Here is a 57,671-nt window from a genome sequence, read left to right on the forward strand (position 1 = left end):
AGAGCGGCGGGTGGATCAGCCTTCGACGATGGCGATCGCGTCGATCTCGACGAGCATCTCTTCGCGGGGGAGGCCGGTGAAGACGGTGGTGCGCGAGGGGAGCACTCCGCTGGGGCTGTGTGCGTTGACGAAGGCGCCGTAGGCGTCGTTCATTGCGGCGAAGTCCGACCGCTGGGTGAGATAGACGCGCAGCATGACGACGTCATCGAAGCTCGCTCCGGATGCCTCGACGATCGCCTTCACATTTTCGAGCGTGCGTGTCGTCTGCGCGGCGACGTCGCCGGGAAAAAGGTACTCATTCGTCACCGGATCGACCGGTCCCTGGCCGGAGACCTGAACGAACGGACCCTTGCGCACACCCTGCGAGAAGGTGTGTGCGGGGGCGGGAGCGGCGTCGGTCGTGATGCGGGTCTTCGTGGTCATCTCTTCATCCTAGTAATCTTGTTAGATGCCTCTACTAATTACGGATGCGCCATGCTTCTGAGCGCGCAGCAGGCTGCTGCCGGACGCATACGCGTCTACCGGGGAGCCACGGTCATCGACGGCACTGGCGCTGATCGATACGAAGCGGATGTCGCCGTCGAGGGTGCGCGCGTCGTCGCCGTCATCCCCCGGGAGCACCCGCGGCCCCTGGAGCTCCCTGATGGCAGCGTCACCATCGACGCACGGGGTCTGGTCCTTGCGCCCGGATTCATCGACATGCACGCGCACAGTGACCTCGCCGTACTCACCGGTGCCGCGCATGAGGCGAAGGTCAGGCAGGGCGTCACCACCGAGGTCATCGGTCAGGATGGACTGGGCTACGCACCGCTCGATGACGCCTCAGCATCCGTCATTCCCGCGCAGATCGCCGGGTGGAACGGGATGGTCGACCGCGCACCGTGGCGCACGATGGGCGACCTGCTCGCTGCGATCGATGCGGCGACTGTGGCGAATGTTGCCGTGCTCGTGCCGCAGGGAAACCTGCGGATGATGACGGTCGGCCATGAGAACCGGGCGGCGACTCCGGCCGAGCTCGACGCGATGTGCGATCTCCTCGGCGCAGCACTCGATGCCGGAGCGTTCGGAATGTCGAGCGGGCTGACCTACACGCCCGGCATGTACGCCTCGACCTCCGAGCTCGAGGCACTCTGCCGTGTTGTCGCCGAGCGCGGCGGGTACTGGGCGCCGCATACGCGCAGCTACGGCGGGGGAGCGCTGGATGCGTACCGTGAAGTGCTCGAGATCGGCCGCCGCACGGGCTGTCCTGTCCACCTCACCCACGCCACGATGAACTTCGCCCCCAATCGCGGGCGGGCAGCGGACCTGCTTGCGCTGGTCGATGCGGCCATCACGGACGGCGTCGACGTGACCCTCGACACCTACCCGTATCTGCCGGGCGCGACCACGCTCGCCGCCCTCCTGCCGAGTCGGCTCGCCGGTGGCGGAGACCTCATCGCCGGTATCAGGGCGCTCGATCCCGCGGGGCGCGAGCAGGTGCGCGTCGAACTCGAGGAGATCGGATGCGATGGCTTCCACGGGGAGCGCGCGGATTGGTCGCAGATCGAGATCTCGGGGACCGCGAACCCCGCACTCGCCGGCCTCGTCGGCCGTACCGTCGCCGAGATCGCCGCGGACGAGGAACGGCGCGCTGTCGACGTGGTACTCGACACGATCGTCGCGGATGCCGGAGCCACCGGCATCCTCATGCACATCGGCGACGAGCAGAACGTCCGCGAGATCATGCAGCATCCGGCGCATGCGGGTGGCAGTGACGGCATCCTCATCGGCGCGAAACCCCACCCCCGTGGTTTCGGCGCATTTCCGCGCTATCTCGGGCACTACGTGCGCGAACTCGGCATCCTCAGCCTCGAGCAGGCGGTGCGGCACCTTTCCGGGGCCCCTGCACGCCGGCTCGGCCTCGACCGGGGGGATGCGCCGCGTGGCGGGATCCGTGCGGGAGCGACGGCCGATCTCGTGCTCTTCGATCCCGATACTGTCGCCGCGGGCGCCACCTTCGATGACCCGCGTGCGCAGCCGACCGGAATCATCGAAGTGCTCGTCGCCGGCGTCGCGGTGGTCACCGGCAGCGACGTCACGGGCGCGACGCCCGGTCACGCGCTGCGGATGCCGCCGCCTCCTCACCGTGCGACCGTGCCGCTGATCGCCGCTGAGATCGATGCGCAGGCCGAGGCTTTCGTGCTGCACGCCGGCGCCGCCGTGATCGCGCCGGATGCGCTGGCGGGTGTTGCTGCGATCCTGCGCGAGAGTCTGGGGCTCAGCGAGCACGTGGACGCGCATGCACGCGCGATCGAGCTGCGCGTGGACGAGAGCCTCGGCGGCGACGAGGCTATCCGCATCCATGCGACGGCGGAACGAATCACACTTCTGGGGGGCGCCCCGGTCGGGGCGTTCCGCGCCGCGATGACCCTGCGCCAGTTGATCGCGCCCGAAAGGGCAATTGGGCGCGGTGCCGAGCGCTCGCACCGTGCTGAACTGCCCTCTCGGGGCGCGCGCATCCCCGCCGGCACCTGGCAGGGAGAGCCGGCCTTCGGGTGGCGGGGTGCGATGCTCGATGTGGCACGGCACTTCCGGCCGGCCGAGGACATTCGGCGCCTCATCGATCTGCTCGCCGCCCATCACCTCAACGTGCTGCACCTGCATCTCACCGACGATCAGGGATGGCGCTTCGAGGTGCCCGGATATCCGCGGCTCACCGAGATCGGTGCCCGCCGCGAAGCCACGCAGCGCGGCCACGGACCGCTCGCGACCGTCGAACCGGGCGTGCACGCGGGCTTCTACACGACCGCCGAGCTCCGCGAACTCGTCGCATACGCAGCCGAGCGCTTCGTCACCCTCGTGCCCGAGGTTGAGCTGCCCGGTCATGTGCAGGCCGCGCTCGCCGCATACCCCGCACTCGGCAATATCGACATCGGTGATCCTGTGACCGAGCCCTGGGAGAGATTCGGTGTGAATCCGCGCGTGCTCGCCCCCACGGAGGAGGCTCTGACCTTCGGCCGGGCGGCCATCGATGCGCTGTGCGACGTGTTCGATTCGCCGTGGATCGGCATCGGCGGCGACGAGGTACCGGTCGAGGAATGGGCGCGCAGTTCCGCAGCGGCCGAGCGGATGCAGGAGCTCGGCCTCGCGACACCGCACGATGTGCAGCCGTGGTTCACGCGCCACTTCGTCGAGCACGTTCGTTCGCGCGGGCGCACCGCGCTCGCCTGGGATGAGGTGCTCGCCGGGGATGTGCCCGATGACGTCACGATTCTCGCCTGGCGTGGGCCGGTTGCGATGTCAGAGGCACTGCGCCGCGGAATCCCGGTCGTCGGGTGTCCCGACCTGAATGTCTACCTCGACTACCGCCAGTCGGACTCCGCCGAGGAACCGGTGCCGGTCGGTCCGCCTCTGACGCTGGAGCGCGTGTACAACTTGAGCCTGCCGGAGGGGGTCATGGGCGGACAGGCCAATATCTGGACTGAGCACCTGCCGACCCGCGATCGGGTCGACTTCGCGGCGTTCCCGCGCCTGTGCGCTGTCGCCGAGCGGCTCTGGGCGGGGGGAGCGCCCGGTGACTTCGATGCGTTCCTCCGGCGTCTTCCGACGCATCTCGAGCGACTTTCGGCCGCCGGAGTGCAGTATCGTCAGCTCGACGGACCGACACCCGATCAGCGTCGGCCCGGCATCCCTGGGAAGCCGATCAGCATCGCCGACCGCGAGCAGATCGTGACGGAGCTCGTAGAAGAACTCCGACTTGCGCAGACCCCTGTTCGTAAGGTGAACTAACAAACATGTCCGATTCGGGTGAGCCGAGGCAGTCGAGCGCTGCCGAACACGTCAGCGCAACGCCGCACGCCTTCGGCCCGGCCCGATCCCTGCGATCGCGCACCAAAGTGCTCCCGGAGCACGCGCGTGGACACAACAGGGCGCTCGTCCTGCAGACCCTCTATCACGCGGGTTCCATGAGCCGCGCGGATCTCTCGCGCGAGACCGGACTCACCCGCGTGACCATCTCCGACCTCGTAGCGGAGTTCATCGCCGACGGAATCGTCGTCGAACTCGGCATCCGTGAGACGACGGGTCCGGGGAAGCCGCCGATTCTGATCGATATCGACCGGTTGGGGCATCAGATCATCGGGCTTGATCTCTCCGACGCCGAGGTGTTCCGCGGTGCGGTGCTGAATCTCGACGGCGACGTCGTGGAGCGTCGCGAGGTCGCTCGTCCTGCTCAGCCCGACGGGGATGCCGCGTACAACGCCGTGCTCGAGCTCAGCCGTGAACTGATGGCCGTCTCCACCGCAGCGCTGCTCGGAGTGGGCATCGGAACCCCCGGTGTGGTGCGACCGGACGGCGTCGTGCTCAATTCACCGAACCTCGGCTGGACCGATTTTCCTCTCGAAGCCAGGCTCGGCCGCGATCTCGAGCTGCCCGTGCTGGCACGAAACGATGCGAACGCCGCGGTTCTCGCGGAATACACCTTCGGAGATGCCCGATCCGACTTCATCCTGATCAAGATCGGCGTCGGCGTCGGTGCGGGTCTCATCTCCGGCAGCCAGCCGCTCATGGGCAGCCGATTCGCGGCGGGTGAGATCGGACACGTCGTCGTGGGCACCGACGGGGGACCGCACTGCGTCTGCGGCAGGGACGGATGCCTGGAAGCCTGGCTCAGCGTCACCCGTTTGCGCGACGAGGTCGACGCGCGCCCCGAGTCCCGCGAAGAGATTCTGCGTGATGCCGGCACGCGCATGGCGATCGCGATCGCTCCGATCATCACAGCGCTGGATCTGTCCGAGGTCGTGGTCTCCGGGCCATCTGACCTCCTTGGCGGGCCGCTCATCGACGCAGCCACAGAGACGCTGCGTTCCCGGACGCTGGAAGGCGTTTTCGACGACGTCGTGATTCGGCTCACCCGTCAGGAAGACATCGTGCTGCGCGGAACTGCGGTCATGGTGCTCTCAGGACAGCTGGGGGTCTCCTAGTGGCAGCAGCGGCCATTCGTATCGGCCTTGATATCGGCGGTACCAAGACGGATGCCGTGGCCGTCGACGGCAGCGATAAGATCCTCGGACGCATCCGCCGCGCGACCGGTCACGGCGATGAAGCTGTCGTGACCGATGTTGTGGACAGCGTTCGCGAGCTGCAGGAGGAGGCCGGCTTCGACTTCTCCGATGTGCGCAGCGTTGGCGTCGGCATCCCCGGTCTGGTCGATTCGACGAAGGGCCACGTGCTGCACGCGGTCAATCTCGGGGTGGAATCCTTGGACCTGGCCGCACGAGCCGGTGCCAGACTCGGCGTACCGGTCGCGGTCGAGAACGACGTGAAGGCGGCGGCGCTCGGCGCCGCGGCTCTGCGCGGATCGGATGCCCGATCATCGATGGCCTATCTGAACCTCGGCACCGGGGTCGCAGCCGGCATCGTCGTGGACGGTCGCATCTGGCGCGGCGCACACAGCACAGCTGGAGAAGTCGGACACATCTCGGTGGATCCTGCCGGGCGACTGTGCACGTGCGGTCAGCGCGGCTGCATCGAGACGCTCTGTGGCGGTGGTGCGCTCGCACGTGCCTGGGGGCATCCCGGCGCGTTCCCCGTACGCGACATCTTCGACGCGGCAGAGGGCGGCGACCCGGAGGCCCTCGTGCTCCGCGGCGATCTCGTGCGCGGCGCTGCCGCCGCGGTTCGCGTCCTCATCCTCAGCACCGATGTGCAGACGGTCGTCATCGGGGGCGGGATCACCGCGCTCGGCACGCGCCTCGGCGACGGCATCCGCACTGCCCTCATGACGGATGCTGACGGCTCACCGTTCCTGCGGTCGCTGCGGCTCGATGAGAGAATTGAACTACTTCCTTCCGGTTCCCCTGCGGCCGCCCTCGGCGCCGCGCTGGTCGGAGTGCACGCCCCCGAACAGGAGATCGCCATCCATGGCTGAAGTCGTCATCGTCGAGAACCCCGCAGCTGCCGGAGCGCTGGTCGCAGATGAGATCGTGCGGTTGATCGCGCGCCGCCCGGATGCCGTGCTCGGGCTTGCCACCGGATCGACTCCGCTCCCGGTGTACGAAGCGTTGCACGGCCGGCTCGCGGGCACAGACGTATCGCAGGTGCGCGGGTTCGCGCTCGACGAGTACGTCGGCATCGACCCCGCTCACCCCGAGAGCTACCGCTCGGTCATCACTCGGGAAGTCGTCGAACCCCTCGGCCTCGACCCCGACCGGATTCGCACGCCCAATGGCGCCAACGACGGTGTCGAGCACGCCGGTGCCGACTACGAGGCCGCCATCGAGGCCGCCGGAGGCGTCGACCTGCAGATCCTCGGAATCGGCACCGACGGACACATCGGGTTCAACGAACCGGGCTCGTCGTTCGCATCCCGCACGCGCGTGAAGACGCTCACCCAGCAGACCCGCACGGACAACGCGCGCTTCTTCGACTCGATCGATGATGTGCCGATGCACTGCATCACGCAGGGCCTCGGCACCATCCTGCGCGCACGCCACCTCGTGCTGCTCGCCTTCGGCGAGGGCAAGGCGCGAGCCGTGGCAGCGGCCGTCGAGGGTCCCCTCAGTGCGATCCTGCCGGGCTCCGCCATCCAGCTGCACGAGCACGTGACAGTGGTCGTCGACGAGGCCGCGGCATCACAGCTCAAGCTCGCCGACTACTACCGGCACGCCTTCGACAACAAGCCCGCCTGGCAGGGTCTCTAAGCCTGAGCCCGCCTGGTCGGTTCCTGAGCCTGCTTCGTCGGCCCCTGAGCCTGCCTGGTCGGTCCCTGAGCTGCCCTGGCCGGCCCCTGAGCCTGTCGTTCCGGTCCCTGAGCCTGTCGAAGGGCCGGCCAGGCGATCGGCAGCAGATGCTCGAGGCTCAGCGGCGCGAGCTCGAGGGTGCCGATGTGCTCGGGGCTGATCCAGCGCAGCTCCGCGATCTCAGCCTGAACGGTGACGGCATCCGCATCGATCGTGAATGCGAAAGCATCCGCGATCACTCGGTGGCCCGGCTCGTTCGCCGCGGCTGAGATGAACCGGCCGAGTGGGCGCAGATCGCCCTCGGCGACGGTCAGGGCGAGCTCCTCCTGGAGCTCGCGGATCAATGTCTGCGCCGGGTTCTCGCCGGCCTCGGGCTTTCCTCCCGGCTGCATGAACGCGGTCGTGTCCTGCTTGCGAACCACGAGCACGCGACCGTCTCGGTCGTGGATGATCGCGGCGCTGACATGAATATCAGGCACGGTCGAACACCTTTCCCTGGTTCAGGATGCCGAGCGGATCGAACACTCGTTTGATCTGTCGTTGGAGCTCCCACTGATCCTCGCCGAGCTCCTCGGCGAGCCAGCGGCTCTTCAGCATCCCGATGCCGTGTTCTCCGGTGAGCGTGCCACCCAATCGGATGGTCGAGCGGAACAGATCGTCGGCGGCGGCCCAGACCACGTCGGGTACTTCCTCGCCCTCGAAGATGAAGTTCGGGTGCAGATTGCCGTCACCGGCGTGTGCGATCGCGGGGATGACCAATCCGTACTGCTGTTCGATCCGGGCGATCTCGTCGTACATCTCCGGCAGAGCGCTGCGGGGCACGGAGACGTCTTCGATGAGAGTCGTGCCCAGATGCGCGAACGCGCCGTGCATCGCGCGACGGATCGCGAGCAGACGCTCGCCCTCGTCATGGTCGTAAGTCAGCGTCACGCCGCCACCGGCGGCGCGCAGCACATCGGCGATGCGATCGGCATCGACACGGGCGGAGGGTCCGTCGGTCTGGATCGTGAGCTGAGATGTCGACGGCGGGGGAGCGGGCAGGGACAGGTACGAGTGGACGGCAGCGAGGCTCGTCGCATCGATGAGCTCCATGATCGCCGGTTGAATTCCGGATGCCGTGACCGCTGCGGAGCCGGCCGCCGCCGCCCGCACGCTCGGGAACACTGCGGTGAGCGTGCATGTCTCGCCTTCGACGACGCGCCGGAGCTTGAGGGTCGCCCCGACGACGACGCCGAGCGTTCCCTCCGAACCGATGACGAGCGAGGTGAGATCGAGTCCGGTCACGCCCTTCACGCTGCGGTGACCGAGATGCATGAGGCGCCCGTCGGCGAGCACGAGGTCGACACCGAGTACGGCATCGCGCACGACACCGTACTTCGCGCAGAGCAGCCCACCGGCACCGGTGGCGATATTGCCGCCGACGGTGGAGATCTCCCGGCTGGCGGGATCCGGCGGCCACCAGAGTCCCTGTTCGGCGAGCTGCGCATTGAGCTCGGCGTTGAGAATTCCGGGTTCGACGACGGCGATCAGATCATCCGGGCGGATCTCCAGCGCGCGGTTCATCCTGATGGTGGACAGCACGATCTCACCGGGTCCGGCGTTCGCAGCACCGGCCAGGCCCGTGCCGGCGCCGCGTACGACGACGGGTGTACGGGTCCGGGTCGCGATCCGCATGGTCTGCTGCACGTGCTCGACGGTCTCGGCGTGCACGACGGCGAGCGGCTGGCCGGGCGAACTGTGCCCGGAACGGTCGCTACGTGCAGCCTCAAGGGTGGTTCCGGTGACATCGACGAGGTCACCGAGTGCGTCCCGCAGGGCCGCAGCGACGGTCACTGCAGGTTTCTCCGACCCGTGACAAGACCGCAGGCCACCGCGACTACAGCAAAGGCGATGCCCGCCCAGGCCTGACCCATCGTCCACCACGCGAGCGTGACGCCGGCGTAGATGAGCAGTTCGACAATCGCGCGGATGAACGGATGCAGCCGCAGCATAGATCGTGGGGAGAGGAAAAGCGCCCAGATGAGCAGCACGACGGCGGGAGTGCCGATGCCGAAGACCAGGCCCCACGGGAACGGCCACATCGTGAACCCCCAGAGAGCCAGAGATGCCAGTGCGACGATCAGGACGATGGTCCGGATGATCTCCAGGGGAGTGATCCCGGGACGGTTCGGGTCGGAGACGGCATCAACGGCTTCGGGCATGACCCCAGTCTATTCGGCCGGTACGGTGTCCTCGGCCGGTGCGGTTTCGGCGAGTAGCGGCGTCGGCTCCTCGTCGACGGGAGCGGTCTGCTCGGCCGGGATTTCCTCGGCTGGGGCGTCTTCCTCGGGGACGACGGGCTGGTCTTCGACGACGGGTTCCTCGATCGGTGCCAGGTCGGCGTCGGCGTCTTCTGCGGTGGGCTCCTCGGTGGGAACTGCCTCGGGCTCCGTGTTCTCGGAGGGACGCGCGGTCTGGACCGCTGTCGGCTTCTCAGCGGTGGCAGCGGCTTCGGTCGCGACGCTGCGGGTGAGTCCGAGAGCCAACAGCGAGGATGTGAGCGGGTGCTCCACGCCGTCATCGGTGAGGTAGTGGATGGTGACCTTCGCATTGCTCAGGATCTGGGGGAGGGTGGGCCGCAGGTCGAGGACGCCAGTCCCCGCCACATCGAGAACGATCTGATCGGCGCCGGCAGTGCAACCGTTGATGAGCGCCTGCACGGTGGTACCAGGAACCCCCTGCACGGTGATGCTGAGGTGGGTCTTCCATGCGCTGTCGATGGAGACCGATGTTTCAACGACTGTCACTGATTCTGTGGGACCTGCTGGATCTGGCGCTTCTTCACCGTTTCCAGGATCGGTCTCCCCGCCTTCGCCAGGATCGGTCTCTCCACCTTCGCCGGGGTCGGTCGTGCCGCCGTCTCCGGGATCCGTCGTGCCGCCGTCTCCGGGGTCAGTTTCGCCTTCGCCCGGGTTGGTTTCGCCTTCGCCGGGATCGGTCGTCTCGCCTTCTCCACCACCGGTTTCGCCGTCACCGTCGCCACCTTCGGGCTCCGGCGGATCGGTGGGGATCGTCGGCGGCGTAACGATGCTTCCCTCGCCGTCGCCGGGTCGCTCTTCGGCAACGGGTGTCGAGGCTTCCGTCGCAACGGGGGCGTCTTCGACGACGGGCGGCGGGGCGGGCTGCTTCGGAATTGGTTTCGGGCTGTCTTCGTCTGGCTTGTCCTCAGTCACTTCGAGGACGAGCTTGTCGCTGGAGTCGATGCTGTCGTCCGCTGTGACGTCTGACGAGATCGATGAATCTCCCGTGCCGCTAGCACCGGGGAGTGATGTGACCGGGCTGGCATTCAGAAGGCCGGGCATGATGGTCGCCGCAGCCACCACTCCAGCGACGACGAGTGCCGCGGAACCGGCACCGACCAACGCGCCGATTCCGGTGATCGCTCCGCCCGAGGCGCCTCCTCCGGCCGAGCCGGCTCCGGCTGCGCCAGCCGCGCCATCTGCTCCCACCGGTACGGGCCCGCCGACAACGACCCCGCCCGTGATCACGCTGGACGGCATGGCGGCGACAGCCACCGCGGGGACACCACCGGTCTGCAGCATTGCCGTGTAGCCACCGGCTCCGGCGATGCCGAGGACGAGGGGCAACATCACCAGTGCGAGGCGGCTGGAGACCTCGCCTGCTTCGCCGGCGACGATGAGGCAGCGGGCGCAGCTCTCGAGGTGCTCGTCGATGCGCTTGCGGTCGCGCGTACTGACGTTTCCGCGTGAATAGGCACCCAGACGATCGATGGTCCAGTGGCATTCCGAATCGGATGCCGTGCTGCGGAGGTGCGCTTGGACCCACGCCTCGCGCAGACCTTCACGCGCACGGAATGCGAGCTGCGAGACGGCGCCGGCCTTCATGCCCAGCAACGGTGCGATGGCGGCCGGCTTCATCTGCTCGATCTCGGCGTACCAGAGCACCTCCTGCCAGCGGGTCGGAAGGCTACGGAACGCCTGCGCGGTCAGTCCGCGATCGAGCGCCTCGTTCGATGCCTGCTCGGTGCTGTCGGGATCGGGGAAGGTCTCGAGCTCGTCCATTGCGGTCTCATGGCGGGTGCGTCCCCAAGCCGCGGCCGTGTTGCGGATGCTCGTGAACAGATACGCGCGGAAGGAGCCGTTCGGCCCCCCGCCTTTGAGGACCGCCTGGTAGATGCGGGCATACGCCTCTTGGACAAGATCGTCAGGGTCGATGCTCGAGGTGACGGAACGTGCGACCGCCATGCCGGAGGGATAGTGCCGACGCCAGAGTTCACCGAACGCGGCTCCGTCTCCTGAGCGCGTACGCAGGATCAGGTCGGCATCGGCTGCCGTTTCGGTCTCAATAGGTTCGTCGTTGTGCACTGTCATCCATCGGTTGTGGGGCGTGTCGTGTGCCTCCACATGAAGAGACGCGTGAGTAGGTTTCTTCTTCACGCGCCTCGGATATTCTCTCTCGAATTTTTGAGCGTGGCCACCCCTGTGGATAACTCGAAGCAGATTCTCAAATCTTTTTCACGAATCGCGTAATGAATCGTCCCGATCGTCGTCTCATCAGTAAGAGACAGCCACAGAACTCCCCCGGGGGGCGGAGTTCGGCGCCGGAGTGTTGGGGAAACGCACCGGTCGGGTGGACTCGGGGTCCTCGGGGGAGGAGAGCCCGAGTCGCCCGCTCTTGTCCGGAGGGACGGTGGGCCGCCGCTGGGGAAGGCGGCCCTTCCCGGGATCAGGACAGCGCTGCGCCGGTCTGCACGTGCTTCACCTGCAACTGCGCATCGAGTACCACGGCATCGCCGATGAACCCGGGTGCGATCCGCCCGAGCTGTTCGCCGAAGCCGATCGCGGTCGCCGGCGTCTGGGTGAGCGCGCGCACCGCATCGACCAGCCCGACACCCGCATGAACAGCGCGCTGCAGCGCGACATCCTGTGTGAGCGTCGATCCGGCGATCGAGCCGGTGTCATCGGCGCGTGCGATGCCATCCGTGACCGTCACCCGGACTGCACCGAGGTCGTACTGGCCGTCGGCGCTGCCGGCAGCGGCCATGGCATCCGTCACGAGAGCGACCCGGCCGGGGGCCGAGTCGAACAGCAGCTTGATGACCTTCGGGTCCAGGTGAACGTTGTCGGCGATCGCCTCGAGCACCACACGATGATCGGCCGCGGCAGTGAGCACGGGGCCGGGGGCGCGGTGATGGATGCCGGGCATCGCGTTGAACGCATGCGTGAGGATCGTGGCACCCGCCTCGAACGCAGCCGCGGTCTGCGCGGCATCCGCGCTGGTGTGGCCGACCGCGGCGACCGCTCCGGCGGCGACGATAAGGCGGATCGCGTCGAGCCCGCCCGCGAGCTCGGGAGCGAGAGTCACCTGACAGACCGTGCCCCGCCCGGCATCGAGCAGCTGCTGCACGTCGGCGGCTGCGGGAGCACGCAGGAGCGACGGCTCATGCGCACCGTGGTGTGCGACATCGAGGAACGGTCCTTCGAGGTGCGAGCCGAGGATGTCAGCATCCGTCTGCATGAGATCGGCGATCTCACCGACGCGACGAGCAAGATCGGCGATCGGCGCGGTGACGAGCGAGACCACGGCGCGGGTCGTGCCATGGGCACGGTGCATGGCGCGGGCTGTGCGGATCGCGTCGGCCCCGTCGTCATAGGACGCTCCGGCGCCGCCGTGTCCGTGGATATCGATGAACCCGGGCGTGAGAATCGCACCAGGACCTGCGAGCTCGGTCGCGTCGAGGACCGTTTCAGCCTCCGGGTGATCGGGGCCGGTCCCGGCATCCGTTACGAATCCGTCGTTGAATCGCACCCAGGCATCCGCGGTTTCAGCGCCGTCGGTGATCAGACGCGCGGAATGGATCACAGTGTTCGTCATCGGTTGCTCCAGGCGATCTCGGTCGGGCGGTGACCTCCCCATTGTGCGGCATCCCACACGGCATCGAGACTGGCGATGCGTGACTGGAATGAGGCCCAATCGTGACTGTCGGCCCTCGACCAGCCTGTTTCTGCGAGAGCGGCCGCGCGGGGGAAGAAGAGCTGGTCGATGTCGGCGAGGGACGCGATCGTCTCGCTCCACAAGGGAGCCTCGACGCCGAGGATCGCGTCGTCGGAGAGGTCGTCGATGATCGCCGTCGGCTCCCAGTCGTATGCGGTCTTCAGGTTGATGAGCGAGGCCCAGTCGAGGCCGACCGTGAAGTCGGCGTCGTACTTCTGGTCGAGATACGCGGTGTCGGACGGCGACATGACGAGCCCGCCCCCGCGTTCGGTGAAGCGCCGCGCCTCCGCAGCGTGCGCGGCGGACGGTGCGACGCTGCCCCAGTACTGCCCGATCGTGCCCTCTGCGACCAGTGCGGATCCGGCCTCGTGCCAGGTCATCGGTGTCTTGCCGAGTCCAGCCACGAGCGCTGTGACCTGCTCGATGAAGGCATTGAAGTCGGCAGGCGCCGTGCCGAGCGCTTCATCGCCGCCGACGTGCAGGTAGGGCCCGGGGGTGAGATCGGCGACCTCGGAGAGAACGTCGCGCAGGAACTCCCAGGTGTGCTCATCATGAATCTTCACCGAGGAGTGCCCGACACCCCAGCCGAGGTAGGGCTCGCCGGCGATCGGCAGCGGCTGTCCGAGCTCCGCCGCCTGGGCGAGGAGTGCGTCGTTCATGACCGGCGCCTCCATGATCTCCGGGTGGGCCAGGCCGATCGCGTGCGTGTGTCCCGGCAGATCGATCTCGGGCACGACGATCATGTGGTGCGCACTCGCGTAGCGCACGATCTCACGGAAGTCGTCCTTCGTATAGAAGCCTCCTGGCCTGCCGAGTACCGCCGTCGCCGATCCGTTCTCGGTCAGCAGAGGGCGACTGTCGATCTGCAGCCGCCAGCCCTGATCATCGGTGAGATGCAGGTGAAGTCGGTTGAACTTGAGCGACGACGCGCGCTCGATGTACGCCTTCACCGTCTCCACATCGAAGAACGTGCGCGCGACGTCGAGCATCACACCGCGGTATTCGAAACGCGGTGCGTCGTCGATCTCGACATGCGGCAGCATCCAGCCATCGCCTTCGGACGTGAGCAGCTGACGGACGGTCTGGATGCCGTAGAAGAGGCCAGTGGCCGACCCCTCGATCCGCACGTCGTCGCCGATGCGCACGGTGTAGCTCTCGTCATCGGTCGCTTCGTCGTCGGTGCCGGCTCTGCGGTGGAGGACGAAGTCCCCGGGGCGCGCGGAGCCGGTCACGATCTCGGGGCGGCTCCCGGTGCGCTGGGCGATCACGTCCGCGAGGACGGATGCCGCGGCATCCGCTGTGTCATCGGCGACGATGCGCGCGCTCGGTGCGAGCACGAGCGCGCCGGGACGTTCGACGACGGAGGAAGGCAGCGGCACAAGAGGAAGGACCATGAACAAAAGGTACTCTGAAGAGGGCCGAACGGCGAAGCGCGCACGCTGTTCGTGAGCGAGTGATTCCGGTATGCTCGAACCGTCGCAACTGGCGTCTGGGTGGGTCACCACCGGGGAGCGACCGTTACGGAAATTCGACCGCGCGCCTGGGCCGATGACATCCATTCCCGATGACATTTATTCCGCAACGAAAGAGGACGACATGACCGATCCGTACTTCAACGCCCCGCTCTCAGAGGTCGACCCGGAGATCGCCGACGTCCTCGACCGTGAACTGAACCGCCAGCGCACGTTCCTCGAGATGATCGCATCCGAGAACTTCGTGCCCGTCTCCGTCCTGCAGTCGCAGGGGTCGGTGCTCACGAACAAGTACGCCGAGGGCTACCCCGGTCGTCGCTACTACGGCGGCTGCGAAGAGGTCGACGTCGCAGAATCCCTCGCCATCGAGCGCGTGAAGTCGCTGTTCGGTGCCGAGTTCGCGAACGTGCAGCCGCACTCCGGCGCGACGGCGAACGCGGCGGTCATGCACGCGATCGCCCGCCCCGGCGACACGCTCCTCGGACTCTCGCTCGACCACGGCGGTCACCTCACGCACGGCATGAAGATCAACTTCTCCGGCCGCCTGTACGACATTGTCGCCTACGGGGTCGACCCGGAGACCTCGCTCGTCGACATGGACGAGGTTCGCCGCCTCGCCATCGAGCACAAGCCCAAGGTCATCGTCGCCGGTTGGTCCGCCTACCCGCGTCACCTCGATTTCGCTGCATTCCGTGCGATTGCCGATGAGGTCGGTGCGCTGCTGTGGGTCGACATGGCGCACTTCGCCGGTCTCGTCGCCGCAGGGCTGCACCCCAACCCGGTGCCGCACGCGCATGTCGTCTCGTCGACCGTGCACAAGACGATCGGTGGTCCGCGCTCGGGCTTCATCCTCTCCAACGACCCGGACATCGCGAAGAAGATCAACTCGGCCGTGTTCCCGGGGCAGCAGGGCGGCCCGCTCATGCACGTGATCGCCGCGAAGGCCACCGCGTTCAAGCTCGCAGCCACCCCGGAGTTCAAGGACCGTCAGGTGCGCACGCTCTCGGGTGCTTCGATGCTCGCTGATCGCCTCACCCAGCAGGACGTGAAGGATGCCGGCATCGCTGTGCGCTCGGGGGGAACCGATGTGCACCTCGTGCTCGTCGACCTCCGCGATGCCGCGATCGACGGCAAGCAGGCCGAGGACCTGCTGCACGACATCCACATCACGGTGAACCGCAACGCGGTCCCGAACGACCCGCGTCCGCCGATGGTCACCTCAGGGCTCCGCATCGGCACGGCAGCGCTCGCCACCCGCGGATTCGGGGATGCCGAGTTCGCCGAGGTCGCTGACATCATCGCGCTCGCGCTGCTTCCGGGTGCCGACACTGCCGCGCTGAAGGCCCGCGTCGACACTCTGGCGTCGGCGTTCCCGCTGTACCCCGACCTGCAGCAGTAATTTCTGCCCCGCCCGCCGCGAGACATCACTTCCCGCGTGAGACACCCCCTCTGCGGTGGTGTCTCACGCAGAAGATGGTTTCTCGGCGCCACCTGCTCGAGAGGAAGATGACATGACCGCGCAAATACTGGACGGCAAGGCTGCGGCAGCAGAGATCAAGGCGGAGCTGACCGAGCGGGTCGCGGCGCTGCGTGCGCAGGGAATCGTGCCGGGCATCGCCACCGTGCTCGTGGGCGCCGACCCGGCATCCCAGCTCTATGTCGGGATGAAGCACCGCCAGTCCGAAGCGATCGGCATGAACTCGATCCAGCGCGAGCTGCCGGCCGATGCCACCCAGGCCGAGGTCGAAGCGCTGATCGACGAGCTCAACGCCGACGCCGACTGCCACGGCTACATCGTGCAGCTGCCCCTGCCGAAGCACATCGACACCGATGCGATCCTCGAGCGCATCGATCCGGCCAAGGATGCCGACGGCCTGCACCCCACCAACCTCGGCCGGCTCGTGCTCAACGTCAACGCGCCGATCCACACGCCGCTGCCGTGCACGCCGCGCGGTGTGATCGAGCTGCTGCTGCGCAACGACTACGACCTCAAAGGCAAGCATGTCGTCGTCGTGGGCCGCGGTGTCACGATCGGCCGCTCGATCGGCCTGCTGCTCACCCGTCGCGACCTGAACGCCACGGTCACGCTCACGCACACGGGCACCGTCGACATGCCGCGGTATCTGCGCGAGGCCGATCTCATCGTCGCGGCTGCCGGCATGAAGCACCTCATCCGCGCGGAGGACGTCAAGCCGGGTGCCGCGGTGCTCGATGTGGGCGTCACGCGCGAGGATGACCCGGAGTCCGGCAAGAGCAAGGTCTTCGGGGACGTGCACCCGGACGTCGCCGAAGTTGCTGGCTACCTGTCGCCCAACCCCGGTGGCGTCGGACCGATGACGGTCGCGCTGCTCATGACGAACGTCGTCGAGGCGGCCGAGCGCCTGGCTGCTGCCGACTGAGTGTCCCGATCAGCGGACTATGTCCCGATTTGCTGAGCTATTCGCACAGAACCTCAGCAGATCGGGACATGGTCAGCAGATCGGGGCGCGGTCGACGACAGCGAAGGGCGGATGCCACGGCGCGGACGGCTCGTCAGCCGCCGAGGCTGCCCTCGATGCCGGTGATGCGAGCCTGTTCGTCGAAGCGGAACGTCGCCGAGCCCGAAGCATCCGAGACTGTCGCCCCGGTGAAGTCGGCGTCTGTCCACTCCAGGTTCCAGCCGGCCAGACGCGCCGCATCCCACACCGAGGAGCGAGCGTCACCGAGCTCCAGGGTCGACAGGATGCGCGGGGCCTTGGCCGCGGCCTCGGCAACCGTGCTCGCCGGAATCGACGCCTCCAGCAGGAACACCGCGCGCGTTCCGCCGTCTAGGGGCGCTGCGAAGTAGGGGGAGCGGCCGGTGATCTCGGTGGCGATGGTGCCGATCTGGTGGGCGGTGTCGGCGATCCAGGTGTCGAGGTCGGCGCCGGTGTCTTCGGGGAAAGGCAGCTCGGCCTGAGTCAGATCGGCCAGGTCGTACTGGGCGCCGTAGTCCCGCAGCTGCGCGGCGATGCCCTGCGGGTCACCCTGGGGGTGCGCCCATGCCCACAGCAGTGAGCGCGGTCCGGGCGCGATCGTCGCGATCAGGTGCGGACGCGTGACGATGTTCTGTGCAGGGTTCGCGATCGAGCTGAACGTCAAGGTGCCCGCTGCCATGTCGGCATCCCAGCGGTGCTCGCCGAGCGCGTCGACGGCGGCGGTGAGCGCATCCTGGCGGAGGGCGGCGAAGAGGGCCGCGCGGTCGGCGAGTGGCTGAAGTGCTGCGAAGGTCATGTGTCCAGTTTGGCCGCAGATCCTATGATTTCGCCACTGTGCTCTCATTCGCCACTGTGCTCTCACGGGTCGCCAGTGCGTACCCGATGGTTCCGTCGGATGCCGTGCCCAGTGCGGCATCGACCGCGCGGCGCGCGATCTCCTGCTTATCGGGTGTGACAGTGCTCAGCCGCGGCGTCAGGTAGCGGCCCTCCGGCACGTCGTCGAAGCCGGAGACAGCGACGTCGTCGGGGACGCTGAGCTCGGCGTCGTGCAGACCGCGGATGACGCCGATGGCGACCTCGTCGGTGACGCAGAACACCGCGTCGATGCCATCGCCCGCCTCGATGCGGCGTGCCACCTGCGCCCCGGCCTCGAGACCCGCTGGGGAGGTGAAGTCGGTCACGGTGATGTCCGTGATCGGTTCGAGCCCGTGATCTGCGAGTGCGGACAGGTACCCTGCCCGACGCAGCTCGTTGAAGCGCGGCAGGGGACCTTCTGCGCCGATGTAGGCGATGCGGCGGCGCCCCGAGGCGACCAGGTCGCCGATGACATCGGATGCTGCGGCAGAGTTGTCGATCGCGATAGTGGGGATGCCGTCGCCGTAGAAGTGCTCGCCGATGATGGCGGCGTTCGTGCGCTGCGTGATGTTGTCGATGTCGTTCGAGGTGAGCCCGAGCGGGCTCGTGATGATGCCGTCGGGCTGCAGCGCGAGCATCCGCTCGATTTCGGCGAGTTCCTGATCCCGGGATCCGTGCGTCTGGGCGACGATCGTCCCGACCCCGCGGCGTGCTGCCTCCTCGATGATGAGGTTCGCGAGCTCTCCGAAGTAGCCGACACCGAGTTCGGGCACGGTCAGTGCGATGATGCCGCTGCGTCCGGTGCGCAACCGCTGTGCGGCACGGTTGGGGACGTACCCGAGCTCGTCGATCGCGCGCAGCACCCGTGCACGGACCTCGTCGCTGACGTGCGGGAAGCCGATGACGACGTTGGAGACAGTGCGGCGTCCCACTCCCGCGCGCTTCGCGACATCCATCTGTGTGACCACTGCACTAGAGTATTAGGTGTTTGCCACGTGGAAAATAGCCACGCCACGAGAATCCAACTTGAGGTATCGACGATGACGTCATCGCACCCCCACTCCGCCGCGCCCGGTACCGGCGCGGCGCGAGAACGCCCCGGGGCACGCCTGTGGACGACCGTGATCGTCATCGGACTGGTGGGGCAGCTCGCCTGGACCGTCGAGAACATGTATCTGAACGTGTTCGTGTACGAGACGATCACCCCTGACCCGACCGCGATCGCAACGATGGTCGCCCTCAGCGCGGTGGCCGCGACCGCCGCGACGATCTTCGTCGGGGCATGGTCTGACCGAGTGCGCCGGCGGCGCGTCTTCATCGCGGTCGGCTACCTCGCCTGGGGCGCCTGCACCGCAGCGTTCGGGCTGCTGGCTCCCGAATCGGGCGCTGTGGCGGGTCCCTACGTGCTCGCGGCGGTCGTCGGCGTGATCGTGCTCGACTGCGTCATGAGCGTGTTCGGCTCGGGCGCGAACGATGCGGCGTTCGGTGCCTGGGTGACTGAGGCGACGACCGTCCGCACGCGTGGGCGAGTCGACGGTGTGCTCGCGATCATGCCGCTGATGGCCATGCTCCTTGTCTTCGGATTGCTGGACGGCCTCACACGTGCGGGCGAGTGGCGACTCTTCTTCGCGATCGTCGGTGCGGTCACGATCGTGACCGGAGTCATCTCCTGGTTCCTCGTCCGCGACGAGCCGCATGCCGGCATCCGTGATGCGACGGACGCGAACAGCCCGTCTGTCGCCGCTCGACTGATCGAGGGATTCCGGCCCTCCGTCATCCGCGCGAACAGAGCGCTGTATGTCTCGCTCGGGCTCTGGCTCATCGTCGGCACTTCGAGCCAGGTCTTCCTGCCCTACGTGATCATCTACCTGCAGCACTGGCTGCAGGTCGACTCGTATGCGCTGGTGCTCGGCGTCTCGCTGATCGCCGCGGCTGTGATCAGCGTGCTCGGCGGCCGGGTGATGGATCGAGTCGGCAAGCGCCGCGTGCTGCTGCCCGCGACCCTGCTGTTCGCCGCGGGACTGGTGCTGATGTTCTTCGCCCGCGACATGGTCTTCGTGATCGTCGCCGCATCCCTCGCGCTCGGTGGGATGATGCTCGCGACAGCATCGATCTCGGCGACCGTGCGCGATGAGACGCCGGATGGTCGCGCCGGCATGGTGCAGGGCATCCGCATGGTGATGGCGATCATGGTGCCGATGATCGTGGGGCCCTTCCTCGGCGCGTGGGTGATCTCCGGCGCCGGTCAGACGTATGTGGACATGGGCGTATCCAAGCCCGTCCCCGGCCCCGAGATGTTCCTCGCGGCCGCGGCAGTGCTCATCTTCGTGCCCGTGCTGGCCATCGTCCGCACGCGAATAGAAGGACGCACGCGAATAGAAGGACGCAGACGATGACGGATGCCGTGCCGTTCCCCGAGTACCCGCGCCCCCAGCTCGTGCGCAAGAACTACACGATCCTCAACGGGCGGTGGGACTACGCGTTCACAGCCGCGGGCATTGCTCCCGGGATCTGGGATGGCAGCATCCTCGTGCCCTTCTCGCCGGAGGCGGAGCTTTCCGGGGTGGGGCGCCAACTACAGCCGCACGAGTCGCTCTGGTATCGCCGGCGGCTGGACATCGTAGCGGCCCCGGGGCATCGCACTCTGCTGCACTTCGGAGCGGTCGATCAGTCGTGCCGTGTGCTCATCGATGGGGTGGAGGTCGCCGCGCACGTGGGCGGCTACCTGCCCTTCACCGTCGACATCACCGATGCGCTCGGCACCAGTGCCGGCACTAGCGCCGAACACGAGCTCGTCGTCGAAGTGCGCGACGTCAGCGATACATCGCATCACTCGGTGGGCAAGCAGCGCCTGGAGCGCGGCGGCATCTGGTACACCGCCCAGTCCGGAATCTGGCAGTCGGTGTGGCTGGAAGACGTTCCCGACGTGCACATCACGGGGCTGCGCATGCGCACCCCCGATGCGCGAAAAGGGATGCCGGATGCATCGGTGGAGATCACCGTCGAGACGTCGTCACCGAGCACGGTGGCTGTGACGATCAGCCAGAATGGCGCGACCGTCGCCCAGGCCGAGGGCGCATCCGGTGACGTTCTGCAGCTGCAGATTTCGGACCCGCGCCTGTGGTCCCCGGAAGCCCCCCCACCTCTACGACGTGGAGGTGACGCTCGCGGATGACGTCGTCACGAGCTACGTCGGCCTGCGCAGCGTCGGCGTGCAGGCGGATGCCCGCGGCATCCCGCGTCTGCATCTGAACGGCGATCCCTACCCGCACATCGGGGTGCTCGATCAGGGCTACTGGCCCGGCGGTCTCTACACGCAGCCGGATGACGCGGCGCTGGAAGCCGATGTCGCAGCGATGAAGGATCTCGGCTTCACGATGATCCGCAAGCACATCAAGATCGAGCCGCTGCGCTGGTATCACCACTGCGATCGCCTCGGCATTCTCGTCTGGCAGGACGCCGTCAACGGCGGGGAGCGCTACAAGCCGTGGGTCATCACGGCTCCGGTCATCTCGCCGCACATCGGCATCTCCGACCACCGCTACGGCGCCTTCGGAAGGTCAGATGCCGAGGGGCGCGCACAGTTCCTCGACGAGCTGGATTCCACGGTGGATCTGCTGCGCAACTCTCCGTCGGTGGTGACCTGGGTTCCCTTCAACGAGGGCTGGGGGCAGTTCGACGCGGCCGAGACCGCCGAGCGCGTGCGCCAGCGGGATCCGGACCGGATCATCGATCATGCGAGCGGATGGCACGATCAGGATGCCGGTGACCTGCGCAGCCTCCACGTGTACTTCCAGCCGATTCGTCCCGCGCGGTGGTGGGGCCGCGACGGTCGCGCGCTCGTCGTCTCCGAGTACGGCGGCTACAGCCTGCGCCTGCCCGGCCACGATTGCCCCGAGAAGGAGTTCGGCTACCGTCGATACTCATCGCGGGAGGAGCTCACCGGAGCCTACGAGAAGCTGCACCGGCGCGAGGTGCTCCCGGCGATCGCACGGGGCCTGTCAGCCACCGTGTACACGCAGCTCGCCGACGTCGAAGACGAGTCCAACGGACTGCTCACAGCCGATCGCACCGCCGTGAAACCGGACCCCCAGATGGTCCGGGCGCTGAACGCCCAGTTCCGCGAGTTGTTCGATGCGGCCGCCGGCACCCCGGCGACGCCGCAAGAAAGGAATGAACCATGACCGAACGCGAGATCACGAGTCCCGTCGCGTTGTGCCTGCCGGGTGGAGACCTCAACCCGGATGCCGTCGGCTGGAGCCGTACGCCGATGCACGACACCTCCGGGATTGGAGGCGGCATCCGCGACCGGGGTCGGAACAAGCGCTGGGAGTACTGGGCGATCGTCAGCCCGACCCACATCGTGTCGATCACGGTCTCGTCCCTCGACTACGCCGCAGTGCACGGTTTCTGGGTGCATGATCGCCGCACCGGTGTCACGATCGACCGCGGCAAAGTCGGCGGACCCTGGACCGCGACGCTGCCCCCGTCGCTCGGTGCGGGGCCGGCGACGGCGAAGATGCGGGGCCTGGAGATCGAGATCACCGAAGTGCGCGGTGCCACGAAGATCACGGCGAAGGCCCCGGGACTCTCGGTGTGCATCAGCGCCGAGCGGGAGGCCGAGCATGAATCGATGGCGGTGGTCGTGCCGTGGAGCAAGCGGCGATTCCAGTACACGGTGAAGGATGTCGTGCGGCCAGCGACCGGGCATATCGAGATCGACGGCGTCGGCACCGATCTCGAGAACGCCTGGTCCGTGCTCGATCACGGTCGTGGTCGCTGGCATCACAACGTGCGGTGGAACTGGGCAGCAGCCGTGGGACACACCGACGGCCATCTCGTGGGACTCCAGTTCGGTGCTCGGTGGACGGAGGGCACCGGAATGACCGAGAACGCGCTCATCGTCGACGGGCACGCCACCAAGATCTCCGAGCAGCTGCGCTGGGACTACGACCTCGAGCAGCCGATGAAGCCGTGGCGCATCGTCGGCACGGACGTCGACGTCACGCTCACACCGGAGTACGACCACCGATCACGGACCAACCTGGGGCCGATCGGCACCCGGGGCGATCAGGTGTTCGGCACGTTCGACGGCTGGATCCGCGTCGATGGCGCGCGCATCGAGATCACGTCGCTGTTCGGCTGGGCGGAGGACGTCGCCAACCGCTGGTGATGCGTCGCGCCGGTCAGTCGAGGAGACTCGCGGCCTGGCGTGCGGCACCCACCGCGACGTACTCGGCGGGCTCCGGCACCTCGACAGGAAGCCCGAGCACATCGGCGGCGACGACACGAACCGCTTCGGACTGCGCACCGCCTCCGATCAGCAGGGCGCGTTCGAGGGGGATGCCGAGGGCGCGCAGCGCATCCATCCCCCCGCCGAGGCCCCGCAGCATCCCCTCGACGGCGGCGCGCGCGAGGTTCGGGCGGGTCGTCGACGACAGCGTCATGCCGGTGAGCTCGGCGGTCGCATCCGGAAGGTTCGGTGTGCGCTCACCCTCGAAATAGGGAACGAGGGTGAGGCCGCCGGCGCCCGGTTCGGTTTCGAGCGCGAGGGCGCTGAGCTCGTCGAGCGAGACGTCGAGCAGGGATGCTGTCGCAGCCAGCACGCGCGCGGCGTTCATCGTCGCGACCAGGGGGAGGAAGTTGCCGGTCGCGTCGGCGAACCCCGCCACGGTGCCCGACGGGTCGGTGATCGGAGAGCTGCTCACGGCGAACACGGTGCCGGATGTGCCGATGGATACGACCGCATCGCCCGGTTTCGCGTCGAGGCCGCGTGCGGCGCCCGCGTTGTCGCCGGCACCGGGTCCGACGATTCGACCATCGGCATCGCGCACCGACTCGTCATGAGCGAGCACTCGGGGGAGCAGTGCATCGTGACCGAGTGCCGCGATCAGCAGCTCGCGGTCGTATTCGCCGGTGGCTGGATTCCAGTAGCCGGTGCCTGAAGCATCGGAACGGTCGGTGACGAGTTCGTCGAGATTCGGCCCGTGGGTGGAGGACTCGGCGGGTCCGAACCCGCGCAGCCGCCAGGTCAGCCAGTCATGGGGGAGAGCGACGGCCGCGACGCGGGCCGCATTCTCCGGCTCGTTGTCGCGCAACCAGCGCAGCTTTGTGATCGTGAAGGATGCCACGGGCACGAGCCCCGTGCGCGCGGCGAGCTGCTCCGCGCCGAACTCTGCGATCAGGTCCGCCGCGGCATCCGCCGATCGGGTGTCGTTCCACAGCAGGGCGTCGCGGATGACGCGCCCGTCGGCGTCGAGCGCGACCATTCCGTGCTGCTGCCCGCCGATCGCCCATGCGGCGATATCGCTGAGGCCGCCAGCATCCGCGATTGCGGACTTCAGGGCCTCCCACCACGTCTCGGGATCGACCGATGTGCCGTTCGGGTGCGATGCGCGGCCGGTGCGCTCGATGGCGCCGGTCGCGGAATCCACGACGACGACCTTGCAGGACTGGGTCGAGCTGTCGACCCCGATCACCAGTGCCATGTTCGGCATCCTCTCGTTTGGTTCGCCGCCGACGCCCCTCCGCAGTGTCCGCGCCCCCTCGCAGACACGCGTCTGCGAGGGGGCGTCGACACTCAGAGGGGGCGCGGGCGGGAGTGGGATCAGCGAGCGCCGAGCAGGTGCTCGGTGGCGAGCTGCTGCAGGCGGACGAACCCGAAGCCCTTGCCGCCCAGGTAGGCGTCGGCGTCGAAGTCCTCGAAGGCGCTGCGGTCGGCGAGGAAGTCGTCGTACGACTCACCTGGGTTCAGGGTCGGCTCGGCGAGCTCGGCGACCTTGGACGCAGCCAGGGCCTCCTGCACCTCGGGGTCGGCACGGAATGCCGCGGCACGCTCCTTGAGGAGCAGGTAGGTGCGCATGTTTGCGGCAGCAGAGGCCCAGACGCCGGTCTCGTCCTCGGTGCGCGAGGGCTTGTAGTCGAAGTGGCGGGGGCCGTCGTAGGCCGGGACCCCTCCGGGGCCGCCGTTCTCGAGCAGGTCGACGAGGGCGAATGCGTTGTGCAGGTCGCCGTGACCGAACACGAGGTCCTGGTCGTACTTGATGCCGCGCTGGCCGTTGAGGTCGATGTGGAAGAGCTTGCCGTGGTACAGCGCCTGAGCGATGCCGGCGGCGAAGTTGAGCCCCGCCATCTGCTCGTGGCCGACCTCGGGGTTCACACCGAACAGTTCGGAGCGCTCGAGCGAGCCGATGAAGGCGATGGCGTGGCCGAGGGTGGGCAGCAGGATGTCGCCGCGGGGCTCGTTGGGCTTGGGCTCGATGGCGAAGCGGATGTCATAGCCCTTGTCGGTGACGTAGTCGCCGAGCAGGTTGACCGCCTCGCGGTAGCGCTCGAGTGCCTGGCGGACGTCCTTGGCAGAGTCGTACTCGGCGCCCTCGCGGCCGCCCCACATGACGAAGGTCTTCGCGCCCAGCTCAGCGCCGAGGTCGAGCTGACGGAAGACCTTGCGCAGTGCGTAGCGACGCACGTCGCGGTCGTTCGAGGTGAAGCCGCCGTCCTTGAAGACCGGAGCACTGAACAGGTTCGTGGTCACCATCGGGACGATGAGGCCGGTGTCGGCCAGCGCGCCCTTCAGACGATCGATCTGGTTCTGACGCTCAGCGTCGGTCGAGCCGAAGGCGAACAGGTCGTCGTCGTGGAAGGTCAGACCGTAGGCACCGAGCTCAGCGAGCTTCTCCACGGCGTGGACGACGTCGAGGCGCGGGCGGGTCGGACCGCCGAAGGGATCGGTGCCGTTGTAGTCGACGGTCCACAGGCCGAAGGAGAACTTGTCGTCGCGGGTGGGGGTGGGCATGGCTGCTCCTCTGCAAGCGGTGGCTCAAAAATAAGTTGTGATAGACAACATAAGCCATCGAGGGGCAGTTCGCAATCGCGATGCGCCGAAAGATCGTCAGGCCCGCGGAGGGGCAGTCGACTCGCGCACGATGAGGGTCGTCGGCATCCGGATCGGCTCGGGCTCGTGTCCTTGCAGAACGTCGAGCAGCATCGTCACCGCGGCTGTTCCCATCTCCGGCAGCGGCTGCCGCACGGTCGTGAGCTGGGGTGCGTGCGATGCGGCATCGAGGATGTCGTCGAAGCCGACGACCGAGATGTCATCCGGCACACGCAGGCCGCGCGCGGCAGCGATTCGCATCATCTCGATGGCCGAGAGGTCGTTGGCGGCGAAGACGGCGGTGGGCGTATCGGGCAGGTCGAGGATCGCGTTCGCGGCGGCCGTCGAGTCGGCCGCGCGGTAGCCGCCGTCTGCGACGAGCGCAGGGTCGAACGGGATGCCGGCGGCATCCAGCGCCTCGCGGTAGCCGCGCTCACGCTCCTGCGCGGATTCGAGGTCGGTTCGGCCACGCAGATGCGCGATCCGACGATGGCCCAGTGAAATGAGGTGTTCGGTGGCCGCACGGGCGCCTTCGTCGTTCGCCACGCTCACCGTGGCGGGATCGTCTGCGCCGACATGGGGGTCGACGGCGACGATCGGCACGGACGTCTGAGTGCGGGTGGTGGTCGGGGTGACCAGAATGGCGCCGTCGATGAGGGTGCCGCCCAGGCGGGACAGCGACCGGCGCTCCCACCCCAGGTGCTCACCGGCAGAGACGGTCCCGGCGTAGGCGAGGACGTCGTAGTCGGTGTTCTCGAGCGCTGTGGACGCTCCTCGGAGCAGCTGCAGGGCGAATGGCTCGAACTCCGCGACGAGCACTCCGATCACGTTCGTGCTCCGGCGGCGCATCGATGTGGCGACCAGCGAGCTCTCGTAACCCAGCTCGGTGACGACGCCCATCACAGTCGCCATCGTCTCCGGCGAGACGCCGTAGCGTCCGTTGATCGCCTTCGACACCGTCGCGACCGAGACTCCGGCAGCGCGGGCGACGTCATGGATCGTGGTCCGGCGGTTCATGGCTTTACTATATCTACGGTGTCGAAAACGTTATCGATAACGTTTGACACGGCGCGGCGGTGGGTGTCAGAGTTAGCGCACGGAAGATTGGTGTTGCTGGCAACAAATGGACTGCTCTGGCCGCAATCACCGCTCGATGAAGCGGTGCGATCACCCGATGTAGACAATCACTCGACGAAGAGGAGCACACGGCATGAAGATGCGCAACGCACGAGGCGGGGCGATTGTCGTCGCCGCCCTGATGGCAGTAGGCCTGACCGCCTGCTCAGGTGGATCTGGCGATACGGCCGAGGGAGGAGACGTCACCCTCACGATGTGGCACAACTCCACCACCGGCGATGGGAAGCAGTACTGGGAGGACGCCGCCGCAGCATTCAGCGAGGAGCACTCCGACGTCACGATCAAGGTCTCGTCCATCCAGAACGAGGACATGGACGGCAAGCTGCAGACCGCCGTCAACTCCGGAGACATGCCCGATATCTTCATGGCACGCGGTGGCGGCAAGCTCGCCGACATCGTCGAAGCAGGCAAGGTGAAGGACCTCACCGGCCTCATCAACGACGACGTGAAGACTGCATTCGGTGAAGCCCCCTTCGCCGCGTTCACCGTCGACGACAAGATCTACGGCATGCCCAGCGCCGTGCTTCCCGGTGGAATCTTCTACAGCAAGGACCTGTTCGAGCAGGCGGGGGTCACCGAAGAGCCCAAGACTCTGGACGACCTCGAGGCCGCGGTTGACAAGCTCAAGAGCGCCGGCATCCAGCCGATCGCCCTCGGCGCCAAGGATGCCTGGCCGGCAGCGCACTGGTACTACTTCTTCGCGCTGCGCGCCTGCGATCAGGTCATCGTCTCCACACTCGCCACCGACCCCGACTTCACGGACGAGTGCTGGCTGACCGCCGCGGAGAACCTCGCCGACTTCGCGGGTATCGAGCCGTTCAACAAGGGCTTCCTGACCACGTCCGCCCAGGAAGGTGCGAACTCGTCCGCTGGACTGGTCGCCAACCATCAGGCCGCCATGGAGCTGATGGGCGCATGGAACGTCGGCGTGATCGCGAGCCTGACCCCGGATGAGCAGCCCCTGCCGGACCTCGGCTGGTTCCCGTTCCCTGAGGTGAGCGGTGGCGACGGCGAGCCCGGAGCGATGATGGGCGGCGTCGATGGCTACTCGTGCTCGGCGGATTCGCCCGCAGCCTGCGAGGAGTTCCTCAACTTCGTCTCATCCAAGGAGTGGCAGGAGAAGTACGCTGAGGCCTTCCAGACCATCCCCGCCTCGCAGGAGGCTACCGGTGCTGTCACCGACCCGTCGCTCATCCCGCTGATGGAGGCATACAGCAACGCACCGTACGTCTCCCTGTGGCTGGACACCGCGCTCGGCCAGAACGTCGGCAACGCGCTGAACGTGGGCGTCGTGGAGATGCTCGCCGGTCAAGGCACACCGGACAAGCTCGTCGAGACGATCACCACCGCTTCGGCGAGAGGCTGAGCCGGCCGATGACCGATATTCAGGTAGCGGCAACTGCTGTGCCTGAGAAGAATGCTCGTACCGGGGCAGGCGAACAGCCTGCCCCGGTGCGGCGACCGCGACGCGTCGACTGGCGCAAACGTGGTGAGATCGCGCTCCTCTCTGGCCCTGCTCTGATCGTTTTCGTCGGGTTCGTCATCTTCCCCGTGGTGATGGCGTCCTACTACGGCTTCTTCAAATGGAACGGCTTCGGCTGGCCGACCGAGTTCGTCGGTTTCGATAACTACATCCTGATCTGGCAGGACGATGCCTTCCGCGAGGCGGTGGGACACAACTTCATCATCGTGGTGCTCTCGCTCATCATGCAGGGGCCGATCGCGATCCTGTTCGCGCTGCTGCTGAATCAGAAGATTCGCGGGCGCTCCATCATCCGCGTGCTCATCTTCATGCCTTATGTGATCTCAGAGGTCATCGTCGGCATCGGGTGGAGCCTGATGATGCAGGATGCGGGCGCACTGAACTCCCTGCTGGAGACGTGGGGTCTCGAACAGTTCCAGCAGTCCTGGCTCGCCGACCCCTCCATCGCGATCTGGACCTTGATGGTCATCATCACGTGGAAGTACATCGGCTTCGCCGTGATCCTGATGCTCGCGGGCATGCAGTCGATCCCTGAAGAGCTCTACGAGGCGGCAGCCATTGACGGTGCCGGCTTCTGGAAGATTCAGTGGCACATCACCCTGCCGCTGCTCGGACCCACCATCCGCATCTGGGCGTTCCTGTCGATCATCGGCTCACTGCAGCTGTTCGACCTGGTCAACATCATCTGGGGGCAGTACATCGCCTCGACCGCCGGCACGTCCACGATGGCGACCTACATGTACCAGAACGGTCACCTCGCCGGAAGCTACGGCTACGGAAACGCCGTCGCCGTGACGCTGTTCATCATCTCCCTGGTCATCGCTCTCGTCTACCAGCGCTTCGTCCTGCGTCGCGACACCCAAGGCGCAGTGACCGGGGAAAGCGGAAGGAAGAAGAAGTGACGACGGAAAACCTGAGCACGTCGCTGCTTGTCCAACCGAAGAAGCCCAGTGGCCTGCGCCGAGTGCCGAAGGTGCGCTGGGGGAGCCCCGGCGTCTACCTCATCGCGATCATCCTCATCACGATCTGCATCACCCCGGTGCTCTACATCATCTTCGGCGGGTTCCGCACGAACTCGCAGATCACACTGGATCCGTCCGGATTCCCCGCGCCCTGGGTGATCGCCAACTACGGCGACGTGCTCACCAGCTCGGAGTTCTGGTCGGCGATGCTGAACTCCACGATCGCAGCCGTCGGCACGACCCTCGGCGCCGTACTGCTGGGCATCATGGCCAGCTATGTGATCGCCCGCTACGACTTCGGCGGTCGCGGAGTGATGTACTCCCTGTTCGCTGCGGGGCTGATGTTCCCGATCACCGTGGCGATCACGCCGTTGTACCTGCTGATCCGCAACCTCGGCCTGGTCAACAGTCTCGGGGGCATCATCCTGCCGCAGATCGCATTCGCGCTGCCGACGACGATCATCATCCTGGTGCCGTTCCTGCGCGCGATCCCGAAGGAGCTCGAAGAGGCAGCATCCATCGACGGTGCTTCCCGGCTCGGATTCTTCTGGCGCATGGTGATCCCGCTGAGTCTGCCGGGAGTCATCACCGTCGGCATCCTCGCCTTCGTCGGGTCGTGGAACGGCTACATGCTGCCGCTGTTCATCCTCAGCGACCAGAGCCTGTTCACCCTGCCGCTGGGGGTGCAGAACTTCGCCTCCCAGTACTCCGTCGATACGGCCCGCGTGCTCGCCTACACGTCGCTGTCGATGCTGCCCGCACTGATCTTCTTCAGCATGTTCGAGCGCCGCATCGTCGGTGGGCTCACCGGCGCGGTGAAGGGTTGAACATGCTTGACGACACACCTCTGGAGACATCTCTCATGACCGCGGACATTCCGGCATTCCCCGTCGCTTCCGAGCGGGTGAGCGCACTGGCGGCGCAGATGACGCTCGAGGAGAAATCCGCGCAGCTCGTCGGCTACTGGCTCGATCAGGGCGGCGAGGTCGTCGCCCCGATGCAGAACGAGATGGGCGGAGCCGAGCGCTCCGGCGCGCTGACCGAGATCACCCGTCACGGCATCGGCCACTACACCCGGGTCTACGGCACTCGACCGGTCGAACCCGTCGATCGTGCGGCGTGGCTGTGGGCCGAGCAGCGGCGGTTGAAGACCGAGACGCGGTTGGGGATCCCCGCCATCGTGCACGAGGAGTGCCTGACCGGCCTTGCCGCGTGGAAGGCCGCGACGTTCCCGACGCCGCTGGCGTGGGGAGCCTCGTTCGACCCCGAGCTGGTCGCAGAGATGGGCGCGCTCATCGGTGAATCGATGCGCCAGCTCGGCATCCATCAGGGGCTGGCCCCGGTTCTCGATGTCATCCGCGACCCGCGCTGGGGCCGGGTCGATGAGTGCATCGGGGAGGATCCCTACCTCGTCGGCACGGTCGGCACCGCGTACGTGCAGGGTCTGCAGTCCGAAGGCGTCCATGCCACGCTGAAGCACTTCCTCGGCTATTCCGCATCGCGCGCCGGACGCAACCATGCCCCGGTCTCCGCGGGACCGCGGGAGATCGCCGACGTCTTCCTCCCTCCATTCGAGATGGCCATCCGCGACGGCGGCGTCCGCAGCGTCATGAACAGCTACGCCGAGATCGACGGTGTGCCGGTGGCATCCGATCCGGAACTGCTCACGGATGTGCTGCGCGAGCGCCTCGGCTTCGACGGTGTCGTCGTCGCCGACTACTTCGCCGTTGCGTTCCTGGAAGTGATGCATGCGGTTGCCGCAGACCGCGGCGAGGCTGCCGAGCTGGCGCTGAAGGCCGGTATCGACGTGGAACTGCCCACGGGCGACGCCTATCTCGCACCGCTGATCGAGCGGGTCCGCACCGGTGAACTCGACGAGGCGTACCTCGATCGTGCCGTGATCCGCGTGCTCATGCAGAAGGAGCAGCTTGGCCTGCTCGACCCCGGTGCCTTCGACGGCGAGCCGCCCGCGGAGATCGACCTCGACACGCCCCGTCACCGCGACGTGGCGAGGCGCCTGGCGGCCCAGTCGCTGGTGCTGCTGTCCAACGACGGTGCGCTGCCGCTGGCGAGCACAGCCCGGCGGATCGCGTTGATCGGCCCGAACGCCGATCGCACGGATGCCCTGCAGGGCTGCTATTCCTTCGCCAATCATGTGCTCGCCCATCACCCGGGATACGAGAACGGATTCGAGATCCCGACCGTGCGCGAGGCGCTGACCGAGGCATTGCCGGACGCGGAGATCGTCCATGTCCGCGGCAGCGATGTCGAGGGCGATGACCGCAGCGGGTTCGCCGCCGCGGCGCAGGCGGCAGCGGATGCCGACGTCGCGATCGTCGTGGTCGGCGACCAGGCGGGCCTTTTCGGGCGCGGCACGGTGGGAGAGGGCAACGACGTCGAGTCGCTCAATCTTCCCGGTGTGCAGCGCGAGCTCGTCGAGCACCTCACCGCCACGGGAACGCCGGTGATCATGGTGCTGATCACCGGACGGCCGTATGCGATCGAGTGGGCGCTGGATGCGGATGGGACTCGTCCTGCCGCCGTTTTGCAGGCGTTCTTCCCCGGTGAAGCGGGCGGCACAGCGATCGCCGATGTGCTGACCGGCGCGACGTCACCGTCCGGGCGCATGCCCGTCAGCCTGCCGCGCTCGGCGGGCGCGCAGCCGTACAGCTACCTCCACCCCGTCCTCGGCGGGCCATCGGATGTCACCTCGACCGACCCGACGCCGGTGCGTCCGTTCGGCTTCGGCCTGTCGTACACGTCGTTCGAGTACGCCGATTTCGCCGTCGACGCCGAGGCGACCACGGCGGGGCACTTCTCCGTCTCGGTCACGGTGACCAACACCGGACAGCGCGAGGGAGCGGACGTCGTGCAGGTCTACGGGCGAGACCTTGTCGCATCCGTCACCCGCCCCGTCGCGCAGCTGCTCGGCTACGCCCGAGTGACGCTGACGCCAGGGCAGTCCCGCCGGGTGAGCTTCGATGTTCCGGCATCCCGGTTCGCCTTCACCGACCGACACGGGACGCGGATCGTCGAGCCCGGCGATGTCGCGGTCTGGATCGGCTCTTATGCGGCGGCGACGCCGGCGCTGGAGCGCGGCGATGCGACCGGAGGCGTGATCGTGAACGCCCGTGATCGTCACGAGCGGGAGATACCCGGGCATGCCACGCCCGCTCGGATCCTCTCGATCGTCGGTGATGTGCATCCCGTCACTGCGGCCGATGCGCGCCTGGTGGAGGTGTCGTTCGAGTGATCACAGCATCCAACCCCATCCTGCCCGGATGCTATCCCGACCCATCGGTCTGCCGTGTCGGTGAGGACTACTACCTCGTTACATCGACATTCGAATATCTGCCGGGGCTGCCGATCATGCACTCGCGCGATCTCGTGCACTGGGAGACGATCGGCCATGCGATCGATCGCAGCGGGATGCTGGACTTCGACGGAATCGTCTCGTCCGGCGGCCTGTATGCACCGACCATCCGACACGATGGCGAGAAGTTCTGGATCGTCTGCACGATGGTCGACCCGCATGACGACACCCGTGGCGGAAACTTCCTGATCACCGCCGAGGATCCCGCTGGCCCCTGGAGCGATCCCATCTGGCTCGACGCGCGCGGCATCGACCCCTCCGTGGCGTTCGATGCGGACGGACGCGTCTGGATGCACGGGACACGACTCGTCGAGGATCCGGACTGGTACCACCAGACCGAGGTCTGGGTGCGCGAGTACTCCCCGGCAGAGCAGGCGCTTGTCGGCGACGAGCACGTGATCTGGCGGGGCGCGGTCAACGGTGCGGTCTGGGCGGAGGGCCCGCATCTGTATCGGATCGGTCCGCGCTGGTATCTGCTCGCGGCCGAGGGCGGCACCGAGTACCACCACGCCGTGAGCGTGGCGCGCGCCGATGAGATCACCGGTCCCTATGAGGGCAACCGTGCGAATCCGGTCTTCACCCACCGCCACCTCGGCCGCAGCGCCGCAGTGATCGGCGCCGGGCACGCCGATCTGATCCAGGCACCGGACGGATCATGGCAGGCGATCATGCTCGCGATGCGCGCAGCAGACGGACAGCACTATCCGCTGGGGCGGGAGACGTTCCTGTGTCCGGTGGTGTGGGAGGACGGCTGGCCCGTGTTCGCACCCGGCCGCGGCCTTCTGCCGGAGATGGTCGAGATCCCCTGGGCGGATGCTGCGGATGCCGCGGCCGACGGCAGCTGGCAGCCGGATAGCCGGCGAGCGGGTGCGATCCCGCCGAGCGACTCGCGGTGGACGGCGCTTCGGGCGCTGCCCGGCGAGATCGCCGTCGGCGGGGACACCTGGACCCTGCCGGTGCGCGCCGAATCACTGACGGATGCCGGAACGGTGGCTTTCCTCGGCGTGCGGCAGCAGCATGCCGATGTCGATGCGATGGCCGAGATCGACGTGTCCGCGCTCGCCGAGGGGGAGACAGCCGGTCTCGTCGTGCGGCAGTCCGAGCGAGACCTTGCGACTGTGCAGGTGACGAGGACGGATGACGGCTTGCGCGTGCAGGCCGTGCACCGCCGTGGTGATAGTGATTCGGTCTGCGCGGAGCGGACTGTTCGGGCGGCAGCATCCATGCATCTCGGCGTACGTGCTCGGGGATACGAGTACGAACTGGTCGCGGATGGTGAGGTTCTCGCGACCGTCGATGGGCGGGAACTGGATGCATCATCGACGGGCGGTTTCCTCGGGATCTGGATCGGCGTCTTCGCCACCAGTAACGGGCGTGCACCGGAAGGAAGCGTGCGAATCCTCGACTTCAGCTATCAACCATCCGAGGAGATGGCGCCGACGCCGGTAGCCTGAGTCCCATTGACCCCGCCACAGGAACGAGTACCTCGATGAAGGAACGTGCGACGGCAGTCGAGGAGGTGCGGCGCACCAATCTCGGCGACGTGCTGCGACTCGTGCACCACTCCGGTCCGCGTTCGCGGTCGATGCTCACCGCGGAGACCGGCCTCAACCGGTCCACCGTCGCTGATCTCGTCATCGCTCTGGCTGAGCACGGGCTCGTCGTCGAACAGCAACCCGACCCGTCGCGCAGGGTCGGACGGCCGAGCCCGATCGTCACGGGCAGCGAGGATGTCGTGGCGATCGGGGTGAACCCCGAGGTCGACGCGATCGAGATCGGTGCGGTCTCCCTTGGCGGCTCAGTGCGCGCGCGCACACGCATCGAGGTGGTTCGCCCCGACGTCGCGGAGGTCGTCGAGATCGTCACGCGGATCGTCCGCGCATGGCAGGACAACGAACTCGCCGGCAGTCGCATCGTCGGCATCGGCGTCGCGGTGCCAGGCCTGGTGCGCTCCAGCGATGGCCTGATCCGGCTCGCACCGCATCTGCAGTGGAGCGACGAAGACATTGCGCAGCCACTCGCCGACGCTCTCGCGGTTCCGGTGGCCGTCGGCAACGACGCATCGCTGGGCGCGCGCGCCGAGCACCTCTTCGGCGCTGCGCGGGAGCACTCCGACATCGTGTATCTGAACGGCGGCGCGAGCGGTATCGGCGGCGGGGTGATCCTCGACGGGCGGCTCGTCCGCGGCGCCGGCGGCTATGCCGGCGAATGGGGACAGACCCGTCCCGGCATCGCGCACGAGGCGCATCGGCGTACGCATGACGGTGTGCTCGAGGACGAGGTGGGTCGCGCTCGGCTCATGTCAGCGGCGAAACTGGTGAGCGGAGACGACGCGGTGCTCGCTGCAGCCCTTGCGAACGGCGCCGGGCCCACCGCGGAGGACGAGGTCGCCCGGCAGCAGGGTGTGCTCGCCGCGACCATCAGCAATGCCGTGAACGTACTGAACCCCTCGATGATCGTGCTCGGCGGATTCCTCGCCATCCTGCGCGATCGTAATGCGGACGCGTTCGATGCCGATGTGCGCGAGCGTTCGCTGGCCGTCGCATCCGAGGACCTGCAGATCGCGTCGGCCGCTCTCGGTCAGGACCGCCTGCTCATCGGTGCCGCCGAGGCTGCGTTCTCACGCCTGCTCGCCGACCCCCTCGGGTGACCCGCACCCGAAACCCACCCTCGTTCAGGTCGCAAACTACGTCGCTCAGAACGGCTGAGAGCGACATAGTTTGCGACCTGAACCGGCGGGGTTGGCCTCAGTAGCTGGCGCGCTCGGGGGCGTCGGCGGCGGAGGGGATCCACTCGGCGGCGAGACGCTCGGTCGCACGCGCCAGGATCGACACGTCGGCGGCGACCAGGACGAAGGATGCTCCGGCAGCGAGGTAGCGGCGGGCCATGTCGGGATTGAACGCATTGACCCCTGCGGGCTTGCCTGCGGCGCGCACCTCGGCGATCGTCTGCTCCACCGCGGCGACCACATCGGGATGCTCCTGCTGACCGAGCAATCCCATGGATGCTGCGAGGTCGCTCGGGCCGATGAAGACGGCATCTACCCCGTCGACCTCCGCGATCTCGCGGGCGCTGCGCACCGCGGCATCCGTTTCGATCTGCACAGTGAGGGACGTGATCTCGTGCGCGCGCTGCAGATAGTTCTCGATGCGGTTGAACTGCCCGGCGCGCGCGAGCGCGCTGCCGACCCCCCGGATGCCGAGGGGAGGGTAGCGGGTGGCGGCGACAGCGGCTGCGGCATCCTCAGCGGAGTTCACCATCGGCACCAGAATGTTCTGCGCTCCGACATCGAGGAACTGTTTGATCAGCACGATGTCGTTGGACGGCACACGGACCAACGGGGTGATCGGGTACGGTGCGACAGCCTGCAGCAGGGTGAGAATCGACTCCAGCCCGATCGGGCTGTGCTCACCGTCGATCAGCGTCCAATCGAGCCCGGAGCCTCCGACGATTTCAGCGGCGACCGGGCTGCCGGAGCAGATCCAAGCGCCCACGAGCGGGCGCGTCGCGTCCGCCAGCCGCGAGCGGAACGACGGCGCGGGCTCTACACGAAACGACATGTGATGGTTCCCATCTCTCGATAGTCGCAGTGGACCTCGTCGCCCTTATGCACCCACATCGGGCGCGTAAACGACCCGGCGAGGATGATCTCGCCCGCCTCGAGGCGCGCACCGTGCTGATGGAACTTGTGCGCCAGCCACGCGACGCCGGTAGCGGGGTGACCGAGCACACCCTGCGCGACGCCGGTCTCCTCGATCTCGCCGTTGCGCGAGAGCACGCCGGGCACCCAGCGCAGGTCGATCTCATCGGGACGCATGTGCACGTCTCCCAGCACCATCGCGCCGTAGGCGGCGTTGTCGCTGATCGTGTCGACGATCGTGCGGCCCTCGAGCTCGATGTGCGAGTTCAGGACTTCGAGCGCGGGGACCGCGTAGTCGATCGCCGCGAGAGCATCGTCGAGAGTGCAGTCCGGACCCTCCAGCGGCCGGGCGAGGACAAAGGCCAACTCGACCTCGATGCGCACGTTCGAGAAGTCGTCGAAGCGCAGCTCCGACCCCGACGGGTACACCGTGTCGTCGAACATCACACCGTAGTCGGGCTCGGTGATGCCGGTCGCCTGCTGCATCGCCTTCGAGGTCAGCCCGATCTTGCGACCGACGAGCTTCCGGCCGGCCGCGACCTGAGAATCCCGCCATATGCCCTGAATGGCATAGGAGTCCTCGATCGTCGCATCCGGGTATCGCGCGGTGATCCGCGGAATCACGCTGTGCGCGTGATCCGCGTCGGCGAGCTCGGCGGCCAGCGCCGAGATGGTCTCTGCGGGAAGCGTCACAACTGGTGCCCCAGCTTGTACTCGCCCTGCTTGTACTCCGGCATCTCGTCCTTGTCGTCAGGACGCGTGTACGAGAATCCGTCGGCCCCGATCGTGACAGCCATCTCGCTGTCGTCCGTACGGGCGATAACCGGCTGCGGGTTGCCGTCGAGGTCGAGCACGAGCGATGCGTCGGTGTACCAGGAGGGAACGACGGGGTTTCCCCACCAGTCGCGACGCTGGTTGTCGTGCACATCCCACGTGACGACCGGGTTGTCGGGGTCACCCGTGTAGTAGTCCTGGGTGTAGACCTCGACGCGGTGCCCGTCCGGGTCGCGCAGGTAGAGGTAGAAGGCATTGGAGACACCGTGGCGGCCGGGGCCTCGCTCGATCGCATCGGAGCGACGCAGCGCGCCGAGCTTGTCGCAGATCGCGAGGATGTTGTGCTTCTCATGCGTCGCGAAGCATACGTGGTGCATCCGCGGTCCGTCGCCGCCGGTCATCGCGGTGTCGTGCACGGTGGGCTTGCGGCGCATCCATGCGGCGTAGACCGTGCCCTGCTCGTCCTGGATGTCCTCCGTGACGCGGAAGCCGAGGTCCTGCATGTACTTCACCGCGCGCGGCACGTCGGGGGTGACCTGGTTGAAGTGGTCGAGGCGCACGAGCTCACCGGGAACGTGCAGATCGTAGCGCCACGACATCCGCTCGACGTGGTCGGCCTGGTAGAAGAACTCGTACGGGAAGCCGAGCGGGTCGATCACGCGCACCGAGTCTCCGATGCCCTTGACGAAGCCGTTCGTCTCGCGGCGCACGTCGCAGCCGAGTTCGGTGAAGAACTCGACAGCGCGGTCGAGGTCCTCAGGGGTGCGCACGCGGTAGCTGAACGCCGCGACAGCAGCGACCGGCCCCTTGCGCAGCACGAGATTGTGGTGGATGAACTCCTCGGTCGATCGCAGGTAGATCGCGTCGTCGTCCTCATCGGTCACGTACAGGCCGAGGATGTCGACGTAGAACTGGCGGGATGCCGCGAGATCGGTGACCACGATCTCCATGTACGCGCAGCGGAGGATATCGGGCGGGGAGGCCTGCGGCGTCGCGATCGGGTTGTCGGTCTCGATCGGCGCTTCCTGGCTCACGTAGTAGCCCGATGAGGTGAGAGTCATGTCTTTACGGTTCGTCATGTCAGCGTCCTTGCTAAGAGAGTAGTTTTCGATCCCTGAGCCCGTCGAAGGGTCAGCGGGGATCCGGGTCGTCGAGGTCGCTTGCCTCGTGCACCTGCTGCTTGCCGAAGGTGGGATTGTGCGGGGCGCCGAGTGTGATGTGCACGCTCTGCTGGTCGGTGTAGAAGTCGATCGAGCGGTAGCCCCCCTCATGTCCGAGACCGGATGCCTTCACTCCGCCGAACGGGGTGCGCAGGTCGCGCACGTTGTTCGAGTTGAGCCACACCATGCCCGCTTCGACGGACTGGGCGAAGTTGTGGCCGCCCTTGAGGTCATTCGTCCAGATGTACGCGGCGAGGCCGTACTTGGTGTTGTTCGCCAGTTCGAGCGCATCGGCCCAGCTGTCGAAGGGGGTGATGGCAACGACCGGTCCGAAGATCTCCTCTTGGAAGATCCGCGCGTCGGACGGCACATCGGCGAACACGGTCGGGGCCACGAAGTTGCCCTCGGGGAAGCCTTCCGGGCGCCCGCCGCCGGCGACGAGTCGGCCTTCGGTCTTGCCGAGCTCGACATAGCTCATGACCTTCTCGTAGTGCTCCGGGTGCACGAGCGCGCCGACCTCGGTGGTCGGGTCGTTCGGCAGTCCCACCTTCACGCGCTTCGCCTGCGCGGCGTAGCGCTCGACGAACTCCTCATACACCGATCGCTGGACGAGGATGCGCGAGCCCGCCGTGCAGCGCTCGCCGTTGAGCGAGAAGACACCGAAGATGCACGCGTCGATCGCGAGTTCCAGATCAGCGTCCTCGAAGACGATCGCGGGGCTCTTGCCGCCGAGCTCCATCGACAGACCCTTGAGGTACGGGGCGGCATTGCCGAAGATCAGCTGGCCGGTCGAGCTCTCGCCGGTGAACGAGATGAGCGGCACATCCGGATGCTTCACGAGGGCATCGCCGGCTTCTTCACCGAGACCGTTGACGAGGTTGAAGACGCCCTTCGGAAGCCCGGCTTCTTCGAAGATGCCGGCCCAGAGGGATGCTGAGAGCGGGGTGAATTCGGCGGGCTTGAGTACGACCGTGTTGCCGGTCGCGAGCGCGGGGCCGAGCTTCCACGATTCGAGCATGAACGGCGTGTTCCACGGCGTGATGAGGCCGGCGACGCCGATCGGCTTGCGGTTGACGTAGTTGAGCTGCTTGCCCGGCACCTTGAAGGCGTCGTCGGACTGCGCCACGATCAGGTCGGCGAAGAAGCGGAAGTTCTCGGCGGCGCGCCTGGCCTGGCCGAGTGCCTGCGTGATCGGCAGGCCGGAGTCGAACGACTCGAGCTCGGCGAGGCGGGCGTCGCGCGACTCGACGATGTCGGCGATCTTGTGCAGGATGCGGCTGCGCTCACGGGGGAGCATCTTCGGCCAGGGGCCGTCCGTGAACGCTCGCCGAGCGGCGGCGACTGCGAGGTCGATGTCGGCCTTCTTGCCGGCTGCGGCCGTGGTGTAGTTCTTGTTGGTCACCGGATCGAGCACGTCGAAGGTGCTGCCATCGGCGGAATCGACGAACCGGCCGTCGATGTAGTGCTGGATGTGATCCGGCAGATCTTGGGGAATGCGTGAGTCAGTCATGGTTCCTCCGGTATCAGTGGACGGGTGCGGCGACAGCGTCGTCGTCGAGTTCGTGGGTGCTGGTGTGTTCTTGGGTCAGGAAGGCGTCGAGCGTTGCCGTGTGGTGCGCGCGGGCGGCGTGTTCGATCTCGTCGACGGGGGCGCCGTTCTCGATCAGCGCGACGATCTGCTCGTGTTCGCGCACCGATTCGTGCGCGCGGCCGGGCACGAAGCTGAACGTCGAATCGCGCAGACGGTTCAGGCACGCCATCTCGACGGCGACGAGCTCGCGCACTCGAGGGTTCGGACAAGGAGCGATGAGCGTCTCGTGGAACTCCTGATTGAGCTGCGTGAACGCCGACGGATTGAAATGGTCGAGCGTCTCGATCATCTTCGCGTTGATCGCGCGGGCGAGCTTCAGATCATCGGCGGTGAGGTGGCGGGTTGCCAGTGCCGTGGCGCTGCCTTCCAGGATGCTGAGCGCTTCCATGCTGTGCCGGTACTGGGTGTCATCGACCATCGACACGCGCGCGCCGACGTTGTGCTCGAACTGCACCAGCCCCTCAGCTTCGAGCTGTCGGATCGCCTCGCGCACCGGCACCACGCTCATGTCGAGGTCGCCGGCGATGCTCCCAAGCACCAGGCGGTACCCGGGGGTGTAGGTCTGGCCGGAGATGCGCTCCTTGATCCAGTGGTACGCCTGCTGGGACTTGCTGGGAGTCTTCATCGCGGCTCCGATCCCTGTGCTTCGACAGGCTCAGCAACCGAGCGGGCTTCGTACTTCGCACGCCACTCGGCGTTCATCGGGAACAGCCCATCGACCGGATGCCCTGCTTCGACCTGAGCGGCGATCCAGGCGTCCTCGTCCTCCTGCGCGAGCGTCGCATCGACGACGTCCTCCACGAGTGCCGGCGGGATCACGATCACGCCGTCGCCGTCGCCGACGATGATGTCGCCGGGCTCGACCGCAGCGCCACCGCACGCGATCGCGACGTCGACATCCCACGGGACGTGTTTGCGTCCGAGAACCGACGGGTGCGCACCCTGCGAGAACACCGGCAGCCCGATGCGGACGACCTCGTCGAAATCGCGCACACCGCCGTCGGTGACGACGCCGGCCGCCCCGCGGGCGGTAGCGCGCAGCGCGAGGATATCGCCGAGAGTTCCGGTCGTGGCATCCCCTCGGGCCTCGATCACGATGATCTCGCCCTCGCCGACCGCGTCGAACAGTCGCTTCTGCGCGTTGTACCCGCCGCCGTGGCTGGCGAAGAGATCTTCGCGGGCGGGGAGGAAGCGCAGCGTGCGCGCGGTGCCCACGATCTTCGTGCCCAGAATGTTGACGGCGACGCCGTCGATGAAGCAGTGGTGGTGGCCGCGCTTGCGCAGCTGGGCGGAGAGGCCCGCGGTCGGGGCCTGCTCGAGCTTCGCCCGCAGCTCGGGGGAGAGTCCGGACGCTTCGACGGGCTCAGCGGTCGAAGGGTCCGTGCCCCAGGCATCCGCTCGCTGCGTGTCATCGACCGCAGGAAGGGAACCGAGCGACTCATCGAACGACACGTCGCCCTGCGTGACGGTGGTCACCAGTCGGCCGGATGTCGGCGCGCCCGGCGCGTTCGGAGCATCCACCTCGACCTCGACGACATCGCCGGGGACGATTACAGAGGAGCCTGCCGGAGTCCCGGTGAGAATGACATCCCCGGTCTCGAGGGTGAAGTGCTGGGAGAGATCGGCGACGAACTGCGCGAGCGGGAAGATCAGGCCTGCGGAGTTGTCATCCTGACGCAGGTCACCATTGACCCAGGTGCGCACGCGGATGTCTTCCGGATCGATCGTGCGGGCATCGATCAGGTTCGGACCGAGCGGCGTGTAGCCGTCGCCGCCCTTGGAGCGGACGTTCGAGCCCTTGTCGTTCGCACGCAGATCGTAGAGGCCGAGATCGTTGGCGGCGGTGACGGATGCGACGTGGGACCAGGCATCCTCAAGACCCACGTGGCGGCCCGGGGTGCCGATGATCAGCGCGATCTCGCCTTCGAAGGCCAGCAGCTCGGTGCCGGCGGGGCGTTCGACGGTGCCGCCGGATGCTGCGACCGAGCTTGCCACCTTGAAGAAATAAGAGGGCGCTGCCGGACGTCGCCCGCGCTGGTCAGCGCGGGATGCGTAGCTGAGGTGGATGGCGATGATCTTGCCAGGGCGACCGATCCGGTCTGACCGAGTGATCTGTTCCGTCACAGTGAGCGCCTCCTTGCGTCATGAGCATCGCCCTTGTGCGATGTATTTGAAATCGTATATCATCTGGACAACGGGTTGCAAGGATGACTTCCGCACCCGGGACAACGACGTCATAAAAGGAGCATCAATGACTGATCAGCCCGGCTTCACGCCGACCGGCACCATCGCGAGTGCCGCAGATCGCCGTCGCGTCGTCTTCGCGACCGTCGTGGGAACCACCGTCGAGTGGTACGACTTCTTCATCTACGCCACCGCCGTCGGCCTGGTCTTCGGACAACTGTTCTTCTCGGCACTGGGCACGAACACCGTGATCCTCGGATTCGCGACGGTCGGCATCAGCTTCCTGTTCCGGCCGCTCGGTGCTTTCCTCGCCGGGCACTTCGGCGACAAGTTCGGCCGCAAGCACGTGCTGATGTGGACTCTCATCCTCATGGGCGCTGCCACGGCCCTGATCGGTGTGCTGCCGACGGCCGAGGTCATCGGCATCGGTGCGCCGATCCTGCTGGTCTTCCTCCGCATTCTGCAGGGCATCTCCGCCGGTGGCGAGTGGGGCGGCGCTGTGCTGATGGCCGTCGAGCACGCTCCGAAGCACAAGCGCGGAATCTTCGGCGCGTCACCGCAGATCGGTGTCCCGCTGGGGCTGCTCCTGGCGTCCGGCGTCATGGCGATCATGACCGCTGTCGCACCCGGCGACCAGTTCCTCGCCTGGGGCTGGCGCATCCCGTTCCTGCTTAGCGTCGTGCTCATCGTCATCGGCTACTACGTCCGTCGCAACGTCGAGGAGAGCCCCGTGTTCGCGGAGCTCGCCGCGCGCAAGGAGAAGGCGAAGATGCCGATCGTGCAGCTGTTCCGCAAGCACGCGCTGCTCGTGGTCATCGCCGCGCTCGTGTTTGCCGGGAACAACGCGGTCGGATACATGACCACAGGCGGATACATCCAGGGCTACGCGACGAACCCGGAAGGACCGATCGGTCTGGAACGCGGCGACGTGCTGTGGGCGGTGACCGGGTCGGCCGTCACCTGGCTGCTCACCACCCTGCTGGCCGGGTGGGTCTCCGACAAGATCGGTCGACGCAGCACCTACATCATCGGGTGGGTCCTGCAGCTGGTCGGAGTCTTCCTGCTGTTCCCGCTCGTGAACACGGCGAATGTCGGGCTCCTGTTCCTGGGCCTGGCGATCCTCACGATCGGCCTCGGATTCACGTACGGACCGCAGGCGGCGTTGTACACCGAGCTCTTCCCGGCATCCATCCGATTCTCCGGCGTCTCGATCTCGTACGCGATCGGCGCGATTGTCGGCGGTGCGTTCGCGCCGACCATCGCCGCGGCCATCGTGGATGCGACAGGCTCGACCGACATGGTCACGTGGTATCTCGCCGGTATGACGCTGATCGGTCTGACCGCGACGCTGCTGCTGCGCGATCGCAGCGGGATTCCGCTGGGACCCGATCATGAAGAAGAGCAGGCCGTCAGTCCCATTTACGGAATGTCGAGGGCATGAGTATGCAGTTCCACCACCACGGCTACGTCTCCGAGGATCCGCGCGTCGCCGGCGCCGCGGGCACAGGCATCGATCGTCCTGCCGACCTTCCGGACGAGATGGACGTGCTCATCGTCGGATCGGGGCCGGCCGGCATGCTGATGGCTGCGCAGATGTCGCAGTTCCCCGGTGTCACGACACGGATCATCGAACGTCGAGGCGGACGGCTTCCGCTCGGTCAGGCCGACGGCATCCAGCCGCGCAGCGTCGAGACGTTTGCGGCATTCGGATTCGCCGAGCGGATCACCGCGGAGGCGTACAACATCGCGTTCATGAACTTCTGGGGCCCCGATCCGGAGAACCCCGGCAACATCATCCGGACGACCCGCACCGAGGACTACGGACTCAAGATCAGCGAGTTCCCGCACCTCATCGTGAACCAGGCGCGCGTGCTGGATTACTTCGCCGAGGCCGCGGAGATCGGTCCCGGGAGGATCACACCCGACTACGGCGTCGAGTTCCTGGGGCTCACCGTGCACGAGGGTGACGAGTACCCCGTCGAAGTTCGGGTGCGATATGCCGCAGGCGAGCGCGAGGGCGAAGAACGCACGATCCGCGCGAAGTACGTCGCCGGCTGCGATGGCGCCCGAAGCCGTGTGCGCGAGGCGATCGGACGCCAGCACGTCGGGGAATTCTCCGCGCACGCCTGGGGCGTCATGGACATCATGGTGGAGACCGACTTCCCCGACTGGCGCACCAAATGCGCCATCAACGCGGAGGCGGGCAACATCCTGCACATTCCGCGCGAGGGCGGCTACCTCAGCCGTGTCTACGTCGACCTCGGGGAAGTCGCCGCAGACGACAACCATCAGGTGCGCAGCACTCCGATCGAAAAGGTCATCGAGAAGGCGAACGAGATCCTGTATCCGTACTCACTGGATGTGAAGGAGATCGCCTGGTCGAGCGTGTACGAGGTCGGACACCGCGTGACCGACGGCTTCGATGACGTGTCGGGCGCCTCGGAGCGCACGCCGCGCGTCTTCCTCACGGGCGACGCCTGCCACACGCACAGCGCCAAGGCAGGGCAGGGGATGAACGTCTCGATGCAGGACGGCTTCAACCTCGGCTGGAAGCTCGGGTCCGTGCTCACCGGCCGTAATCCGGAGTCGCTGCTGGCCACCTTTACCGCCGAGCGGCAGCCCGTCGCGCAGCAGCTGATCGACTTCGATCGGGAGTGGTCGTCGCTGATGGCACGCAAGCCGGAGGAGATCTCGGACCCGCAGGAATTGTCGAACTACTACCTCGCCACGGCCGAATTCCCGTCCGGGTTCATGACGCACTATTCACCGTCGGCGATCACCGGTACCGACGAGCACCAGTCGCTCGCCGCCGGGTTCCCGCTGGGCCGGCGCTTCAAGTCCGTCGAAGTGGTGCGGGTCTGCGACGGCAACGCCGTGCATCTCGGTCATCACGCGAGGGCCGACGGACGCTGGCGCGTCTACGTCTTCGCCGATGCCGGCGGCTCGCGGGTAGGGGAGTGGGCGTCCGTCGCGGGGCCGGTTCTTGCCGGATTCACCCCGTCGGATGCCGATGCGGATGCCATCTTCGACGTCAAGGCGATCTACCAGGACGCGTACGAGGACATCGACATCCTGTCGGTGCCGAAGCTCTTCCTGCCGAAGAGCGGCCCGCTGAGGCTGACCGATTGGGAGAAGGTCTACACGGCTGCGCCGAACACCTGGTGCAAGGACGACATCTTCGCCGAGCGCGAGGTTTCCCGGGACGGTGTCGTGGTCGTCGTGCGTCCCGACCAGTACGTCGCCGCCGTGCTGCCCCTGGATGCCACGGCCGAGCTCGAATCGTTCCTGAAGGGGGCATTCCTCCCCGCCTAGTGGGTACGGGCCCCGTTCAGGTCGCAAACTCGGTCGTTCTGGCTGCGTGATACCGACGGAGTTTGCGACCTGAACCGGCGTGGGTGGGCCCCACCGCGTGACATGTGTCATGCAGAGGAAGTGACAGCGACCTCCGGAACTCGTGGGGCCTCTGCGCCAGGCTTGACGCATGAGCACTTCACCGGAAACTCTGACTTCGACGAGATCCGCCGCTGCGGCATCCGACACCGCCATCTCCATCGAGAACCTGCATAAGCACTTCGGTCTGGGCGAGCGCACCGTGAAAGCGGTCGACGGCGTGGACCTCAGCATCCGTCGCGGCGAGATCGTCGCGATCCTCGGCCCCAACGGTGCTGGCAAGACGACAACGCTCGACATGCTGCTGGGTCTCGCGGAGCCGTCGGAAGGCAACGTGAGTGTGTTCGGCGACAAGCCGGGCAAGGCGGCCAAGGCCGGCATGATCGCCGGGGTGCTGCAGACGGGCGGTCTGCTGTCCGATCTCACCGTCCGCGAGACCGTCGAAGTGATCGCGTCTCTGCACGGCCGCGAGGCGCTCTCACGCGTTCCCGATGTGCTCGCGCGCACCGACCTCGAGTCGATCGCCCGCCGTCGCATCGCCAAATGCTCCGGAGGCGAGCAGCAGCGGGTGAAGTTCGCACTCGCTCTGGTCGCCGATCCCGACGTCCTCGTGCTCGACGAACCGACCGCCGGCATGGACGTCACCGCACGCCGCCACTTCTGGGACGTCATGCGCGCAGATGCGGATGCCGGACGCACCATCCTCTTCGCCACGCACTATCTCGAAGAGGCAGAGCAGTTCGCGCGCCGCACGGTCGTCATGCACCGCGGCGTCATCGTCGCGGATGCCCCCACCGCCCAGCTGCGCGCGAACCTCGGCGGGCGCACGCTCGCGGCGAATCTGCCCGACTCCGGTGCCGATGCACTGGTGCGGAGCCTGCAGGACATCGACGGAATCAGCGACGTGCGCGTCGACGGTGAGCGCGTGAGCCTGCGGGCGACGGACTCGGATGCCGCGGCATCCGCTCTTCTGAACGCTGGCGCCCGCGATCTGGAGATCGCCGCTCCCACCCTCGAAACCGCCTTCACGGCCCTGACGGAGGACTGATCATGACCATCTCGATCTCACCCACGATGATGCGCGTCGAAGCGATGCGTCAGATCCGCAACCCCTACACGCTCGCGTTCACGCTCGGGATGCCGGTGGCGATGTACCTGCTCTTCGGAGCGGGTATGGGCTATGGCGATATCCCCGCCGGTCACGGCAACGTCAAGTTCTACATCATGGTGTCGATGGCGGCCTACGGCTGCGCTGTCGCGATGAGTTCGATCACCTCGCTCGCAGCGACCGAGTCGAAGCAGGGGTGGGGGCGCCAGCTCGCCATGACTCCGCTCGGCACCACCGGGTATGCGATGACGAAGCTCACCACAGCGGTGTCCTTCGCCGCGCTCGCCGTGCTCCTCGTCTTCATCGCCGGGATCGCGACCGGAGCCGAAGCATCCGATGTGTGGCGCTGGTGGGCATCGGCGGGCATCATGCTCGGCATCGGCCTGATGTTCGGACTGTACGGACTGGGCGTGGGACTCTTCTTCAACTCCGACACGGCGGCTGCGCTGGCATCCATCTCGATGACGTTCTTCGCCTTCTTCGGAAACGTCTTCATGCCGCTGGACGGAGTCATGCTCGACATCGCCCGATTCACGCCGCTGTACGGGTTCGTGGCGCTGAGTCGTTGGCCGCTGACCGATGGCGTCCTCGCCACGGGGCAGACCGACAGCATCTGGATCATCGTGCTGAACATCATGGTGTGGCTGGGACTGTTCGCCCTTCTCGTGGCGGCCGGCGTCAAGCGCTCGTACTCCCGCCGATAGGGTCGAAACCATGATGGGTGAGGCGGCAGGCCGGACTCGGCGTCGCAAGAGCGGCGCCGAGTCTCCCTGGGAGCGATTCGGCTGGATCATGGCGGCCGTCTGGCTCGTGTTCCTCGCGTACCCGGTGATCGCGCTGGTGCAGTCGAACGCGGCGCAGGGCTGGATCATCACCGGCTGGATCGCCCTGTGCGCTTTCATCATCGTGTACGTCGCCGGGTTCATCCACGGGATGAGCTTCGGCGGCGGCGGGCTCACGAAGCCGCCCATGCCGATCCAATGGGTGGCATTCGGCGGCATGATCGTGTGCGCCGCTCTGACCGTTCCGAGTGTCGGCGGGGGAGCGCTGAGCTTCCTTCCGTTCATCATGTCGTTCGCGTCGTACGGGCTCACTCGCCTCGCGCATTGGCTGACCAGCGCGGTGTGCATCGTCGTGACCGTAGCCGTCGTGTTCTTCACGCCGGCCGGTGCGACGTATCTGACCGTGCTTGCGATCATCGTCCTGCTCGCCGTGGTCAACACGGTCTCAACGACCCTGATCATCCGCTCGGACGAGGCGGAGCGGCTGGGCCTCGAACTCGCTACGAGCGAGGGACGCGAAGCCGTCGCCCGCGACGTGCACGACCTGGTCGGCCATTCGTTGACGGTGGTGAAGCTGAAGGCGCAGCTGGCGCGCAAACTCATGGACAGCGATCCTGAACGCGCGAAGGCAGAGCTCGCCGACATCGAATCCCTCACGGCCGAAGCGATCGCCGGTGTCCGTGCCACGGTCGCCGGGGTGCGCAGCGCCGCGCTGACCGAGCAGCTGGCTTCGTGCCGCGATGCGCTGCGGTCCGCCGACGTGACGATGCGCGTCGAGGGGGATGCTGCGACGCTCTCGCCCGCGCAGTCGTTGACGGCGAGCTGGGTGCTGCGTGAGGCGACGACCAACGTGCTGCGGCACTCCGCCGCGAAAACGGTCACGGTGCGGATCGCCGCCGGAGTTTTCGAGGTGATCGATGATGGTCGCGGCTTCTCGGGAGGCGAGGGCAACGGCGTGCGCGGCATGCGCGAGCGTGCGACGACCGGCGGCGGAGCGCTCCTGGTGCGCGCAGGCGTCGCCGGGGGCACGCACGTGGAGGTGACGTGGTGAGCGCCGATCGAATCCGGCTGGTGATCGCCGACGACCAGGCGATGCTGCGCGGAGCGCTCGCGTCGCTGCTCGAGCTCGAAGACGACCTCACCGTCGTCGGCGTCGCCGGAGATGGCGAAGCCGCTGCCGAGCTCGTGGCGCAGACGACGCCGGACGTGTGTCTGATGGACATTCAGATGCCCGGGATGGACGGGATCGCCGCGACGCAAGCCGTGCGTGCCGCGAGCCCCGATACGCGCGTGCTCATCGTTACGACATTCGCGCGGCCGGGTTATCTGCGTGCCGCACTGGATGCTGGCGCAAGCGGCTTCATCGTCAAGGATGCCGCTGTGGAGCAGCTCGCCGATGCTGTGCGCCGGGTGCACGCGGGGCTGCGCGTCGTGGATCCGGCGCTCGCCGAGGCGAGCCTGTTCGAGGGGGCCAACCCGCTCAGCGATCGTGAGCAGCAGGTCCTGCGGCTTGCGGCCGATGGGCGAAGCGCCGCGGCGATCGCGTCGGAGGTCTTCCTGTCGGCGGGGACCGTGCGCAACAACCTCTCGGCGGCGATCGGCAAGGTCGATGCGTCGAACCGGGCACAGGCGGTGCGGATCGCCCAGGACAAGGGTTGGATCTGACCCGGTTCTCGCTGTCTCCCTCTCTCTGTCTGTCGCAATGTCCGACCCCGCGCGTAGCGTGGATCATGGTCGGGCGCCGATGCCCGCCGCAAGGAGCAGATGATGGACTGGAAGATCGAACTCATCTTCGTGCCGGTGACGGACGTCGATCGCTCGAAAGAGTTCTACATGAAGATCGGCTTCAATGCCGATCATGATCAGACTCCGTTCGAAGGCCTGCGCTTCGTGCAGATGACTCCGCCGGGGTCGGCTTGTTCGATCGCGTTCGGTACGGGGTTGGGCATCGAGCTCGAACCCGGCCAGCAGAACACGATCCAGGTCGTCGTGCCCGATGCGGATGCCGCGCTGGCGCAGTTGCGCGATGCCAGTGTCGAGGCCAGTGGCGTCGATGAGCAGGCGTGGGGCCGGTTCGTCACGTTCGATGACCCGGACGGCAACACCTGGACGCTGCAGGAGCTGCCCGATTACAGCGCGGCCCGCTGACGCAGAACCTCTTTCGCACCTGACGCATCGGGAATACCGTTTCCCTGACGGGCGCTGTGTTTCTTCGCACGTTGCGCGTACGCCCGCGACGGCAGATGGGTGGCGCGCATGGAAGGTCTGGAGATCACAGTCCTGCTGGGGCTGACGATTCTGGCAGGGACGATGCTGGCGCCGCGGGTGCGCCTCGCGTTGCCGCTCGTGCTGGTGGTTTTCGGCCTGCTGCTGGGGTTCGTACCCGCGCTGCGGGAGGTGCAGTTGCCGCCGGAGACGGTGCTGTTGCTGTTCCTGCCGGTGATGCTGTTCTGGGAGAGTCTGACGACGTCGCTGCGGTCGATTCGGCGCGACTTCCGATACATCCTGCCGATGAGCACTCTGCTCGTCGTCGCGTCGGCGTTCGCCGTGGCCGGCGTCGCCGTGCTGTTCGGGATGCCCTGGGAGATCGCGCTTGTCCTCGGTGCTGCTGTCGCGCCGCCGGATGCCACGGCCGTCGCGGCACTGGGAAAGCTGCTGCCGCGGCGCGCATTCATGAAGCTGAAGGCCGAGAGCCTCACCAACGACGGCACGGCGCTCGTGCTTTACGCGATCGCCGTGTCCCTCGCCGTCGGCGGCCAGGTGACCCCGCTGATGATCTCGTGGACGGTGATCGTCTCCTATCTCGGCGGCATCATCGTCGGAGTCGTCGTCGCGGCGGCCGCGTGGCTGGTGCTTCGTCGTGTGCACCAGACGATCACGATCAACGTGACGATGCTGCTGCTGCCGTTCACCGCGTTCATGATCGCCGAGATGATCCACGCCTCCGGCGTGCTGGCTGTTGTCGTCGCCGGTCTCATCGCGGCCTACGTCAGCGCGCAGGTCACCACCGCAGCCTCGCGACGGCAGGCGGAGTCGGTGTGGCCGTTCGGCGTCTTCCTCCTCAACGGAGCGCTGTTCGTCCTGATTGGTCTGGAGGTGCAGTGGGTCGTGCACCAGACGTCGCTGCGGATGATCGGCTGGCTCACGCTTGCCACGGTCGCCGTGTGGGTGACGCTGCTCGTGGTGCGATTCCTGTTCCAAATGCTCGCCGTGCCATTCCAGCGGATGGGCGGCGGCACACCGCATCCGTTCGGCCTGCGTACGCGGATGCAGGTGGTGAGCACTGTCGCCGGAATGCGCGGCGCGGTCTCACTCGCGATCGCGCTGTCGGTGCCGCTCGCGATGGGTGATGGCTCACCGCTCGCCGGCCGCGACGACATCATCTTCGTCACGGCGGGGGTGATCCTGCTCAGTCTTCTCGTGCAGGGTCCGCTGCTGCCCGCCGTGGTGCGCTGGGCACGGTACCCCGTTGACCATGGCGAGGACGAGGAGTTCGAGCTCGCCGAACGCGCGATCTCCGGATCGGCGATGGCGGCGCTGGACGTGCTCGCCGCCGAGCACGGGATCAGCGATGAGGTTCGTGATCGGGTGCGGCGCGATGGTTACGAGATGCTGGAGCTTGCGAACGCCCGGGCGATGGCGAGGGAGCGGACGCTCATCGACGCCGAAGTGGGGGCGATGGAGGATCTGTTGGATGCCCCTGACCCGCTTGCCGATGGCTCGGTCGAGTTGAGCAGCGCCCCCACCGTGACCGAAGGCAGAACGCTGCAGATGGTGGCCACCTCGACCGACGTCGACCTCGAGCAGCGCTCGCCCCTCCTGCGCCACGACGAGCTCTCGCGGCTCAAACTCGCGATGCTCGATCACGAGCGGGAAGTGCTGCGCCGGCTGCGCAGGGCGGGCACCGTCGACGATCTCATCGTCTATCGGATCTCGGCGCGGCTCGATCTGGACCAGATCCGCCTGGAGGGCATCGAGCAGCCCGACTGAGGCGCGCCGCACGCCGCGCGCGCACCAGCGCGTTCGCGACTCAGGAGTTCACGCGGATGACCTCTTGCTGGTACGGCGCGATGACGATGGGGGAGATGCGCAGGTCCAGCAGCAGGAAAGGACGTTCAGCGGCGGGCTGCGCGGCCCATGTCTCAAGCCGCGCGAGGTCATCGAGCGTGCGCACTACGACGCCCTCGGCGCCGACGGCTGCGGCGAATGCGGCGAAGTCGACCTCGGGGATGAGCATCGGCTCCTCGGCGAGACCCTTGAGCCCGTACAGGTGCACCTCTGCACCGTAGGCGGCGTCGTTCCAGATCACGGCGCACCCCCGGCCGCCGGCTGCGCGCACGGCTGATTCCAGGTCGGCAATCGCCATGAGCCCGCCGCCGTCGCCGCTGGTGAGGACGATCGTGGACTCCGGTCGTGCGAGCGCCGCACCGACCACGCTCGGCCAGCCCTGGCCGATCGCCTGGAACGCGGTGCCGATCATCATCATCCGGTCGGGAGAAGCCACGGGCCAGTACATGTTCGCCCAGCCGATGAAGTGCCCGCCGTCCGAGACCACGACGCGGTCCTCCGGCAGCAGCTCGGCGATACGGCGTGCGGCGGAGCGGGGGTCGAGCCGTCCGTCCACGGCGAGTGCATCGCCAGTGTCATAGGCGCGTGCCGCGGCGACGTCGACGCTCTCGCGCCACGGGCGCCGCATAACTCCGGAGAAACTGCCCACACGGCCCTCTGCGGCGATGGATTCATGCGGATTTCGGCGCAAACCTCCGGAGTTATGCGGCGAAGCGATTCGCTCCACGAGCATCCCGGCGACGATCCGAGCATCCCCGCGCACGAATCCGCCGACGTGCGCGTGCGTCGCGGCTGGTGCAACATCGACCTGGAACACTCGTGTGCCCGGTGCGAACAGCTCGCCGAAGCGCATCGTGAACTGATTGAGCGATGCCCCGAAGACGACGGCGACATCGGCTTTCCGGACCAGCGACATGGCGGCGTCGGCTCCGAAGCCGCCGGTGACGCCCAGGTCGTATTCCGTGGCGGGAAAGACGCCACGGCCGAGAGCGGTGGATGCTGTCAGCGCACCGGTCGCGTCGGCAAGCGCCCCGAGCGCTTCTCCGGCACCGGCCAGCCACGCACCGCGGCCGGCCAGCAGGAACGGACGCTCCGCATCGTGAAGCGCACCTGCGATCTCCTCCAGCATCCCTTCGGCGAACTCACCGCCGGGCGCAAGCGCGGACGGCACTCGGGGCGCGGGGGCGCCGGGCACGGGGCCCGCCTCGAGGGCTGCGACATCGTAGGGAATAGCCAGGACGACCGGCAGGCGATAGGTGAGGGCGTGCTCGATCGCGATGATCGTTGTCGCGGCGGCATCCGCTCGTCCGACCGTGTATGTGCGGGCCCCTACGGCCGATGCGAGGGCGATCTGGTCGACGTCCCATGGGCGTGGGCCCGATGTCGGTTCATCGCCGACGACGAGCACGAGGGGGACACGTGCCTGCACGGCTTCGGCGAGTGCCGTCAGCGTGTTCGTGAATCCGGCGCCGTAGGTCGTCGTGCCCGCCGCGATCTGGCCCGAGGCGCGGTAGTGTGCGTCGGCGGCGACTACTGCCCCCTGCTCGTGTCGGACCGCGGTGAATGACGCAGCGGTCTCGCGTTCGAGTGCGTCGAGGAAGTAGGCGTTCCCGTTGCCCATCACGCCGAAGACGGCGTCGATGTGCTCGGCGAGGGTGCGGGCGACGTGGGCGGATACGGAGGGCATGACAGAGCCTTTCGAGACGGTATCGGTGAAGGATTCCGTATGTGTCTCGCGCGTCGCATCCATGCGATTGCGGTGTCGTGCCCCTTTTTCGAGCACCGGCTGGGCCGGACTTGTCGATTCTATCCCCGGTGACAGGGGAGAATGAGCCCATGACACTTCACGAGCGCGAGACTCTCACCTGGGACGGGTTCGGATCGGCCACGCGGGATCTTGCCCGTGGCATCGTCGCCAGCGGCTTCGAGCCGGAGGTGGTCGTCGCGATCGCGCGCGGCGGATTGCTGCCGGCCGGTGCGATCGCCTATGGCCTCGGCGCGAAGAACTGCGGCGCGATCAACGTCGAGTTCTATACCGGAATCGGGACCGTGCTCGATGCTCCCGCGGTGCTGCCGCCGGAGCTCGACATGGCGTATCTCGACGGGCGTCGCGTTCTGCTGGTGGATGATGTCGCCGATTCGGGGCGGACGCTCGCACTCGCTGTCCAACTGCTCCAAGATAAAGGTGCGGACGTACGCTCCGTCACGATCTACTCCAAACCATCGACGATCATCCAGCCCGATTACGCATGGAAGGATACCGACCTATGGATAGATTTCCCGTGGTCATCTCAGGGGACGGTACGCGAGCAGGATCTCGGCCTCTCGCCGACGGCGTGACATCATGACATCACTCTCCTCCCGCTGGCAGGACCTCCAGCGCCGCACCCGTGCCGGCAAGATCTCCCTCGAGACGGCGGCGCTGCTCGTCGGAACACTGTTCTTCATCATCGGTTTCCTCATCTCGATCATCCTCTTCTGGGGACGTGAGCTCGAGATCTCGGGGTAGGGCTCGATCGGCGCCTATGCCGCCATCGGCGGTGCTGCCGTTGCGATCCTGTCGGTGCTGCTCGGTCGGCGCGTCGTCATGCACCGCAGAAGCGCGACAGCCCGACCTGACCGGCTGACGATGCGCGATGACCGCCTGCGCTGGTATGACATCGCCGCGATCACGCTCGCGTACGCTGCGACCGCGTTTCTGGGATGGTCGGGCATCGCGTCGCTGCTGGAGCGCAGCTTCACCGATGCTCCGGTCTTTGACTTCCCCGGGGCGATCCTCGTCGCCGTCGCCTATGCGCTGACCGCCTACGTGTGCTTCCTCAGCGCCGCATCGCTCACTCCGATGATGCTCTCGCTCGTGCTCGCGGTCTTCCTGGTCGTCGGGGCGTTCGCGAGCATGCTCACCGCCACCGACCAGTACTGGTGGCGCGACAACCTTTCTGCGCTCGGCATGGCGAGCAACTCCTCGTCGTGGATCTTCAACGGCACGGTTATCGTCGCCGGAGTCATCGTGACGATCATCGCCCGGTATGCGACATCGGGACTTCCCGTAACGGACCCGAAAGCGGCTCGGAAGCGACACCTGCTGCGGCTCGGACTGATCCTCATCGGTATTTTCCTCACCTGCGTGGGAATCTTCCCGGTCGACGCGTTCTTCCTCGTGCACAACACCGTCGCCACCGGCATGACCGTGGCATTCGGCGTCGTCGTGCTGTCCCTGCCGTGGCTGCTGCCGACGATCTCGAAGGTGTTCATCGCACTGGGCTACATCTACGTCGCCGTCATCGTCATGCTGGTGATCTTCTTCGCCACCGGGTACTACAACCTCACCGCGGTCGAGCTCATCGCTGCGATCCTCATCTTCAGCTGGATCATCGTGTTCCTGCGGGCGGCCAACGAAGTGCCCTCCGAGGACGAGGTGCAGCCAGCAGTTACCGAGGTGGAGCTGGGCTGACGGCGTCAGCCGCGCTGTCAGTCGCGCAGCGCCAGGGTCGCTTCGCGCGTACGCTGCAGAGCATCCATGGTCTCGGCGTAGCGACGCTTGGCGACCCCGATGAACAGGCAATCGACCAGAGCGAGCTGCGCGATGCGGCTCACCATTGCGCCGGCGCGAAATGTTGATTCGCGCACGACGGTGTACAGGGCGTGATCCGCGGCGTGAGCGAGCGGCGTCGCATCCGATGACGTCACGGCGATCGTCGCGGCACCGCTCTGCCTGGCCGTCTGCAAGAAGCGAACGGTCTCGGTCGTCGCCCCGGAGTGCGAGAAGCCGATCGCGACGGTGGGCCCGGTATTCAGCACCGTGACTGCGATGGCCTCGTGCGGGTCTGTGATCACGTGCGCGTTGCGTCCGACCCGCAGGAGCTTGTGCGCGAGGTCCTGCGCGATGAACTGGCTGGCTCCGATCCCGAAGAGCAGGACGCGCTCAGCCTGATCGATCGCGGTGATCGCCTCGTCGAGCACTTCGAAGTCGAGGCTGTCGATGGTCTCTTCGATGGCAAGGAGCTCGAGGGCGGCGAGCTTGGAGACGGCCTCGGGCAGGGTGTCGCTATCGGATATCTCGGAGCCGAAGGCGCCCCGCGTGGGGAACTGCGCGGATTCCTTGCCGAGCTCTGTGGCCAGCGCCATGCGCAGCGGGGCGTAGCCGCTGAATCCGATCGCGCGGCAGAATCGCACGACCGAGGCGACGGAGGTGTCGCACTTCTCGGCGAGCTCATTGATGGTCAGGTCGATCACGGTGGAGGGATTCTCCCGCACCACGGCTGCGATGCGCGCGAGCGATGGCGGCAGGGTCGACGCTGCGGCCTCGATCGTGGACTGGATGCTCATCCGCGCTCCTTACGGGTGGGATTACAGTATGTCTCGTCGGGTGAGTTCATCGTGACGTAAATTCTTTTCATCAACTCTACTCATCGTGTAGAGTCTTTTCGAGTTGTTTCCGATCCGAGAGTTGAGAGATGTCGACACCGCGCACCATCGCCGCCATCGACCTCGGCAAGTCCCGCTGTCGGCTGACGGTACTCCGAGCCGGCGTGCGCGTGTCCTATTCCGATGCCGGTTCCCCCGGCCTTGCGAGCGTCGACGGGGTCAAAACGGCACTGGCCGCGATCGCGCCGCTGCTCGCCGAGGCGGGCGTCGTCGACGCGCTGGGCATCGGAGCGGCCGGCGCATGGATGGCACCGGATGCCGCTCACGAACTGGCCCGCGCCCTCGCCGAAGCGACAGGAGCTCGCGTCGCTGTCTCCTCTGACGTCGTCACCGCACACGTCGGGGCGCTCGAGGGAGCACCGGGCACACTCCTGATCGCCGGCACCGGCGCTGCCGCTCTCGGAGTCGACACAGAAGGTGTGCGGCTGGTCGACGGATGGGGCCCCGACCTCGGCGACCTCGGCGGCGGATCGTGGCTCGGCCGCGAAGGCGTACGAGCGACGCTGCGAGCCCGCGACGGACTCGCAGGTTCGACAGTGCTCACTGAAACCGTGCACGCCCGCATGCTCCCTGCTCCGGATGCGATCACGTGGCTGGCTGGTGAAATCCCCGTCGCCCGGCAGCTCGCAACAGTCGCCCCACTCGTCCTCGATGCCGCTGCCGCCGGTGACGCCGTCGCGACTCGGATAGCGCAGGAGGCGGTACGGCTGCTCGCAGCATCCGCTGCCGCGGCATCGAAGACACCCGACGTCGTGATCCACGGCGGACTCACGGACCACGCCTGGTTCCGTGCAGAGCTCGAACACGCGCTGGCCGGCGCAGGACGCACCGTCGTCCCCGCCGCCGGCGACGCTCTCGACGGCGCATCGCTGCTCGCGTACCGTACCGATACACCTCATGAAAGGTTCGTTCACCGTGCTTGATGAAACCGATTCGGCCGCGAACAGCCGCCTTGCCGAGCTTCTCGACGTGCTCTCGCACCTCGACACCGAAGCTGCAAGCACGGAACGCGGCGACCTGGATCTCCTCGATACCGCCGAGCTCGTGGTCCGGATGAATGCCGAAGACCAGCGCGTGCCGCTCGCCGTAGCCGAACACGCAACCGACATCGCGCGGGCCGTCGACGGGATCACGGAACGATTCCGTCGCGGAGGGCGACTGATTTACATCGGCGCCGGCACCGCCGGGCGCATCGGCGTGCTCGACGCGAGCGAGTGCCCGCCGACGTTCGGCACGGATCCATCCATGGTTGTCGGTCTGATCGCCGGCGGAGAGACGGCAATCCGCTCGGCCGTCGAGAACGCCGAGGACGATGCGGATGCCGCGCAGCGATCTCTGCTCGAACTCGAGCTCACCGAGCGCGACACGGTCGTCGGCATCTCGGCATCCGGTCGCACCCCGTACGTCGTGGGCGGCCTCGAATACGCGCGCGGCATCGGGGCTCTCACGGTCGCGATCGCATCCAATAGCAACTCCGATATCGGAGCGGCAGCCGAGATCCCGATCGAGATCGTCACCGGCCCCGAGTTCATCTCAGGATCGACGCGCCTCAAATCCGGCACCACCCAGAAGCTCGTCGTCAACATGCTCACGACGCTGTCGATGATCAAGCTCGGCAAGACCTATCGCGGGGTGATGGTCGATCTGATCGCCACGAACGAGAAGCTGCACGCCCGGTCGATCCGCACCGTCACCGAGCTCACCGGCGTCGGCATCGATGCGGCCGCAGCCGCACTGCAGGCAGCCGGAGGCTCGGTGAAACTTGCCGTGCTCATGCTCGTCGCCGGCGCCGAAGCGGACCCTGCGCGGGCCGCGCTGGCTGAGGCCGACGGCATCCTGCGCGAAGCGATCGCCGCGCTCAGCTGAACAGAACGGCTCGGCTGAGCAGAACCGCTCAGCTGACCAGAACCGCTCAGCTGATTCGGATCTCGAATCCTGCGCCGGATGGCGCGATCGAGATCTGCGTGAGGTCATCGACGTGATACGTCGGACCGAATGACGGTGCGTGCGGGCCGACGCCGATGACAGTCATCCCGGCATCACGCGCTGCCTGGATGCCGGCGCCGGAGTCCTCGAAGGCGATGCACTCGGCCGGGTCGATGCCGAGGGTGGATGCTGCGAGCAGGAACCCCTCCGGGTCGGGCTTGCTCCGCGATACGCGTTCCGCAGTGATGGCGAGTGCGGGAATGCGAAGACCCGCAGCGCCCATTCGCGCCTTCATC

50 protein-coding genes and 1 riboswitch (1 of these 51 running past the window's edge) are annotated in these 57,671 nt (G+C 67.0%); of the genes, 29 read left to right on the forward strand and 21 right to left on the reverse strand.

The window, feature by feature from the left end; translation table 11 throughout:
• Positions 1-15: 15 nt before the first annotated feature.
• The gene (locus tag ACTIAO_RS02290) at positions 16-423 is read right to left on the reverse strand and encodes a RidA family protein (RefSeq protein WP_441904704.1); all 408 of its coding nucleotides are present in this window, start codon (positions 421-423) and stop codon (positions 16-18) included.
• 51 nt (positions 424-474) lie between these two features.
• Here ACTIAO_RS02290 and ACTIAO_RS02295 point away from each other — a divergent pair, with 51 nt between their 5' ends.
• From ACTIAO_RS02295 to nagB, 4 genes are read left to right on the forward strand one after another with little or no spacing between them, the layout of a single operon-like run.
• Positions 475-3,768, forward strand: coding sequence for a family 20 glycosylhydrolase (locus ACTIAO_RS02295; protein ID WP_441904705.1), 3,294 nt, complete (start codon positions 475-477; stop codon positions 3,766-3,768).
• A gap of 5 nt (positions 3,769-3,773) precedes the next feature.
• Positions 3,774-4,961, forward strand: a complete 1,188-nt coding sequence (locus ACTIAO_RS02300; protein WP_441904706.1) for an ROK family protein — start codon at positions 3,774-3,776, stop codon at positions 4,959-4,961.
• Positions 4,962-4,975: 14 nt separating this feature from the next.
• Entirely contained in the window at positions 4,976-5,908 is a 933-nt protein-coding gene (locus tag ACTIAO_RS02305) for an ROK family protein (protein ID WP_441904780.1), read from the forward strand.
• Positions 5,901-6,680: a glucosamine-6-phosphate deaminase gene (nagB, locus tag ACTIAO_RS02310; RefSeq protein ID WP_441904707.1), complete on the forward strand. Its 780-nt coding sequence runs from the start codon at positions 5,901-5,903 to the stop codon at positions 6,678-6,680. Before ACTIAO_RS02305 ends, nagB begins: the two co-directional genes overlap by 8 nt.
• On the opposite strand, the gene ACTIAO_RS02315 is transcribed toward nagB, so the two are convergent.
• From ACTIAO_RS02315 to ACTIAO_RS02340, 6 genes are all read right to left on the reverse strand, one after another.
• Positions 6,677-7,198, reverse strand: coding sequence for an NUDIX hydrolase (locus ACTIAO_RS02315; RefSeq protein WP_441904708.1), 522 nt, complete (start codon positions 7,196-7,198; stop codon positions 6,677-6,679). The genes nagB and ACTIAO_RS02315 overlap by 4 nt on opposite strands.
• Positions 7,191-8,552 carry an FAD-binding oxidoreductase gene (locus ACTIAO_RS02320; protein ID WP_441904709.1) on the reverse strand — a complete coding sequence of 454 codons (1,362 nt, stop codon included), beginning with the start codon at positions 8,550-8,552 and terminating at the stop codon, positions 7,191-7,193. The genes ACTIAO_RS02315 and ACTIAO_RS02320 overlap by 8 nt, the downstream gene beginning before the upstream one ends.
• Positions 8,549-8,920 carry a YrdB family protein gene (locus ACTIAO_RS02325; RefSeq protein ID WP_441904710.1) on the reverse strand — a complete coding sequence of 124 codons (372 nt, stop codon included), beginning with the start codon at positions 8,918-8,920 and terminating at the stop codon, positions 8,549-8,551. The genes ACTIAO_RS02320 and ACTIAO_RS02325 overlap by 4 nt, the downstream gene beginning before the upstream one ends.
• Positions 8,921-8,929: 9 nt before the next feature.
• Complete coding sequence (locus ACTIAO_RS02330; RefSeq protein WP_441904711.1) at positions 8,930-11,089, reverse strand: sigma-70 family RNA polymerase sigma factor; 2,160 nt, start codon at positions 11,087-11,089, stop codon at positions 8,930-8,932.
• Positions 11,090-11,444: 355 nt separating this feature from the next.
• Positions 11,445-12,593, reverse strand: coding sequence for an N-acetylglucosamine-6-phosphate deacetylase (nagA, locus tag ACTIAO_RS02335; RefSeq protein WP_441904712.1), 1,149 nt, complete (start codon positions 12,591-12,593; stop codon positions 11,445-11,447).
• A complete protein-coding gene (locus ACTIAO_RS02340; RefSeq protein ID WP_441904713.1) occupies positions 12,590-14,107 on the reverse strand; it encodes a family 20 glycosylhydrolase in 1,518 nt (505 codons plus the stop codon). Before ACTIAO_RS02340 ends, nagA begins: the two co-directional genes overlap by 4 nt.
• A gap of 74 nt (positions 14,108-14,181) precedes the next feature.
• Positions 14,182-14,266: riboswitch (ZMP/ZTP riboswitch) on the forward strand.
• A gap of 43 nt (positions 14,267-14,309) precedes the next feature.
• On the opposite strand from ACTIAO_RS02340, the gene glyA reads away from it, so the two are divergent.
• Together glyA and ACTIAO_RS02350 are read left to right on the forward strand one after the other, a co-directional pair.
• Positions 14,310-15,584 carry a serine hydroxymethyltransferase gene (gene glyA / locus ACTIAO_RS02345; RefSeq protein WP_441904781.1) on the forward strand — a complete coding sequence of 425 codons (1,275 nt, stop codon included), beginning with the start codon at positions 14,310-14,312 and terminating at the stop codon, positions 15,582-15,584.
• Between the two features lie 112 nt (positions 15,585-15,696).
• Positions 15,697-16,584, forward strand: a complete 888-nt coding sequence (locus ACTIAO_RS02350) for a bifunctional methylenetetrahydrofolate dehydrogenase/methenyltetrahydrofolate cyclohydrolase (RefSeq protein ID WP_441904714.1) — start codon at positions 15,697-15,699, stop codon at positions 16,582-16,584.
• 133 nt (positions 16,585-16,717) lie between these two features.
• On the opposite strand, the gene ACTIAO_RS02355 is transcribed toward ACTIAO_RS02350, so the two are convergent.
• Positions 16,718-17,437: a DUF6882 domain-containing protein gene (locus tag ACTIAO_RS02355; RefSeq protein ID WP_441904715.1), complete on the reverse strand. Its 720-nt coding sequence runs from the start codon at positions 17,435-17,437 to the stop codon at positions 16,718-16,720.
• 22 nt (positions 17,438-17,459) lie between these two features.
• Positions 17,460-18,464: a LacI family DNA-binding transcriptional regulator gene (locus ACTIAO_RS02360; protein ID WP_441904716.1), complete on the reverse strand. Its 1,005-nt coding sequence runs from the start codon at positions 18,462-18,464 to the stop codon at positions 17,460-17,462.
• 72 nt (positions 18,465-18,536) lie between these two features.
• On the opposite strand from ACTIAO_RS02360, the gene ACTIAO_RS02365 reads away from it, so the two are divergent.
• The 4 genes from ACTIAO_RS02365 to ACTIAO_RS02380 are packed head-to-tail and all read left to right on the forward strand — an operon-like array spanning position 18,537 to position 22,669.
• Positions 18,537-19,892, forward strand: a complete 1,356-nt coding sequence (locus ACTIAO_RS02365) for an MFS transporter (RefSeq protein ID WP_441904717.1) — start codon at positions 18,537-18,539, stop codon at positions 19,890-19,892.
• Positions 19,889-20,671: a hypothetical protein gene (locus ACTIAO_RS02370; RefSeq protein WP_441904718.1), complete on the forward strand. Its 783-nt coding sequence runs from the start codon at positions 19,889-19,891 to the stop codon at positions 20,669-20,671. The genes ACTIAO_RS02365 and ACTIAO_RS02370 overlap by 4 nt, the downstream gene beginning before the upstream one ends.
• Entirely contained in the window at positions 20,655-21,680 is a 1,026-nt protein-coding gene (locus ACTIAO_RS02375; protein WP_441904719.1) for a glycoside hydrolase family 2 TIM barrel-domain containing protein, read from the forward strand. The genes ACTIAO_RS02370 and ACTIAO_RS02375 overlap by 17 nt, the downstream gene beginning before the upstream one ends.
• Positions 21,677-22,669 (forward strand): DUF2804 domain-containing protein, encoded by a 993-nt coding sequence (locus ACTIAO_RS02380; RefSeq protein ID WP_441904720.1) that lies wholly within the window; start codon positions 21,677-21,679, stop codon positions 22,667-22,669. The genes ACTIAO_RS02375 and ACTIAO_RS02380 overlap by 4 nt, the downstream gene beginning before the upstream one ends.
• A 13-nt stretch (positions 22,670-22,682) precedes the next feature.
• On the opposite strand, the gene ACTIAO_RS02385 is transcribed toward ACTIAO_RS02380, so the two are convergent.
• The 3 genes from ACTIAO_RS02385 to ACTIAO_RS02395 form a co-directional block, all read right to left on the reverse strand.
• Positions 22,683-23,984: a xylulokinase gene (locus tag ACTIAO_RS02385; protein ID WP_441904721.1), complete on the reverse strand. Its 1,302-nt coding sequence runs from the start codon at positions 23,982-23,984 to the stop codon at positions 22,683-22,685.
• Positions 23,985-24,103: 119 nt separating this feature from the next.
• On the reverse strand, positions 24,104-25,291 hold the full coding sequence (gene xylA, locus ACTIAO_RS02390) for a xylose isomerase (RefSeq protein WP_441904722.1): 1,188 nt from the start codon (positions 25,289-25,291) through the stop codon (positions 24,104-24,106).
• Positions 25,292-25,387: 96 nt separating this feature from the next.
• The gene (locus ACTIAO_RS02395; RefSeq protein WP_441904723.1) at positions 25,388-26,386 is read right to left on the reverse strand and encodes a LacI family DNA-binding transcriptional regulator; all 999 of its coding nucleotides are present in this window, start codon (positions 26,384-26,386) and stop codon (positions 25,388-25,390) included.
• Between the two features lie 193 nt (positions 26,387-26,579).
• On the opposite strand from ACTIAO_RS02395, the gene ACTIAO_RS02400 reads away from it, so the two are divergent.
• From ACTIAO_RS02400 to ACTIAO_RS02425, 6 genes are read left to right on the forward strand one after another with little or no spacing between them, the layout of a single operon-like run.
• Positions 26,580-27,872 (forward strand): ABC transporter substrate-binding protein, encoded by a 1,293-nt coding sequence (locus tag ACTIAO_RS02400; RefSeq protein WP_441904725.1) that lies wholly within the window; start codon positions 26,580-26,582, stop codon positions 27,870-27,872.
• An 8-nt stretch (positions 27,873-27,880) separates the two neighbouring features.
• Entirely contained in the window at positions 27,881-28,891 is a 1,011-nt protein-coding gene (locus tag ACTIAO_RS02405; protein WP_441904726.1) for a carbohydrate ABC transporter permease, read from the forward strand.
• 23 nt (positions 28,892-28,914) lie between these two features.
• Entirely contained in the window at positions 28,915-29,778 is an 864-nt protein-coding gene (locus ACTIAO_RS02410) for a carbohydrate ABC transporter permease (protein ID WP_441904782.1), read from the forward strand.
• A gap of 2 nt (positions 29,779-29,780) precedes the next feature.
• Positions 29,781-32,204: a glycoside hydrolase family 3 N-terminal domain-containing protein gene (locus ACTIAO_RS02415; RefSeq protein WP_441904727.1), complete on the forward strand. Its 2,424-nt coding sequence runs from the start codon at positions 29,781-29,783 to the stop codon at positions 32,202-32,204.
• Entirely contained in the window at positions 32,201-33,778 is a 1,578-nt protein-coding gene (locus tag ACTIAO_RS02420) for a family 43 glycosylhydrolase (protein WP_441904728.1), read from the forward strand. Before ACTIAO_RS02415 ends, ACTIAO_RS02420 begins: the two co-directional genes overlap by 4 nt.
• A 35-nt stretch (positions 33,779-33,813) precedes the next feature.
• On the forward strand, positions 33,814-34,974 hold the full coding sequence (locus tag ACTIAO_RS02425; protein ID WP_441904729.1) for an ROK family protein: 1,161 nt from the start codon (positions 33,814-33,816) through the stop codon (positions 34,972-34,974).
• Between the two features lie 97 nt (positions 34,975-35,071).
• Here the strand turns inward: ACTIAO_RS02425 and ACTIAO_RS02430 are convergent, their stop codons facing one another.
• Genes ACTIAO_RS02430 through ACTIAO_RS02455 form a run of 6 tightly spaced genes read right to left on the reverse strand, consistent with a single transcriptional unit; the run spans position 35,072 to position 41,613 of the window.
• Positions 35,072-35,884 carry an HpcH/HpaI aldolase family protein gene (locus ACTIAO_RS02430; protein ID WP_441904730.1) on the reverse strand — a complete coding sequence of 271 codons (813 nt, stop codon included), beginning with the start codon at positions 35,882-35,884 and terminating at the stop codon, positions 35,072-35,074.
• Positions 35,869-36,657: a 2-keto-4-pentenoate hydratase gene (locus tag ACTIAO_RS02435; RefSeq protein ID WP_441904731.1), complete on the reverse strand. Its 789-nt coding sequence runs from the start codon at positions 36,655-36,657 to the stop codon at positions 35,869-35,871. The genes ACTIAO_RS02430 and ACTIAO_RS02435 overlap by 16 nt, the downstream gene beginning before the upstream one ends.
• Entirely contained in the window at positions 36,654-37,817 is a 1,164-nt protein-coding gene (gene hpaD / locus ACTIAO_RS02440; protein WP_441904732.1) for a 3,4-dihydroxyphenylacetate 2,3-dioxygenase, read from the reverse strand. Before hpaD ends, ACTIAO_RS02435 begins: the two co-directional genes overlap by 4 nt.
• Before the next feature lie 52 nt (positions 37,818-37,869).
• On the reverse strand, positions 37,870-39,408 hold the full coding sequence (hpaE, locus tag ACTIAO_RS02445; RefSeq protein ID WP_441904733.1) for a 5-carboxymethyl-2-hydroxymuconate semialdehyde dehydrogenase: 1,539 nt from the start codon (positions 39,406-39,408) through the stop codon (positions 37,870-37,872).
• Positions 39,409-39,421: 13 nt separating this feature from the next.
• Positions 39,422-40,114 (reverse strand): GntR family transcriptional regulator, encoded by a 693-nt coding sequence (locus tag ACTIAO_RS02450; protein ID WP_441904734.1) that lies wholly within the window; start codon positions 40,112-40,114, stop codon positions 39,422-39,424.
• Positions 40,111-41,613, reverse strand: coding sequence for a fumarylacetoacetate hydrolase family protein (locus ACTIAO_RS02455; RefSeq protein ID WP_441904735.1), 1,503 nt, complete (start codon positions 41,611-41,613; stop codon positions 40,111-40,113). Before ACTIAO_RS02455 ends, ACTIAO_RS02450 begins: the two co-directional genes overlap by 4 nt.
• A 127-nt stretch (positions 41,614-41,740) precedes the next feature.
• Between ACTIAO_RS02455 and ACTIAO_RS02460 the strand changes: the two genes are divergently transcribed.
• The 8 genes from ACTIAO_RS02460 (at position 41,741) to ACTIAO_RS02495 (ending at position 50,943) form a co-directional block, all read left to right on the forward strand.
• Positions 41,741-43,114 (forward strand): MFS transporter, encoded by a 1,374-nt coding sequence (locus ACTIAO_RS02460; RefSeq protein WP_441904736.1) that lies wholly within the window; start codon positions 41,741-41,743, stop codon positions 43,112-43,114.
• A gap of 2 nt (positions 43,115-43,116) precedes the next feature.
• Complete coding sequence (locus ACTIAO_RS02465) at positions 43,117-44,985, forward strand: FAD-dependent monooxygenase (protein WP_441904783.1); 1,869 nt, start codon at positions 43,117-43,119, stop codon at positions 44,983-44,985.
• Positions 44,986-45,154: 169 nt separating this feature from the next.
• Positions 45,155-46,111: an ABC transporter ATP-binding protein gene (locus ACTIAO_RS02470; protein WP_441904737.1), complete on the forward strand. Its 957-nt coding sequence runs from the start codon at positions 45,155-45,157 to the stop codon at positions 46,109-46,111.
• Positions 46,112-46,113: 2 nt separating this feature from the next.
• The gene (locus tag ACTIAO_RS02475; protein WP_441904738.1) at positions 46,114-46,875 is read left to right on the forward strand and encodes an ABC transporter permease; all 762 of its coding nucleotides are present in this window, start codon (positions 46,114-46,116) and stop codon (positions 46,873-46,875) included.
• 10 nt (positions 46,876-46,885) lie between these two features.
• A complete protein-coding gene (locus tag ACTIAO_RS02480; RefSeq protein ID WP_441904739.1) occupies positions 46,886-48,004 on the forward strand; it encodes a sensor histidine kinase in 1,119 nt (372 codons plus the stop codon).
• The gene (locus ACTIAO_RS02485; protein WP_441904740.1) at positions 48,001-48,618 is read left to right on the forward strand and encodes a response regulator; all 618 of its coding nucleotides are present in this window, start codon (positions 48,001-48,003) and stop codon (positions 48,616-48,618) included. Before ACTIAO_RS02480 ends, ACTIAO_RS02485 begins: the two co-directional genes overlap by 4 nt.
• 102 nt (positions 48,619-48,720) lie before the next feature.
• Complete coding sequence (locus tag ACTIAO_RS02490; RefSeq protein ID WP_441904741.1) at positions 48,721-49,101, forward strand: VOC family protein; 381 nt, start codon at positions 48,721-48,723, stop codon at positions 49,099-49,101.
• 108 nt (positions 49,102-49,209) lie between these two features.
• Positions 49,210-50,943 (forward strand): Na+/H+ antiporter, encoded by a 1,734-nt coding sequence (locus tag ACTIAO_RS02495; protein WP_441904742.1) that lies wholly within the window; start codon positions 49,210-49,212, stop codon positions 50,941-50,943.
• A gap of 40 nt (positions 50,944-50,983) precedes the next feature.
• Here the strand turns inward: ACTIAO_RS02495 and ACTIAO_RS02500 are convergent, their stop codons facing one another.
• Positions 50,984-52,708 (reverse strand): thiamine pyrophosphate-binding protein, encoded by a 1,725-nt coding sequence (locus tag ACTIAO_RS02500; protein WP_441904743.1) that lies wholly within the window; start codon positions 52,706-52,708, stop codon positions 50,984-50,986.
• Between the two features lie 149 nt (positions 52,709-52,857).
• Between ACTIAO_RS02500 and ACTIAO_RS02505 the strand changes: the two genes are divergently transcribed.
• The 3 genes from ACTIAO_RS02505 to ACTIAO_RS02515 all read left to right on the forward strand — a co-directional run bounded on the left by ACTIAO_RS02505 (position 52,858) and on the right by ACTIAO_RS02515 (position 54,475).
• A complete protein-coding gene (locus ACTIAO_RS02505) occupies positions 52,858-53,361 on the forward strand; it encodes a phosphoribosyltransferase (protein ID WP_441904744.1) in 504 nt (167 codons plus the stop codon).
• A gap of 4 nt (positions 53,362-53,365) precedes the next feature.
• Positions 53,366-53,530: a hypothetical protein gene (locus ACTIAO_RS02510; RefSeq protein WP_441904745.1), complete on the forward strand. Its 165-nt coding sequence runs from the start codon at positions 53,366-53,368 to the stop codon at positions 53,528-53,530.
• A gap of 78 nt (positions 53,531-53,608) precedes the next feature.
• Positions 53,609-54,475 carry a DUF998 domain-containing protein gene (locus tag ACTIAO_RS02515; protein WP_441904746.1) on the forward strand — a complete coding sequence of 289 codons (867 nt, stop codon included), beginning with the start codon at positions 53,609-53,611 and terminating at the stop codon, positions 54,473-54,475.
• A 17-nt stretch (positions 54,476-54,492) separates the two neighbouring features.
• On the opposite strand, the gene ACTIAO_RS02520 is transcribed toward ACTIAO_RS02515, so the two are convergent.
• Positions 54,493-55,350 carry a MurR/RpiR family transcriptional regulator gene (locus ACTIAO_RS02520; protein ID WP_441904747.1) on the reverse strand — a complete coding sequence of 286 codons (858 nt, stop codon included), beginning with the start codon at positions 55,348-55,350 and terminating at the stop codon, positions 54,493-54,495.
• A gap of 128 nt (positions 55,351-55,478) precedes the next feature.
• Here ACTIAO_RS02520 and ACTIAO_RS02525 point away from each other — a divergent pair, with 128 nt between their 5' ends.
• On the forward strand, positions 55,479-56,372 hold the full coding sequence (locus tag ACTIAO_RS02525; protein WP_441904748.1) for a BadF/BadG/BcrA/BcrD ATPase family protein: 894 nt from the start codon (positions 55,479-55,481) through the stop codon (positions 56,370-56,372).
• Positions 56,365-57,315 (forward strand): N-acetylmuramic acid 6-phosphate etherase, encoded by a 951-nt coding sequence (murQ, locus tag ACTIAO_RS02530; RefSeq protein WP_441904749.1) that lies wholly within the window; start codon positions 56,365-56,367, stop codon positions 57,313-57,315. The genes ACTIAO_RS02525 and murQ overlap by 8 nt, the downstream gene beginning before the upstream one ends.
• A 46-nt stretch (positions 57,316-57,361) precedes the next feature.
• On the opposite strand, the gene ACTIAO_RS02535 is transcribed toward murQ, so the two are convergent.
• Positions 57,362-57,671: the end of an HAD-IA family hydrolase gene (locus ACTIAO_RS02535; protein ID WP_441904750.1), read on the reverse strand. Its footprint extends 341 nt past the window's final position; the window shows 310 of its 651 coding nt (coding positions 342-651); its start codon lies beyond the right edge, outside the window; it ends in the stop codon at positions 57,362-57,364.

Source organism: Microbacterium sp. (genome assembly GCF_052099035.1).
GTDB lineage: Bacteria > Actinomycetota > Actinomycetes > Actinomycetales > Microbacteriaceae > Microbacterium.

Bases quoted from the DNA above. Each gene is read 5' to 3' on its own strand.
- ACTIAO_RS02490 (WP_441904741.1), top strand. From the start codon at position 48,721: ATGGACTGGAAGATCGAACTCATCTTCGTGCCGGTGACGGACGTCGAT.
- ACTIAO_RS02365 (WP_441904717.1), top strand. From the start codon at position 18,537: ATGACGTCATCGCACCCCCACTCCGCCGCGCCCGGTACCGGCGCGGCG.
- ACTIAO_RS02475 (WP_441904738.1), top strand. From the start codon at position 46,114: ATGACCATCTCGATCTCACCCACGATGATGCGCGTCGAAGCGATGCGT.
- ACTIAO_RS02350 (WP_441904714.1), top strand. From the start codon at position 15,697: ATGACCGCGCAAATACTGGACGGCAAGGCTGCGGCAGCAGAGATCAAG.
- ACTIAO_RS02405 (WP_441904726.1), top strand. From the start codon at position 27,881: ATGACCGATATTCAGGTAGCGGCAACTGCTGTGCCTGAGAAGAATGCT.
- ACTIAO_RS02465 (WP_441904783.1), top strand. From the start codon at position 43,117: ATGCAGTTCCACCACCACGGCTACGTCTCCGAGGATCCGCGCGTCGCC.
- ACTIAO_RS02355 (WP_441904715.1), bottom strand. From the start codon at position 17,437: ATGACCTTCGCAGCACTTCAGCCACTCGCCGACCGCGCGGCCCTCTTC.
- ACTIAO_RS02400 (WP_441904725.1), top strand. From the start codon at position 26,580: ATGAAGATGCGCAACGCACGAGGCGGGGCGATTGTCGTCGCCGCCCTG.
- ACTIAO_RS02425 (WP_441904729.1), top strand. From the start codon at position 33,814: ATGAAGGAACGTGCGACGGCAGTCGAGGAGGTGCGGCGCACCAATCTC.
- ACTIAO_RS02395 (WP_441904723.1), bottom strand. From the start codon at position 26,386: ATGAACCGCCGGACCACGATCCATGACGTCGCCCGCGCTGCCGGAGTC.
- nagA (WP_441904712.1), bottom strand. From the start codon at position 12,593: ATGACGAACACTGTGATCCATTCCGCGCGTCTGATCACCGACGGCGCT.
- hpaE (WP_441904733.1), bottom strand. From the start codon at position 39,408: ATGACTGACTCACGCATTCCCCAAGATCTGCCGGATCACATCCAGCAC.
- ACTIAO_RS02370 (WP_441904718.1), top strand. From the start codon at position 19,889: ATGACGGATGCCGTGCCGTTCCCCGAGTACCCGCGCCCCCAGCTCGTG.
- ACTIAO_RS02340 (WP_441904713.1), bottom strand. From the start codon at position 14,107: ATGGTCCTTCCTCTTGTGCCGCTGCCTTCCTCCGTCGTCGAACGTCCC.
- ACTIAO_RS02510 (WP_441904745.1), top strand. From the start codon at position 53,366: ATGACATCACTCTCCTCCCGCTGGCAGGACCTCCAGCGCCGCACCCGT.
- ACTIAO_RS02325 (WP_441904710.1), bottom strand. From the start codon at position 8,920: ATGCCCGAAGCCGTTGATGCCGTCTCCGACCCGAACCGTCCCGGGATC.
- ACTIAO_RS02380 (WP_441904720.1), top strand. From the start codon at position 21,677: ATGACCGAACGCGAGATCACGAGTCCCGTCGCGTTGTGCCTGCCGGGT.
- ACTIAO_RS02480 (WP_441904739.1), top strand. From the start codon at position 46,886: ATGATGGGTGAGGCGGCAGGCCGGACTCGGCGTCGCAAGAGCGGCGCC.
- ACTIAO_RS02515 (WP_441904746.1), top strand. From the start codon at position 53,609: ATGCACCGCAGAAGCGCGACAGCCCGACCTGACCGGCTGACGATGCGC.
- xylA (WP_441904722.1), bottom strand. From the start codon at position 25,291: ATGCCCACCCCCACCCGCGACGACAAGTTCTCCTTCGGCCTGTGGACC.
- ACTIAO_RS02520 (WP_441904747.1), bottom strand. From the start codon at position 55,350: ATGAGCATCCAGTCCACGATCGAGGCCGCAGCGTCGACCCTGCCGCCA.
- ACTIAO_RS02330 (WP_441904711.1), bottom strand. From the start codon at position 11,089: ATGACAGTGCACAACGACGAACCTATTGAGACCGAAACGGCAGCCGAT.
- hpaD (WP_441904732.1), bottom strand. From the start codon at position 37,817: ATGACGAACCGTAAAGACATGACTCTCACCTCATCGGGCTACTACGTG.
- ACTIAO_RS02300 (WP_441904706.1), top strand. From the start codon at position 3,774: ATGTCCGATTCGGGTGAGCCGAGGCAGTCGAGCGCTGCCGAACACGTC.
- ACTIAO_RS02450 (WP_441904734.1), bottom strand. From the start codon at position 40,114: ATGAAGACTCCCAGCAAGTCCCAGCAGGCGTACCACTGGATCAAGGAG.
- ACTIAO_RS02460 (WP_441904736.1), top strand. From the start codon at position 41,741: ATGACTGATCAGCCCGGCTTCACGCCGACCGGCACCATCGCGAGTGCC.
- ACTIAO_RS02525 (WP_441904748.1), top strand. From the start codon at position 55,479: ATGTCGACACCGCGCACCATCGCCGCCATCGACCTCGGCAAGTCCCGC.
- ACTIAO_RS02505 (WP_441904744.1), top strand. From the start codon at position 52,858: ATGACACTTCACGAGCGCGAGACTCTCACCTGGGACGGGTTCGGATCG.
- ACTIAO_RS02500 (WP_441904743.1), bottom strand. From the start codon at position 52,708: ATGCCCTCCGTATCCGCCCACGTCGCCCGCACCCTCGCCGAGCACATC.
- nagB (WP_441904707.1), top strand. From the start codon at position 5,901: ATGGCTGAAGTCGTCATCGTCGAGAACCCCGCAGCTGCCGGAGCGCTG.
- ACTIAO_RS02495 (WP_441904742.1), top strand. From the start codon at position 49,210: ATGGAAGGTCTGGAGATCACAGTCCTGCTGGGGCTGACGATTCTGGCA.
- ACTIAO_RS02295 (WP_441904705.1), top strand. From the start codon at position 475: ATGCTTCTGAGCGCGCAGCAGGCTGCTGCCGGACGCATACGCGTCTAC.
- ACTIAO_RS02470 (WP_441904737.1), top strand. From the start codon at position 45,155: ATGAGCACTTCACCGGAAACTCTGACTTCGACGAGATCCGCCGCTGCG.
- ACTIAO_RS02385 (WP_441904721.1), bottom strand. From the start codon at position 23,984: ATGGCACTGGTGATCGGGGTCGACAGCTCGACCCAGTCCTGCAAGGTC.
- ACTIAO_RS02290 (WP_441904704.1), bottom strand. From the start codon at position 423: ATGACCACGAAGACCCGCATCACGACCGACGCCGCTCCCGCCCCCGCA.
- ACTIAO_RS02430 (WP_441904730.1), bottom strand. From the start codon at position 35,884: ATGTCGTTTCGTGTAGAGCCCGCGCCGTCGTTCCGCTCGCGGCTGGCG.
- ACTIAO_RS02415 (WP_441904727.1), top strand. From the start codon at position 29,781: ATGCTTGACGACACACCTCTGGAGACATCTCTCATGACCGCGGACATT.
- glyA (WP_441904781.1), top strand. From the start codon at position 14,310: ATGACCGATCCGTACTTCAACGCCCCGCTCTCAGAGGTCGACCCGGAG.